Consider the following 56,701-nt stretch of genomic DNA (forward strand, 5'->3'; position numbering starts at 1 on the left):
TGTCGGTCCCTGCCTTGTAACCGGCCTTGCCGATCGCGTTCATGACGAATTCGAGCGCGGCATCGGCCGACGGCAGGTTCGGGGCAAAGCCGCCCTCGTCGCCGACATTGGTGTTGTGCCCGGCCTTCTTCAATTCGGACTTCAGGGTGTGGAACACTTCCGCGCCGTAGCGCAGGCCCTCGGCGAAGGAGGACGCGCCGACGGGAAGGATCATGAACTCCTGGAAGTCGATCGGGTTGTCGGCATGCACGCCGCCATTGATGATGTTCATCATCGGCACCGGCAGCAGCCGCGCCGAGGTGCCGCCGACGTAACGATAGAGCGGCATGTCGAGCGAGTTCGCGGCCGCCTTGGCGCAGGCGAGCGAGACGCCGAGAATGGCGTTGGCCCCGAGCCGGCTCTTGTTGGGCGTGCCGTCGAGGTCGATCATGATCTGGTCGAGCTGAACCTGCTGCTCGACATCGAGACCGCTGAGGGCCTCAAAAATCTCGCCGTTGACGGCGCCGACTGCCTTCAAGACGCCCTTGCCGAGATAGCGGGCCTTGTCGCCGTCGCGCAGTTCCACCGCCTCATGGGCGCCGGTCGAGGCGCCTGACGGCACGGCAGCGCGGCCAAGCGCGCCATCTTCCAGCACGACGTCGACCTCGACGGTGGGATTGCCCCGGCTGTCGAGAATTTCGCGGCCGATGATGTCGATGATGGCGGTCATGGGAGCCTCTTTCCGGGGAACAAGGGGGGCAGTTGGCGGTGCTTCTACCGCAATGCATCGAAGTGGAAAAGGCCGGGTGACGTCCGCCCGATGATTGGCTAAGAGGGCCGCACCGGAGGCGGCCTCATGTCGAAAAAACCCAGCAAATCGAACAACTCGCGTGCAGATTCCCCTGCCCTGCAGCTCGGCCGTGCCGTGCAATGGCCCGATACGCCCGAGAAGGCCAAGCTCGACCGCGTGCCCAATCCGCAAGCGGGCACCGACTATCTGGTCCGTTTCACCGTGCCGGAATTCACATCGCTCTGCCCGGTCACGGGCCAGCCCGACTTCGCCCATCTGATGATCGACTACGCGCCCGGCCAATGGCTGCTGGAGTCGAAATCGCTAAAACTCTACATCGCAAGCTTCCGCAATCACGGCGCCTTCCACGAGGACTGCACCGTGATGATCGGCAAGCGCATCGCGAGCGAGATCAAGCCGAAATGGCTGCGCATCGGCGGCTATTGGTATCCGCGCGGCGGCATCCCGATCGACGTGTTCTGGCAAACCGGAAGGGTGCCGAAGGGCATGTGGGTGCCCGAGCAAGGCGTCGCGCCCTATCGCGGGCGGGGCTGATTGGAGACAAATGACGATGACATCGATGTCGGCAACATTCCGCAACCTTGCCTTGGGCCTGCTGGGCGTCCTCTCGCTGACTGGCGCGTCCGACGCCGCCGAGGTCCGGGTGATGATCTCGGGCGGCTTGACCGCTGCCTATCAGGCGCTCGTGCCGGAGTTCGAGAAAGCCACCGGCAACAAGGTGCTGACGGCGTTCGGGCCATCGATGGGGACCACCACCAACGCGATCCCGGTCCGGCTGGAGCGCGGCGAACCCGCCGACGTCCTGATCATGGTGGGCTATGCCCTCACCGATCTCGCCAGCAAGGGCAAGGTCGTTGCCGGCAGCCAGGTTGATCTCACCAAATCGCCGATCGGGGTTGCCGTGAAATTGGGGGCGCCGAAGCCGGACATCAGCTCGGTGGAGGCGGTCAAGCGCGCGCTGCTCGCGGCGAAGACGATCGCCTATTCCGACAGCGCCAGCGGCGTCTACGTCTCGACCGAAATGTTCGAGAAGCTCGGCATTGCCGATGTCATGAAGGACAAGGCGCGCAAGATTCCGGCGACGCCGGTCGGCGAGATCGTCGCGCATGGCGAAGCCGAACTCGGCTTTCAGCAGATCAGCGAGCTCAAGCCCGTGAAGGGCATCGACATCGTCGGGCCGCTGCCGAACGAATTGCAGCAGATCACGATCTTCTCAGCCGGGATCGCCACCGGCTCTAGGGAGCCCGAGGCCGGCCGTGCCTTGATCAAGTTCCTCGCCTCCCCCGCCGCGCGCGATACGATCATTGCGAGCGGTATGGAGCCGATCGTGGCTGACGGAGGGAAATGAGGTCGGCCTCCGCAAGCGGTAGCCTTACGCCACCGCCCTCACCTGGCTGATGAAGCCGTCGATCTCCGAGGTCAGCGAGGTCGACTGGCTCGACAGATTGGCAGCCGCCTTCAGCACGCCGGATGCGGCGCGGCCGGTCTCGTCCGCGGCCGATGACACGGTCGCGATGTTGCGCGTCACCGTCGAGGTCGCTTCCGCCGTGTGCTGCACCGTGTTGGCTATTTCGGCGGTGGCCTTGTTCTGCTCCTCGATGGCCGCGGCGATGACGCGGTTGATGCTCGAGACTTCCTCGATGGTCTTGACGATGCCGTCGATCGCCGAGACCGCCTTCTGCGTCGCGCCCTGGATTTCCGTGATCTGGGCGCTGATCTCTTCAGTGGCCTTCGCCGTTTGCGAGGCCAGGTTCTTCACCTCGCTTGCCACGACCGCAAAGCCCCGGCCGGATTCGCCGGCGCGGGCGGCCTCGATGGTTGCGTTCAGCGCCAGCAGATTGGTCTGGCCGGCAATCGATGTGATGAGGCCGATGACCTCGCCGATGCGGTCGGCGCCGTCGGCGAGCGCACGCATGGTGCTGTCGGTTTCCTTGACGGTGACGACCGCCTGCTCGGTGGCGCGCGTCGCCTGCTCGACCTGGCGGTTGATCTCGCGAATGGAGGCGTTGAGCTCCTCGGCTGCGGCCGCGACGGTCTGCACGCCGCTGCCGACCTGGTCGGCTAGCGTCGAGGCCGAGCCAGCCTGGCTCTGGGCTTCGGCTGCCGTCCCCGACATCGAGCGCGCCGTCGTCTCCAGCTCGCCCGAGGCGCTCGACAGCGCCTGCACCATCTGCCCGATCCGGCTTTCGAACTGCCGCACGAGGCCGGACATTTCGGATGCACGCTTCTCCTTGTCGGCGCGCTCGACGGCCTGATCGCCGGACAGGCGCTCAGCGTTGATCATGGCGTCCTTGAAGACGTTCAACGCGGCAGCCATGCGGCCGATCTCGTCATTGCGGTCGAGGCCCGGCACTTCGCCGGCAAAATCATGCGCAGCGAAACGGGTCATGATTCCGGTGATCGCGGTGAGCGGACGCGTCACTCGGTTACGCATCAGCATCATCCCGCCGATCGTCAGCGCGAGCGAGGACGGCACCAGCAGGCCGAACAGGATCAGCGTGACGCGGGCGCGCAAGGCGCCGTCTTCCGCGCGTGAGATCATGTTGGCGAGCGCGGTCTGCGTGACAATGACGACATTGTTGGCGCCGACCAGCTGGCGATCGCGGTAGTCGAGGCTGGCGACGCCAGCGGGCTCACCCGCCAGCAGCCTGGTCGCAATGGCATTGCGCTCGTCACTGAGTGCGCCGGAAATTTCCGGCTCGGCGTTACGGATCGCCTGGAGCAGCTCGGGCGAGGCCACATTCGGGCTGAGGTCACGCACCACCAGCCAGGAGTGCTGGATGCGGCCGCGCAGATCGGCGAAGGCAACGCCGTCGGCGGCGGTCCAGGTCTTGTTGGCGAGGATCGAGGAGAACTGGACGAGAATGGTCTGGCCGGCATTGGCACGGGCCTGCCAGGACGCCTGCTTGGCGATCAATAAGCGATCGACCACGGGGTCGATCAGCGTCATCGCATTGTCGACATGAGCGGTGATTTCGCCGATCGCGTCCATATAGGCGTCGCTGACCTTGGCCCAGCCCGGCGTCAGGCTGGCTTCACGCGCGCTTTTCTCCTGCTTCAGCGCATTGATCGCGCGCGGCCGCAGCTCCTCGAGCTGCGCCCAGATGCCACGGAGCTTGTCGAGCTTCTCGGAGAGGCCGGGCGCATCGACCGAGGCGAGGCTCTGCAAGGCCTGCGCGTAATTCTTCTGCACGGTGGTCCGCTGCTCGGCGAGGCTGCTCATGACGCTGTCGGGCGCGGGAGCGGCCGCCGCGAGATAGCTCAGCGTGTCACCGCGCTCCAGGCGAAAGATCACCAGCGTGTTGGTCAGGTCGCGGCTGGCAACCGCGAGCGAGACGATGCGGTTGCTGTCCGAATAGCGCGTCACCGCCAGCTTCAGGGCGTAGGCGCAGATGACGACAAGGATGAGACCGAGAGACCCAACCACCGCCCCGAGGATACGGGCGACCGAACGCTGCTTTTGCATCGATTGATCCACAGATGTTTCCGCCAATTCAGTTTGGGGACAATCTACGGAGCGAAGGGTGAGGTTTGATTTAAGATCGAACGGATTTGGCTACCGTTCCTCCACGGGAAACTACGGGTGATCGGTAATTCGATACTTTCCGTCAGGCCTGCGCATCAGATGGTGCACGCTGCTTGAGCAGGCGGGCGCAGACGAGGCCCAGCACCACCATGATCGCGGCACTCGTAAGCAGCGTCGGTCCTTTGCCGGCATGCGCTAGCCCGAACCCATAGGCAAGCGGTCCGACCGTCTGCCCCATGAAGAAGAAGAACGAATGCAGCGACATCGCGGTCGCCCGCGCCCCGATCGACAGCTCGCTGGCGAACACCTGCAAGCAGCCATGGATCATGTAGAAGCCCCAGCCCATCGCCAACATGCTCGCGAATTGCAGTTTCCAGCCGGGACCGAAAGCGAGTGCGGCGAGTTGCAGCGCCACGATGCTCGCCCCCGCGATCATCATGCCCTTGACGCCGAGCCGCGGCAGCATGCGCGAGACCGTGAGGGTGTAGAACAACCCGCCGACCGCAAACCCCGCGATCACGATGCCCGCGATCGAGAGCGACTTCTCGCCGAGATCGAACAGGAATGCGGCGATGAAGGGAAACAGGCCGAACACGCAGCAGCCCTCGACGAACACGGCCGAATAGCAGAAGCGCGTGTTGGGATTGGCGAAGATGGTGCGGTAGCCTTGCTTGAGGGTTTTCAGATCGGTCTTCGGCGGCGCCGTCAGCGCGGCGCCGCGAAAGCCCGCTACAACCGCGACCGCCGCAATCAGGCCGAGCGCGCCGAGGATCACGAGCACGCCGCGCCAGCCGATGAAATCGCCGATGATTCCGCTGGCGGATGAGCCGAGCAGATTGCCCGTCATCGAACCCGCCATCGTGCGCCCGATCGCGACCTGCCGCTTGGCGGGCGCAACGAGATCGGCGGTGAGGCCAAGTGCAACGGGAAACACGCCACCGGCGGCGATGCCGGCCAGGATGCGGCTTGCGAACAGGCCCGCGAACGAGGTGGCGAGCGCTCCGAGAATGCAGGCAACGCCAAGCAGCGCCAGGCATGCGGTCATCAATCGCGCCTTGCCGAACAGATCGGCGGCCGCTCCGATCGCCGGCTGAACCAGCGCGTAGATCAAGGCAAAGCCGGCCGCGATGCTCGCAGCCGTGGTGATGCTGATCGCAAAATCGTCTGCGACATGCGGCAGGACGGGATCGAGCGCCCGCGTCGACAAGGCCGCCGAGAATCCGGCGAGCGCGATGATGTTGATCGCGGGCGGAAACTTCTGGTCTTGGGACGGCCTGGTCACAGGCTGGTGCATCAGCGGCTTGTGCTCTTGGCCAGCGCGTCGAACGCCATCAGCCTGGCGATCAGCCCTTCGAACTCGCGCAGCGGCACCATGTTGGGACCGTCGGACGGCGCGCGATCAGGATCAGGATGGGTCTCGATGAACACGCCGGCGACGCCGACAGCGACAGCCGCGCGCGCCAGCACGGGAACGAATTCGCGCTCCCCGCCCGAAGACGTCCCCTTCCCGCCCGGCTGCTGCACCGAATGGGTGGCATCGAAGATCACGGGCGCGCCGGTCGTGCGCGCCAGGATCGGCAGCGCGCGCATGTCGGAGACCAGCGTGTTGTAGCCGAAGGAGGCGCCGCGCTCGGTGACGAGCACGTTGGGATTGTTCGCAGCCGTGATCTTGGCGACGACATTGGCCATGTCCCAGGGCGCCAGGAACTGGCCCTTCTTGACATTGACGACCTTGCCGGTTGCGGCCGCGGCCAGCAGCAGATCGGTCTGCCGGCACAGGAAGGCCGGGATTTGCAGCACGTCCACGGCTTGCGCCACCTCGGCGCATTGCGCGGCATCGTGCACGTCAGTCAGCACCGGCAAGCCGACCGAGGAGCGGATCTCGGCGAAGATCGGCAGCGACTGCGCGAGCCCAAGGCCGCGCGCCGCGGAGGCGCTGGTGCGGTTGGCCTTGTCGAACGAGGTCTTGTAGACGAGGCCGATGTTCAGCCGCGAGGCGATCTCCTTCAGCGCGGAGGCCACCTCCAGCGCATGCTGGCGGCTCTCGAGCTGGCAGGGCCCGGCAATGATCGAGATCGGCAGATCGTTGCCGAACTTGACGCTGCCAATGGTGACGACCGGCGCCGCTGATGTCGAAGAGCTCAAGGCAAATTCCTCGTTTCGGCGCGACCATAGCCGCCATCAGGGTCGGATCAACCCCATTCGCCCCGGACTGCCAGAATATCAGGGTTGCGCCGGGCTTCCCCGGCGCGCCCTGTGACGGGAGCTGCTACTTGACCGAGGAGAAGGCCGTCGGCGTCAGGAACTGGCTGACGATGTTGCCGACGATCTGGCCGTCGGCTTCGCTCTCGGCGCGTGCCTTCATCCAGTCCGGGTCGGTCATGAACTTGCCCCACTTCGCCTCGCGCTCGGCGAGCGACTCCCAGGCCAGGAAATAGGTCAGCTCCTGGTTGGATTCGCCGATCAGCGTGGTGAAGAATCCGGCCTGCCTGATGCCGTGCTTCTCCCAGATCTTCAGCGTGGCGGTCTCGAACCGCTTCAAGAGCGCCGGAAGGCGGCCGGGCACGCAGCGATAGATGCGCATTTCGTAGATCATTCTTGTTTCCTCCCTGAACAGGTCGGGCCGTTATAACGGCTGGCCTTGACGGTGTCTTGAGCCCTGCCCGGCCGCCCCTGTGGCGTTTTGCGCATGGCTGGGCAGGCACCGGCAACGCGCAGCGTCCGGCTCCCGCAATGCTGCCGCAATGATCGGGCCGCTAAATGGGCTCAGTTGCGATTCAGGTGCCTGTTACATGCGGATTTTGCTCGTCGAGGATGAGGCGGAGATGGCCACGGCGCTTTCGTCGGCGCTGAAGCGCTACGACATGGTGGTGGATCATGCCCCGACGCTCGCGGAGGCGGAGGAGGCCATTTCCGCCGACGTCCATGCTGCCGTCCTGCTCGACCGCCACCTTCCTGACGGCGACGGCCTCACCTTGATCCCAAAGCTTCGCGCGCGCGCCGACGGCGTGCCGATCATCGTCCTCACCGCGCGCGGCGAGCTCGCCGATCGCATTGCCGGGCTCGACAGCGGCGCCGATGATTATCTTGCAAAACCGTTCGCGGTCGAGGAGTTGCTGGCACGGCTGCGCGCGGTGCTGCGGCGGCCCGCCGGCCTCTCCCCTGACGTTATCCGCGCCGGCCGCCTCGCCTTCGATGTCGGCCATCGCGAAGCCAGCATCGACGGCCAGCCGTTCGAGCTGCCGCGCCGGGAGCTGCTGGTGCTCGAAGCCCTGATCCGCCGCATGGGCCGAACGGTGCTGCGCTCGGCGCTCGAAGAGGCGGTCTACAATTTCGACGACGAGATCCAGTCGAACGCGCTGGACACCCATATCTCACGGCTGCGGCGCAAGCTCGCCGAGGCCGAAGCAGGCCTGGAGATCCACGGCATTCGCGGCGTCGGCTATCTCCTCAGGAAGCTGCCATGAGCAAGCCCGCCGATCCCTATTGCCTGCGCTCGCGGCTGAGCTGGCGCCTGCTCTCGCTCCAGGCCGCGATTCTGATCGCGCTGATTGCGGTCGTCCTCGCCGGGCTGTGCGCGTCCGGCTTCATGCTCGCCGACCGGGACGAGGATCGCGTGATCGAACTTGTGCAGCGCGCGCTCGCGCGTGATGCGCAAGGTGACCTGATCGTGCGCCAGACGTCCGAGTTGAAGCAGCTGCGTGGCGAAACGCCCGATCTCTGGTTCCTGGTCCGCGACAAGCAGGGACATTCGCTCAGCGAAGGCACGGTGCCGGCCGAATTCGCCGCGATCGGCGGTGGCCTCGATCAGATCAGCCAGGCACGGCTCGGCTGGCAGATGTTCGAGGACGATCCGCGCAAGCCGGCGGCGCGGCTGAAGCGGGTCGATACCGACGCCGGCAATGTGCAGATCATCACGGCGACACAGGGACGGCTCACCGGCGCCAAGGCGCTGTTCATGACGTCACTCGCCTTCCTCGGCATTGCCCTGCCCGGCCTGCTCATGATGGGAACGGCGACGTTCATTGCGACACCGATGATCGTGCAGCGCGCGTTCAGGGGGCTCGATACCACCGCGGACGAGGCACGGCGCATCGATATCCATCAGCGCGGCGCGCGGCTCTCGGTGGAGGGAATTCCGCTGGAGGTCGTACCACTGGTGGCCGCGATCAACGACGCGCTGGCGCGGCTCGACCAGGGCTATGCCCGCCACAAGCGGTTCGTCGCCGACGCCGCGCACGAGCTGCGCACGCCGATCGCGATCCTGAACACACGACTCGAATCGCTTGCCCCGGGACCGGACAAGACCCGCCTGCTGGAGGATGCCGGACGGCTGGCGACGCTCGCCGAGCAATTGCTCGATATCCAGCGGCTCGACCGCTGCGGCCATCCCTTCACGAACGTCAATCTCGCCGCGGTTGCGCAAAGCGTCGCCGCCGACCTCGCACCGCTGGCGATTGCCGCCGGCTACGAGCTGGCGCTCGATGCCCCGGAGACGCCGATCGAGACGATCGGCGATGCGGCGGCGCTGGAACGCGCACTGACCAATCTCGTGCAGAATGCAATCCAGCACGGCCCTCGCCGCGGCACGATCGGGATTCGCGTCAGCAGCGCCGCGAGCATCGAGGTCACCGATGAAGGCGCCGGCATTCCCGCCGACCAGCGCGAACAGATCTTCGAGCCGTTCTATCGGCTGACGCCGCTCGATCGCGGTGCCGGCCTCGGCCTCAACATGGTGCGCGAGATCGTGCAGCTGCATGGCGGCCACGTCTCGGTTGCGGACGGGCCGGATGGCGGCGCCTGCTTCCGGATGACGCTGCCGCCCGCGCGACAGAGTTGATTCAATCCGCCTCCGACAGCGCAATGCTGTCGCAATGCGCTCCCGCGACACTGCATCCGTCTCACCTCTGATCTCTGGAGGTGCAAACCAAGATGCCGGAGTGCGCATGCCCAACGATTTTCTTTCGTTCTTCCTGTCCTGGATGTCGTCCCCACGTCGGGTCGGCGCGATCGCACCATCGGGTGCGGCGCTCGCCGAGCTCATCACGCGCGAGATCAGTGCAACGACAGGTCCGATCCTCGAGCTCGGCCCCGGCACCGGCGCGTTCACCTACAAGCTGCTCAAGCGCGGCGTCCGGCCACAGGATCTCACGCTGATCGAATACGGCTCGGACTTCACGAAGCTCCTGCAAATGCGTTTTCCCGGCGCACGCGTGCTGTGGATGGACGCGTCGCGGCTTGCGTCAGAACGCCTCTATGACGGTGCGCCCGTCGGCGCGGTCGTGAGCGGCCTGCCGCTGCTCAACATGTCGACGCGCAAGGTCATCTCGATCGTCGGCGGCGCGTTCAGCTATCTCCGCCCGGGTGGCGCGTTCTACCAGTTCACCTACGGCATGAGCTGCCCGATCCCGCGGCCGGTGCTCGACCGGCTCGGCCTGCGCGCAACACTGGTGGATCGCGCCTTCCTCAACGTGCCCCCCGCCGCGGTCTACAGGCTGACGCGGCGGCCGCAGATGAAGCTCATCGCGGGATCGGTTGCGCTGGAGGCCTCAATGCGGGTCGGCATGGGCGCGATGCCTCTGGAACATGCCTCCACCTCCCTGCCCTGAGGCAGACCGTCGATGGGGAAGCGGCTCGACGGAGCCGCAAACTCATCCCCGCGTGACGTGAGCGGCGACACAAACCCAGACGCCACCTCGGCGCGCCCAACTATCGGTGTATCGTCCAAATCCGATCGACCCGTCGGCCCTGGCATAGGTCGTCCGCGCATGGATAATCGCCATATCACCCATGATCCGGATTCGTTCGTCCTCGTATCCCAAATTGGATATGGATACGGGCCTTGCGATTTGCTCGATGAACCCGGCACGATCAACCACTGATCCGTCAGGGTTGCTGTTGAGGAAATCATCGCTTAGATGCTCGCGGAACCAATCGACATCCTTCATGGAGACCGAGCGCATATAGCCCGCGTTAAGGTGCTTCAGTGCGTTCATATCCCTTGCGGAAGCCGGTCGATCTTCCAGATCGGATTTGAGCGCCACACAATCGACCTCCACGTCAAATTCGCCCGGCCAGGAAGGCACGGTTAGAAAGATGCGCGCAGGCGGCGAGATGGGAAAATAGCGTTGGTAGACATCGTTGAACGCACCGAAATTTGAACCATCAGGCGTGCAGTAGACGTTGCATTTCACGACCTGCTGCAACGACGAGCCGGCAACCTCCAGGCAAAGTTTCATCTGGTCGAGAACGATCTCGGTTTGCTGCACGAACGGCAATCGCCTGATCTCACCGGTGATGGGATCAAATGGCGGGAGGCCTGAGACGTAAACCGTCTCACCGGCGACAATGACGGGACAGATCGGCCCCTTCCGCCGCCGCTCCAAATACGTGGAAATGGGCTCAACTCTGATGGGTTCGCGCTTCACGGCCGCCTCCAGGACACGATCGAGTGGACTAAACACCTTCCGTGCTGTCGCATCCGACCCCGCCATTTGTCTCCAGTCGCGAGTTTGGTGCGTGCCGAACTCACGTCGCTTGTTGATCCCAAGCGGACAATGGTAGAGGACGCTATGGTTGCGGCAGCGAATTTGGTCGAGGTTGCAGCGCTCGTCGGCGATACGGCGCGCGCGACCATGTTGTCAGCCCTCATGGGCGGACAATCCTTGACCGGAAGTGAGTTGGCGTTCCTGGCACGAATTTCGCGGCCGACAGCCAGTGAGCACCTGACCAGGATGGTCGACGCCCGGCTTATCTCGGTGACCAAGAAGCGCAGCTATCGGTACTACCGCATTGCCTCACCGCTGGTCGCCAGCATGCTTGAGAGTATCAAGCTGGTCGCGGCTCTCGAGGTTCCTCAGCGATATCAACCCCGATCTGCGCGTGACGCGGCGCTGCGGTTCGGTCGCACCTGCTACGATCATCTGGCAGGCCGATTGGGTGTTGCGATTGCAGACTCTCTGATCGCCAGCGGTTGCATCGTCCTTGGCGAAGATGGTGGCGATGTCACCGATTCCGGTGCGAAGGTGTTGACAGAATTTGGCGTCGATCTGGGCCTCAAGCGCAGCAACAAGCGCATCTTTTGCAAGCCGTGCCTCGACTGGAGCGAACGTCGGTATCATATCGCCGGTCATGTCGGAGCCGAGATTCAACGACGCTGCCTGGACCTGAGTTGGCTCGTCCGAGTGAACGATACACGGGCCGTGCAATTAACGACTGCTGGCCAGACCGGTCTTCGCAATGCCTTTGGCTTGGATGACCTCAGTCTTCAAATCGACCCACCGGACGTCAAGGCTAAAGCATGAACCGGAAAAGTGCGAAGCGGTTTTCCGAAAAGATCATGCGCAGACAACAACCTAAAGGGCGATGAAGGCGCCGCCGCGGCGTTCGCATTGAACGACGGCGGCGCATCCTCTATACAACCTCTGAGCGGCAGAGGTGAAGCATGTATCTAGCGAGGTTTTTCCGTGCGGGCGTCGTGCTCGCCGGCCTGTTGGCGTCCCACAATCTCTCTGCGCAACCCGCTCCCGGCCAGCAATTGAAGGAAGTGCAGGTCGAGAGCAACGCCTTCACCCTCGCCGACCCGATCCCATCCTGGGTCGATCCCACGCCGCTTCCCGAGGTGACGAAGCCGCAGCCGATCGTGATCAGGCTGATGGAAACCCAATTCTTGGTCGGACCGACGCCGGTCACCTACGTCCGGCGCGCGATGGCTATCAACGATGCAGCCTCGCTCACTGCCGCCGGCCGCTTCTCGATCTCCTTTGCGCCTGAATACGAGCGCGTCCAGCTGCACTGGGTCAGGATCCAGCGGGCGCAGGAGCAGCTCGACCGGACCAGGACCTCGAACATTCGGTTCCTCCAGCGCGAGCAAGGCCTGGAGAACGGCGTCTACAGCGGACACGTCACGGCATCGATCCTGATCGACGATCTGCGCGTCGGCGACACACTCGACATTGCCTACTCGACTTCCGGCGACAATCCCGTGTTCGGCGGCAAGTATTTGGGCCTGAGCCTCTGGGACCAGAGCCTGCCCACACTGCGTCGCCGGGTGGTGATGAACCATCCGGTCGGCCGGCCGATCCAATGGCGGATGGTCGGCGATCGCGCATCCCCGGCGCTCGTTCCCAGTGAAAGCGTGCGTGACGGCATGCGCCGGCTGGACTTCAGCCAGGAAGGCCTGTCCGAGATTGTCGGTGAGGCCCAGACAGCGCCCGATTTCTTCGGCTATCGCTTCCTGCAATTCTCGGAGTTTGCAAGCTGGAGCGAAGTGGCGAGCTGGGCAGCCACCTTGTTCGATGCCAAGCCTGCCATCGGCGAAGACCTTCGCACTGCCGTCAACCGAATCCGGAGCCTCGGCTCGGACCAGGAACGCGTGACGTCCGCACTGGAATTCGTGCAGTCGCAAATCCGCTACTTCTCGGTTTCGCTGGGCGAGAGCTCGCATCGCCCCGCGTCACCCGACGAAGTGCTGCGGCGCCGCTATGGCGACTGCAAGGACAAGTCGTTCCTGCTGGTCACGCTGCTGCGCGAGCTCGGCATCGAGAGCAACCCCGTCCTGCTCCAGATCGGCCGGCGCGAGGGTATCGACAAGACGCTGCCGAGCCCGCAATTGTTCGATCATGCGATCGTGCGGGCAGTCGTCGACGGCCAAGTCTACTTCCTCGATCCGACCCGGCTTGGTCAGCGTGGCCTTCTGAACCGGATGGGTCAGGCCCATAGTGGTGCGCAGGTGCTGGTGGTCGGCCAGGGCACGACAGAGCTGACGTCGATCCCCAACACCGGCAGCGATCTCGTCGAGGACGAAATCGCTGAACGCATCACGCTCGCCAAGTTCGGCGACGAGGGCCAGCTGGAACTCAAGCGCGTCCTCAGCGGCCTCACGGCGGAACAAATCCGCGTCGTGTTCGAGCTCAGTTCGCGCGACCGCATCTTGAGGACGTTCGGCGACGTGATGGAGCGCCGCTATCCCGGCGCCGCGATGGTCGGCGAGCCCACCATCGCGGACGATCCCGTCAACAACACCTTGACGATCGGTGCGACCTACAAGGTCCCGAAACTCGCCACCGAACGCGACGGAAACTGGCTGTTCTATTTCAGGCCGGACAATTTCGTCGACGTCATGACGACGTCGTCATCGGCGAACCGGACGACGCCGATGCGCATTGCCGGATATCCGTTCCATGGCAAGTACAATCTGGAAATCACCTTTCCGGAAAACGTCAGCGACTTCGTCGATCCCCGCGCCCAGACGGTCGAGAACAAATATTTCAGCGCGACGATCTCGGAATCGTTTCGCGGCAACATCGCCAAGCGATCGATGGATCTGACGACGCTCCGCGCCTCCGTCGAGCCGGACAAATACGCGGCCTATGCCGATGACGTCAGGGCCTTCAACAAGGCGGTCGGCGGGCTCATCTTCGTGAGCAAGCTTGCGATCAAGTCGGCCGATCAGTCGAACCAATCCAGCTTCACCAAGCGTCTCCAGGACCTGAGCGAGCAGACCCTCAAGAAGGCAACGGAGACGATCGATGGCGGAAAGCTCACCGGAGCCGATCTAGCGGACGCCTACTGCATTCGCGGCCAGAGCTTTGCGGAGCTGGATCGCTATGACGAAGCCATCCAGGACACCAGCGCCGCGGTGCGCCTCGCACCCAGTTCGTTCGGGCCTCTGATCTGCCGCGGCGAAATCCATTTCCGCACCGGGCAATTCGACAAGAGCATCGCCGACTATTCAAAGGCGATCCCGCTTGGGGGAACTGCGGCCGGAACGTTCCGGGGACGTGGCGTGTCGCGCCTGCTCGCCGGCCGTATCGAAGAGGCAGTTGCCGACCTGACCAGGGCGAGCGAATTGGCCGACAAGGAAAGCCGGGTCTATTGCGACATCTGGCTTGTCATCGCCTATGCCCGGCTCGGCAAGCCGGCTCCCGCCGATCTGCTGAAGCGTGCGACCATGGAGCAGCGTGGCGAGTGGCCGCGCGCGGCGCTCGCCATGGTCGCGGGCGCAATGACACCCGACGACGTCATCAAGTCGGTGGATGACAAGAAAGGCGACGACCGCCAGATGGCGCTGGCGGAGGGATATTTCTACATCGGAGAGCACTATCTCTCGGCCGGCGACAAGAAGACCGCGCAGACCTACTTCAACAAGACACGCGAGCTCGGTGTCATCATGTACATCGAGCATATCGCCGCCGGCCTGGAACTGGCGCGCATGAAGGGCGAGGATTCCGCCGCGACAGCCACTTCGGCGCCGCGCCAGGCGACGCCGTGACAGCTATCTACACCAACCGGCTCTGCACCATCGCCGCCTGGATGAACGAGGCGAACAGCGGGTGCGGCTCGAACGGCCGCGACTTCAGCTCGGGGTGGAACTGGACGCCGATGAACCAGGGGTGATCCTGGTACTCGACGATTTCGGGCAGCACGCCGTCGGGCGACAGGCCTGAGAATTTCAACCCGTGCTGCTCGAGGCGGTCCTTGTAGGCGGTGTTGACCTCGTAGCGGTGGCGGTGGCGCTCGGAAATCTCGGTCGCGCCGCCATAGACCTGCGAGACGCGGCTGCCGCGGTTGAGCGCGGCGGGATAGGCGCCGAGCCGCATCGTGCCGCCGAGATCGCCGGCATTCGAGCGCTTCTCGAGTTCGTTGCCGCGCAGCCATTCCGTCATCAGGCCAACCAGGGGCTCCTTGGTGGGGCCGAACTCGGTGGAGTTGGCCTCCTCGATGCCGACGAGATTTCGCGCAGCCTCGATCACCGCCATCTGCATGCCGAAGCAGATGCCGAAATACGGCACATTGCGCTCACGCGCGAACTGCGCCGCGCGGATCTTGCCTTCGGCGCCGCGCTGGCCGAAGCCGCCGGGCACCAGGATGCCGTTGACGTGCTCGAGGAACGGCGCCGGATCTTCCTTCTCGAAGATCTCGCTCTCGATCCAGTCGAGATTGACCTTCACCTTGTTGGCGATGCCGCCATGCGAAAGCGCTTCGATCAGCGACTTATACGCATCCTTCATGCCGGTATATTTGCCGACGATGGCAATGGTGACGTTGCCCTCGGGATTGCGGATGCGCTCGTTGATTTTCTGCCAGCTCTGCAGCACCGGCGGAATCCGCGAGCCGATGCCGAAAGCTGCGAGCACTTCGTCGTCGAGGCCCGCGTTGTGATAGGCTTCGGGCACGGCGTAGATGCTGTCGGCGTCACGCGCCTCGATCACGGCGCTCTCGCGCACGTTACAGAACAGGCCGAGCTTGCGACGCTCCTCCTTCGGGATCTCGCGGTCGGTACGGCAGAGCAGGATGTCCGGCTGGATGCCGATCGAACGCAGCTCCTTGACCGAGTGCTGCGTCGGCTTCGTCTTCAGCTCACCGGCGCTCGGAATGTAAGGCAGCAGCGTCAGGTGAATGTAGATGGCATGATCGCGCGGCAGCTCGTTCTTGAGCTGGCGGATCGCCTCGAAGAACGGCAGGCCCTCGATGTCACCGACGGTGCCGCCGATCTCGACCAGCACGAAATCGTAATCGTCATTGCCGGAGAGGACGAATTCCTTGATGGCGTTGGTGACGTGCGGAACCACCTGGATGGTCGCGCCGAGATAATCGCCGCGGCGCTCCTTGGTGATGATGTCTTGGTAGATGCGCCCCGTGGTGATGTTGTCGGCCTTGGTCGCAGGCCGGCCCGTGAAGCGCTCATAGTGACCGAGATCGAGATCGGTCTCCGCGCCGTCATCGGTCACGAACACTTCGCCGTGCTGATACGGCGACATCGTTCCGGGATCGAGGTTGAGATAGGGATCGAGCTTGCGGAGGCGGACCTTGTAGCCCCGGGCTTGCAACAGAGCACCGAGTGCCGCTGAAGCCAGACCCTTGCCGAGCGAAGAAACCACGCCGCCGGTGATGAATATGTACCGCGCCATGGGGCCTAACCTCTAATCCCTCGAATTCGATTCGCCAAAGCGATTCGTATTCCGCCCCAAAGATTTTGCGGGCCTGTGGGTGAGCCAAAACTAAGTGTGGTGACAGTGCCTTGATGGGGATTGTTGATGCAGGACGCTAGCAGCCGCCCTGCATGGCCCCCCTGCTTTATTGCGAGCGCGGCACCTGCGGACCGCTCGGAGCCGGCGCCTGCTGCTGCTCGTCGGCCTTCTTCAGCGAATCCAGGATGCCGCCCGAAGTCGGCGGCGCGAGCGGCGATCCGCCGGCCGGCTGGCTCTGCGACGCCGGCGTGCCAATGATCGACGAGGGCGCGCGGTTGTACCCGGCGTGCCAGGACAGGAACAGGCTGGTCAGAAAGAAGCCGCCAGCGAGAATCGCGGTCGTCCGCGTCAACAGGTTCGCGGTGCCGCGGCTCGACATGAAGCCCGCGCCTCCGCCCATGCCGAGGCCGCCGCCTTCCGACTTCTGGAGCAGAACGGCGCCAATCATGATGGAGACGATCATGAGGTGAATGACGATGACAACAGTCTGCATAATGTCCTTCCGTCACAAGCCGACAGCGCCGAGACGGCGGCCGATCGCGCTTCGCGGGTTTTCCTGAAGTTGCGCGGTGTTACACGATCGGAAACGGCATTGCCACCCCCGATCGGGTCCCGATCGCGTTCAGACGTTAGCTAGGGGCAGCCTTTGGCAATCGCAAGGAAATCGGCCGCCTTCAGGCTGGCGCCGCCGATCAGCGCGCCGTTGACGTTCTTGACCGCCATCAGCTCGGCCGCGTTCGAGGGCTTCACCGAGCCGCCATAGAGGATCCGCATCTTCGCCCCATCAGCGCTAAACCGGGAGGTCAGGAACTCCCGGATAAAGCCATGAATTTGCTCGACATCCTGGGCCGTGGGGGTCAGGCCGGTGCCGATCGCCCAGACCGGCTCATAGGCCACGACCAAATTCGCGGCGGTCGAGGCGTCCGGCAACGAGCCATCGAGCTGGCCGCGCAGGATATCCAGGGTCTGGCCGGCGTCGCGCTGGCCTTGGGTCTCGCCGACGCAGACGATCGCGAACACCCCGGCGCGCCAGGCGGCTTCGGCCTTCTGCCTGACAAGGGCATCGCTCTCGCCATGGTCGGCGCGGCGCTCGGAATGGCCAACGATGATGGCGGTCGCGCCGGCATCCGCCAGCATTTCGGCGGCGATATCGCCGGTATGGGCGCCGGAGGCCTTGGGGTGGCAATCCTGGGCCCCCACCGCAACCGTCTTGCCGCGCGCCTTGTCGGCGAAGGCCGCGACCAGGGTTACCGGCGGGCAGACCAGCAGATCGGCCTTGGCTGCCATTTCTGCCGCGCCATTGAGCATGGCGTCGAATTCGGCAGCCGAGCCCCTCAGCCCGTTCATTTTCCAGTTGCCGGCAATCAGCGGTCGGATGGCGTCGGTCATGTCAATTTCCCGCAGAATGAGGTTTTGTGCAGCGCTAGCAGAGCTGCCGCGGCAGTTCCAGATTCTTGTTTTGACGCGTTTTCTTGACGCGAACCGGGGTCCACTCCGCTGGAAAACGCTTTGGGGCTTTTAACCGCAGAACCGGCGACCTGCCTGACCTGAGGTTGCGGGGGGAAAGCCGCCACTTTATGATGGCATATCAATTTGGTGACGCGCGGAATCTGCATTAAGACGCGCTCCCGTTCCCCTCCTGCCAGACAAGTTGGACCAAATGCTTCGAGGAATGCGCAAGGCCTCATCAAACTGGGTCGGCAAGACCATCATGGCCATCGTGATGGGCGTGTTGATCATCAGTTTCGGCGTTTGGGGCATCGCCGACATCTTCAAGGGCTTTGGGCAGTCCACCGTCGCCAAGGTCGGCGGCACCGAGATTTCGCTGAACGAGTTCCGTCAGATCTACACCGACCGCCTGCAACAGATCAGCCGCCAGGTCGGCCGTCCGCTGACGCCTGACCAGGCGCGCGCCTTCGGCCTCGACCGTCAGGTGCTCCAGCAGACCATCGCGGAAGCCGCCCTCGACGAAGAGGCACGCCGGCTCGGGCTCGGTCAGTCCGACGACCAGATCCGCCAGTTCATCATGAACGACCCCAACTTCAAGGGCGTCAATGGCAGCTTCGATCCGAACCGCTTCCAGGCTGTGATTCGCAACTTCGGCTACACCGAGCAGCGCTACGTCGCCGACCAGCGCAAGGTGTCGCTGCGCCGGCAGATCACCGGCACGATCGGCGCCGGCCTTGAGCCGCCGAAGGCGTTGCTCGACGTGCTGACGCGTTTCCAGAACGAGCAGCGCGCGATCGAATTCGTCAGGCTCGACGCAGCCCAGGCCGGCACCATCGAGGCGCCCTCGCCTGAGGCGCTCGCCGCCTATTTCGAGGATCACAAAGTCCAGTTCCGCGCGCCCGAATATCGCAAGATCGCCTTCGCCGTGATCTCGCCGGAAGAAATCGGCAAATGGAGCGAGGTCTCCGACGAGGACGCTAAGAAACTGTTCGAGCAGCGCAAGGACCGGCTCGGCACGCCGGAGAAGCGCCAGATCCAGCAGCTCGTGTTCCCCAATGAGGCTGAGGCCAAGGCGGCACGCGAGCGCCTCGCCGGCGGGACCTCGTTCGAGGACCTCGGTAAGGAGCGCGGGCTCAGCGCCTCCGAAGTCGACCTCGGGCTCGTGGCCAAATCCTCGCTCGACGCCGCGGTCGGAAATGTCGCCTTCGCGCTTCCCGCAGGCGAGATCAGCCAGCCGATCCAGGGCGGCATCGGCACATCCATCGTCAAGGTCGGCAAGATCGAGCCGGGCAATGAGGCGAACTACGCCAGCGTTGCCGGCGACCTCAAGCGCGAGATCGCCACCGAGCGCGCGCGCATCAAGGTCGCCGATCTCCGCGACAAGATGGAAGACGAGCGCGGCGGCGGCGCCAGCGTGATCGACGCAGCGCAAAAGCTCGGCCTCGCCGCCGTCACCATCGACGCCGTCGATCGCTCCGGCCGCGCCCCGAACGGCCAGCCGATCCCCAGCATCCCGCAGGGCCTCGAATTGGTATCGCAGGCTTTCAACACCGATGTCGGCGTCGACAACGACGCGATCTCGTTCAAGGGCGGCTATGTCTGGTACGATGTGCTCGCCATCACGCCCTCGCGCGACCGCAATCTCGACGAGGTCCGCGACCAGGTCGAGGCGCGCTGGCGCCAGGACCAGATCGCGACCAAGCTGAAGACCAAGGCGACCGAGATGGCGCAGAAGCTCGGAGCAGGCGGCAAGCTCGCCGATGAAGCCGCCGCGGTCGGCGCCAAGGTCGAGACCGCGACCGGCTTCAAGCGCGAGGATACGCCCGCCAGCGTGCCTGCCGCCGTTGTGGCGGCGGCCTTCCGCACTGCCAAGGACGGCGTCGGACAGACGCCGGTAACCGGCGGCACCGAAATGATCGTCTTCCGCGTCACCGACATCGTCGATCCCGCGGTCGACGCCGCCTCCGAAGCGGTCAAGAAGCTCAAGGGTACCCTCGACCAGGCGCAGACCGAGGAGCAGGTCGCCTCCTACGTCAACAAGCTTGAAGCCGACATCGGGACCACCATCAATCAGGCCGCCTTCGCGCAGGTGACGGGCGCGAACCAGTAAGTTGAAAGCACGCGATGGACGACCTGAAATCGATCATTGGAAAAGTGGCGACCGGCGCCAGCCTGTCGCGTGACGAAGCTGCGTCCGCCTTCGACGCCATGATGTCCGGCGAGGCCACGCCCTCGCAGATGGGCGGCCTGCTGATGGCCCTGCGGGTACGCGGCGAGACCGTGGACGAGATCACCGGCGCGGTCACGGCGATGCGCTCGAAGATGCTGACCGTGGCGGCACCGCCTGACGCCATCGACATCGTCGGCACCGGCGGCGACGGCTCCGGCTCGGTCAACGTCTCGACCTGCGCCTCCTTCATCGTCTCGGGCACCGGCCTGCCCGTGGCCAAGCACGGCAACCGCGCGCTGTCGTCGCGCTCGGGCGCCGCCGACGTGCTGGCCTCGCTCGGTGTGAAGATCGACCTCCGGCCGGAGCAGGTCGGCCGCTGCGTGCGCGAATGCGGGATCGGCTTCATGTTCGCCCCCGCCCACCATCCCGCCATGAAGAACGTCGGCCCGACCCGGGTCGAGCTTGCCACCCGCACGATCTTCAACCTGCTCGGCCCCCTCTCCAATCCGGCCGGCGTGAAGCGGCAGATGGTCGGCGTATTCTCAAGGCAATGGGTGCAGCCGCTGGCGCAGGTGCTCAAGAACCTCGGCTCCGAATCCGCCTGGGTGGTGCACGGCTCCGATGGCCTCGACGAGATCACCCTGACCGGCCCGACTTTCGTATCCTCTCTCCACAATGGCGAGATCAAGAACTTCGAGATCACGCCGGAGGACGCGGGCCTGCCGCGCTGTGAGCCCGGCGCACTCAAGGGCGGCGACGCCGACTCCAACGCGATCGCGCTCCTAAGCGTGCTCAACGGCAAGCCGAGCGCCTATCGCGACGTCGCGCTTGTCAACGCGGCCGCCGCCCTGATGGTGGCCGGCCGCGCCAAGGACCTTAGGGAAGGTGTTGCGATCGGCGCAAAGTCGCTCGACAGCGGTGCTGCCAGCGCGCGGCTCAAGCATCTGATTGCGATCTCCAACGCCTGAGCCTGACATGTCGGACATCCTGACCAAGATCGAAGCCTATAAGCGCGAGGAGATTGCAGCCGCCAAGCGCGCGCAGCCGCTCTCCGCCGTCGAGGCCAAGGCCAAGGCTCAACCCGCGCCGCGCGGCTTCGTACGCGCGATCAAGGCCAAGCATGCCAATGGCGATTACGCGCTGATCGCCGAGGTCAAGAAGGCTTCGCCGTCAAAGGGGCTGATCCGCGCGGATTTCGATCCGCCACAGCTTGCCATGGCCTATGAGGCCGGCGGCGCCGCCTGCCTCTCGGTGTTGACGGACACACCCTCGTTTCAGGGCCATCTCGACTTCATGGTGGCCGCGCGCGCGGCCACCTCACTGCCGGTGCTGCGCAAGGATTTTCTGTTCGACACCTATCAGGTGGTCGAGGCACGCGCGCATGGCGCCGATTGCATCCTGATCATCATGGATGCGCTCGACGATGCCACCGCCAGCGATCTGGAAGACGCTGCCATCGCCTATGGCATGGATGTGCTGATCGAGATCCACGACCGTGCCGAGCTCGATCGCGCACTAAAACTGCGCTCGCCGATGATCGGCGTCAACAACCGCAATTTGCGCAGCTTCGAGACCACGCTTGCGACCAGCGAAGCGCTGGCGCCGCTGATCCCAAGCGAGCGGCTGATGGTCGGCGAGAGCGGCATCTTCACGCCCGCGGATATCGCCCGGCTCGAGCGCGTCGGCATGTCGACCTTCCTGGTCGGCGAGAGCCTGATGCGGCAGGCCGACGTCACTGCCGCCACACGCACGCTGCTTGCACGCGAGACTACGCGCCCCGCAGGCACGCGCTGATGGCGCGTAAGCCCGCAAAAGCCAAACCGGCCAAGGCCGGCCCTGCCCTCACCCATATCGGCGCCTCCGGCGAGGCGCGAATGGTGGACGTCTCGGACAAGGCGGCGACCGAACGGCTTGCGGTCGCGGAAGGCCGCGTCGTCATGACCAGGGCGACGCTCGATCTGATCGTCTCGGGCAATGCCAAGAAGGGCGACGTGCTCGGCACCGCACGCATCGCCGGCATCATGGCCGCCAAACGCACCTCCGAGCTGATCCCGCTCTGTCATCCCCTCGCGCTGTCGAAGGTCACGGTGGACATCGAGCCCGACACCAAGCTGCCGGGCTGCCTGGTCCGGGCCAGCGTGAAGGTCACGGGCCCGACCGGCGTCGAGATGGAGGCGCTGACCGCGGTGTCGGTCGCCTGCCTCACCATCTACGACATGATCAAGGCAGTCGAACGCGGCGTGCGCATCGAGGGCATCCATCTCGTCGAGAAGCTCGGCGGCAAGTCCGGCCATTACCGCGCCTGATCGCGGCTACTTCAGTGACGTGCTGATCGATCCGAATTTCAGCTTCAGCGTCGAGCCGAGATTGTTGACGACGGCGATGATCGCAAGCGCGATGCCGGCGGCGATCAGGCCGTATTCGATCGCGGTCGCACCGGATTCGTCGGCAATGAAATTTTTCAAAACGTCTTTCATGATCGTATCCTCACTGTATCGTCGGCAGGCTTGTTCGCAAATCACGTGCCAATGCGAGCTTGAGGATCACCAGCATGTTAGATGGTTAAGCCTTGGTTGATCATCGCAAGGCCGGCAGCAATTGACCGGCATCGCGGAGGCCTTGCGGCAATTCCTGCACGGCTTGCATCCCGCGGATGGATTGCTTTTGTGTGCCGCCATTCATGTCGCATTAACTGCGCTTGCTAACTTCGCCTCCACATCGTTCCCGTAAACCGACGGATGTTTTGAGGATCAAGAATTGATCCTGGCGTGTGCGCAGTAACGATCGACATGAAGACGAAATACGTCAGTCGCCTGTTTGACCAGGCCTTCGTGCGCAGCGGACCGATCCGCTGGCTGGTCGTGGGCGGCACGCTCCTGATCGCCGCGATCGCCGTCGGTGCGGTCCTGATGGCGCAGAACTTCCGCGAGCGCGCGCTACGCAACTCCGGCCGCGAGCTGGAAAACACCGTGCTGATGCTCGCCCATCATTTCGATCAGCAATTGCAGGATTTCGCGGTCATCCAGAAGGACTTCGTCGACCACGTTCGCGCCATCGGCATCAATAGCGCGGAAGACTATCGCAAGCGCCTCTCCGGCCAGGACATCCACCGGCTGCTGCGCTCGAAGATCGAGGCGCTCCCCTATATGGGCGGCGTCAACGTCATCGATGCCGACGGCAATCTGATCAACTCGTCGACGGCGTGGCCGGCTCCGAAGGTCAACCTCGCCGATCGCGCCTATTTCCGCACCTTCCGATACGACCCCAACGCGCCCGACATCCTGGTCGAGCCGCTGCACAGCCGCATCTCCGGGGCATGGACCATCCTGATCGTCCGCAAGATCGTCGGCCCGAACGGCGAATTCATGGGCGTGGTCGGACGCGGCATCGAGCCGGCCAATTTCGAGAAATTCTTCGAGTCGGTCGTGCTCGGCGAAGGCGCGACGATCTCGATGCTGCATCGGGACGGCACGCTGCTGGCCCGCTACCCCCACTCCGAAGACTTGATGGGGCGGAATTTCAAGACCGGCCCGTTCGCGCAGCAGCGGGTCTTCGGGCTCGACCATTTCGCCGGACGCTTCATGAGCCCGGTCGACGGCGAGGACCGGTTGATCTCCTCGCACGCCCTGCCCCACTTCCCGATCCTGATGATGGCCACCGCGACGCGCGCGGCGGCCCTGACGGACTGGCGCGAGCAGATCGTCATCCTGATCTCGGTCGCCGCCTCGTCCGCGCTCGCCATCGCCGGCGTGCTGATCGCGATCGTGCGCAAGCTTCTGGAGCAGCATCGCCTCTCGCGGGAGCGGCTGACGCTGGAAAAGCTACGCCTGGACCGCGCCGTCAACAACATGACCCAGGGCCTGTTGCTGTTCGACGCCGAGCGGCGGCTCGTCGTGTGCAACCAGCGCTATATCGAGATGTACGGCCTGTCGCCCGAGGTGGTGAAGCCCGGCTCCAGCTTCCGCGACATCATCGCCCATCGCAAGGCGACCGGCTCGTTCACCGGCGACGTCGACGACTATGTTGGGCGCGTGCTGCGCGACATCCATGCGCGCAACTCCATGGTGGTCGACACCTCCGATGGACGCTCGATCCACATCCTCAACGAACCGCTCGCGGACGGCGGCTGGGTGGCGACGCACGAAGACATCACCGAGCGCAGGCGCATCGAGGAGCGCATCACTCACCTCGCCCATTACGACGCGCTGACCGACCTGCCCAACCGCGCCATGTTCCACGAGCATCTGCGGCAAGAGCTGGCCGCCATCGCCGACGGCGAAGAGATCGCGGTGCATTACATCGACATCGACGAGTTCAAGGGCGTCAACGACGCGCTCGGCCATCTCGTCGGCGACGAGCTCTTGAAGTCGGTGGCGGCGAGCCTCAGTCGGTGCGCGGGCCCGGGGGACTTCGTGGCACGACTCGGCGGCGATGAGTTCGCGATCGTGCAGAGCGCGATCACCTCGCTGGACCAAGTCAACGATCTCGTCGCGCGAATCTTCGAAGCCATCCGCGCGCCGTTCGACTGCATGGGCCATCATCTCACCACCGACGCCAGCATCGGCATCGCGCTGGCACCGAGACACGGGACTGCGCTCGACCAGATCTTGAAGAACGCGGACATGGCGATGTACGCCGCCAAAGCCGCCGGACGCCGCACCTATCGTTTCTTCGAGCCGGAGATGGACGCCAAGGTCCACGAGCGGCGGCAGCTCGAGATCGACCTGCGCCACGCCATCGCCCATGGCGACCTCGAGGTCTACTACCAGCCCTGCCTGAGCCTGAAGGACGACCGCATCACCGGCTGCGAGGCGCTGGTGCGCTGGCGCCATCCCGAGCGCGGGATGGTCTCGCCGGCCGAGTTCATCCCGATCGCGGAAGACACCGGCCTGATCAACGAGATCGGCGAATGGGTGCTGGCGACCGCCTGCCGCGACGCGGCCACCTGGCCCGACGACATCCGCCTCGCCGTCAACGTCTCGCCGGTGCAGTTCAAGAGCGGCACGCTGGCGCTCAAGATCATGGCGGCGCTCGCCGCATCCAATTTGCCGGCCAGCCGCCTCGAGCTCGAGATCACCGAGGCGGTGCTGATCCGCGACGACGACACCGCGTTGGCGATCCTCCACCAGCTCCGCGCCATCGGCGTGCGCATCGCGCTCGACGATTTCGGCACCGGCTACTCCTCGCTGAGCTACCTGCACCGCTTCCCGTTCGACAAGATCAAGATCGACCGCTGCTTCGTCAGCGACATCGCCGGCCCCGATGGCTCCGCCAGCATCGTGCAGGCCGTGGTCAATCTGGCAGCCGCCCGTCGCATGACCACCACGGCCGAGGGCGTCGAGACCGAGGAACAGCAGCGCCTGCTCCGCGCGCTCGGTTGCTCGGAGATGCAGGGCTATCTGTTCAGTGCCGCAAAGCCGGCCGAAAAGGTGCTGGAGCTGTTCGCGCTGCATCGGAGCCGGCTCGCCCAGCGCGACGGCAAGGAAAGCCGCCGGCGAGAGGCGAGCTAGCTAGCGAACGTAGCCCGGATGGAGCGCAGCGCAATCCGGGCCACAGATCATTGAGACGGCGCCCCAAACGAAATCGCCCGGGAGCGGTGATCCACCCCCGGGCGATATCGATGTCTCGAAGTCGTAAGGCTTAGTTCGGCACCGTCGTCTTCGGTGCGGGCTTCGCGGCGACCGCATTCGCGGTCACGCCGTGGAGGAAGTCGTAGGCCGTATGCAGGGCCTTGTCGTCCTTCTCTTCCGGCGGGACGTAGGACTGCGATCCGGTCTGCTCGGTGCCGTCGGCGGCCTGCAGATGGCCGCGCATCTGGGACTCCGCCATGGTGTCCATCCGGCCCTTCAGCTCCGCCGGCACGTCCTGGAGGATCTCGATGTCGGGCGCGATACCCTGGGCCTGGATCGAGCGGCCCGACGGCGTGTAGTAGCGCGCCGTGGTCAGCGCCAGCGCGCCATTGCCGGTGCCGAGCGGAATGATGGTCTGCACCGAGCCCTTGCCGAACGAGCGCGTGCCGATGATGGTCGCACGCTTGTGGTCGTGCAGCGCGCCGGCCACGATCTCGGAGGCCGAAGCCGAGCCGCCGTTGACCAGAATCACCAGCGGCTTGCCCTTGGTGAGGTCGCCGCCATGCGCGGTGAAGCGCTGGGTCTCTTCCGGATTGCGGCCGCGGGTCGAAACGACCTCGCCGCGCTGCAGGAAGGCGCTCGACACCGACACGGCCTGGTCGAGCAGTCCGCCCGGATTGTTGCGCAGGTCCATCACGTAGCCGACCAGCTTCTCCGGCGGGACATCCTTGGAGATCGACGCGATCGCCTTCTTCAGCCCGTCGGTGGTCTGCTCGTTGAACGAGGTGACGCGGATATAGCCGATATCGCCATTCTCGACGTGGAAGCGCACCGGGCGCACATGAATGATCTCGCGCTTGATCGCGACATCGAGCGGGGCGTCGGCGCCCTTGCGCACGATGGTGAGCTTGGTCTGGGTGTCGACCGGGCCCTTCATCTTGTTGACGGCCTGCTCGAGCGTCATGCCCTGCACGGCCTCACCGTCGATCTTGCTGATGAGGTCACCCGACATGATGCCGGCCTTCGAGGCCGGCGTCTCGTCGATCGGCGAGACGACCTTGACCAGGCCCTCCTCCATCGTGACCTCGATGCCGAGGCCGCCGAACTCGCCGGAGGTGGTCTCCTGCATCTCGGTCCAGGCCTTGTCGTTCATGTAGCGCGAGTGCGGATCGAGCGAGGTCACCATGCCGGTGATCGCGCCTTCGATCAGCTTGGAATTGTCGGGCTTCTCGACGTAGCTGGCCTTCACCCGCTCGAACACTTCGCCGAACAGATTGAGCTGGGAATAAGCATCGTCCGCGCCTGCCGCCGCCCTCGCCGCCCATAGTCCGCCCTGCGGACCGGATACCAGAAGGGTCAGGCACACTCCGGTGAGCGCGCCCAGGGGGAACAGCAGGGTTTTCCGCATGGATCAGTTAGCCTTCTTGCTCGGGGCTCGGGAGCCGCCATGCAAATGGCGATCCAGCCCGGTTCTCACAATACCATTCTGGTTTCTTCAAGGCCGGGATGCCACGCCGGCGGGTACACCGCAAAAATCCCTTCGTCTGGGCCTAAACTTTTGGCAACATTCGAAAACCGTCTCGCGCCGGCCGGGAATCGGTTGGCCGGCCTACGCTTCGCAGCTATGCGATATTAGGATGGTTTTGCAGGGCCGGACGGGTTAGGCGATGAGATAAGGCTTCAAATTCTCGGGAGGATAACAATGAACGAAGCGCCCCGCATCCAGCCGGAAAGGAATGTCGAACTCGGCGCCAGCACCGAGCCATTCCAGAACCTGCACGAATTCATCCGGAAAGCGCGCTCCAACCTCAACCAGAACGCCTGGGACTACATCGTCGGCGCCGCCGAGACCGAGACCACGATGCGCCGCAACCGCATGGCCCTGGACGAGATCGCCTTCCGGCCGCGTGTGCTGCGCGACGTGCGCAAGATCGACGGCTCGGTCGAGCAGTTCGGGCGCAAGATGCGCCTGCCGGTGGTGCTGGCCCCGGTCGGTGCGCTCGAGATCTTCGATCCGGATGGCGCCGCCAGCGTGGCACGGGCCTGCGGCACCTTTGGTGCGGCGCACATGCTGAGCTCGGTGTCCGAGCCGGGCCTGGAGAAGACCGCCGAGGCCGCCCCCGATGCGCTGCGCCTCTACCAGCTCTATGTCCGCGGCGATGACGCCTTCGTCGCCGATGTCGTCAGTCGCGCCGAGAAGAACGCCTATGCGGCGTTCTGCCTGACCGTCGACACCGCCCATTACAGCCGTCGCGAACGTGACATCGCCAAGCGCTATGTTCGCGAGAGCCGCCTGCGCGCCACCGGCGGCGACTACCAGAAGGGCCTGGAGTGGCGGACCGTGAAGATGGTCAAGGACAAGTTCAAGATCCCGCTGATCCTCAAGGGCATCGCCACCGCCGAGGACGCCCAGATCGCGGTCGATCATGGCGTGGAATGGATCTACGTCTCCAACCATGGCGGCCGCCAGCTCGATCACGGCCGCGGCGCCATGCATGTGCTCCCTGAAATCGTCGACGCGGTGAAGGGCCGCGCCAAGATCATGGTCGATGGCGGCATCTGCCGTGGCACCGACATCGTCAAGGCGATCGCGGCAGGCGCCGACATGGTCGGCATCGGTCGGCTGCAATGCTGGGCCCTGGCGGCCAACGGCGAAGCCGGCGTGACGCGGATGCTGGAGCTGCTGGAGGACGAGGTGCTGCGCTGCCTTGGCCTTTTGGGCGCCACCTCGTTTGCCGAGGTCAACAAGGCCTGCCTGCATCCGGCAATTGCGACGAACGCGCCGAGCGTGTTCAGCGCCTTCCCGCTGTTCGACCACGATCCGTATCGCTACTGAGTGAAAGGATGCAGGTGACCTCGCTTTCTCCCGGCAGCGCGGATGCGCTTCTGTTCGATCTCGGGCGCGTCGTGCTCGATATCGATTTCTCCAAAGCGGTCGCCTGCTGGGCGGGACATGCGGGCTGCAAGCCGGAAGCCATCGTCGCACGCTTTGTGCGCGAGGAGGCCTACCGGCTGCACGAAATCGGCAAGATCAGCGATGAGGAGTATTTCGCCTCGCTGCGCTCGTCACTCGGGATCGGCATTTCGGATGCACAGTTCCTGGAGGGCTGGAATGCGATCTTCGCCGGCGAAATGCCTGACATCGCGGAGCTATTGCCGCGCGCCGCGAAGCAGATGCCGCTCTACGCCTTCTCCAACACCAACCGGCCGCATGTCGACCATTTCTCGAAGGAATATGCCGGCCTGCTCGGCCATTTCCGCGAGCTGTATCTGTCGTCCAGCATTGGCCTGCGCAAACCGGATGCGGAGGCGTTCGACCACGTGGTCGCGGCGATGGGCTTGCCGGCAAACCGCATCGTGTTCTTCGACGACCTCGCGGAGAACATCGAGGGAGCACGGGCGCGTGGCCTGACCGCGGTGCATGTGACCTCGCCGACAGATGTCGGGACCGCGCTCAAAGCGTTGGGCATCTGACCGCAGGCCGGACGATCACCCGGCCCCTCCCGGAACTATTTGCCGGGAGACTGGGAACCCAAACCCTTTGTGCATTTTTGTACAAAGTTCCGGGAACGAATGCCCCTCTCAGGACTCATGAATCCGTTGGGAATTACACATTGGGTCTATCGTCGTGTTGGGCAAAACATACCTCACCAAGCAGGCCTCCCTGCTGATGAAATTCGCCAGGACCACCTCGGATTCTGAGCTTTCCGCCAAGCTGATCAGCAAGGCCGCCGACCTGAAATCGCAGGCCGATCCGCTGCCCGACAAGGACCAGGGCCCTGCAGCGCCGGACGTTAGTCCGATCAGGTAGCCCGGGACCTGAGGGTGCTGCCCGTGGCCCTCGTCCTTCTCGTCCTCACCATGGCCGTCCTCGTGCCGGTCCGTCTCCTATTCCGGATCATGCCGCGTCGGAGTTGAGCTTTATTGCTCGAAATGGCGGAGCGCGGCTTCGACTTCATAGGTCCAACGATCGGCACGGTCGCGCCCGAAAGGAAGCGAACGCTTCGCGCCAATATAGCCCTTTTGCGTCGGCTGCTCCGCTCGGCTAGAACCTTGCCGACCGAGTCCTTCGATGTGTTGCGGGAGTTCGCTGTGGCCCTGATGCCGGTTTCCGACGCGCTTGCCGCTGTGCTCGCGGGTGCAGAGCCTCTGGCCGAGGAAATGGCTGCGCTCGAAAACGCCTTCCACCGCGTGCTTGCGCGCGATGTGGCGGCGCGGCGCACGCAGCCGCCGCAGGCGATGTCGGCGATGGACGGCTACGCGGTGCGCGCAGCCGATGCGGCGAAGATCGATTCCCAGCTTACCCTAATCGGCGAGGTCGCGGCGGGGCGGCCGTTCGCAGGATCGGTCAGTGCCGGCGAAGCGGTGCGGATCTTCACTGGCGGCGTCGTTCCCGATGGCGCGGACGCGGTCGTGATCCAGGAGGACACCGTCGCCGACGGCAAGCGCATCACGATCAAGGAAGCCGCGGTTACGGGCCGGCACATCCGTCCCGCCGGCGTCGATTTCTCGGAAGGCGACGTGCTGCTGCGCCATGGAAACCGGCTGACCGAGCGCGACCTCGCGCTTGCCGCCGGCATGAACCACCCGCACCTCGCTGTCCGCCGCCGTCCGAAGGTCGCGATCCTCGCCACCGGGGATGAGCTGGTCATGCCCGGCACCACGCCGGGTCCTGGCCAGATCGTCTATTCCAACGGTTATGCCCTGCACGCGCTCGCCCGCAGCGAGGGCGCCGAGACCATCGACCTCGGCGTTGCCGCCGACACGCTGGACGCCACCACCGCCGGCATCCGCCGCGCCCGCGAGAGCGGCGCCGACATCCTGATCACCACTGGCGGCGCCTCGGTCGGCGACCACGATCTGGTCCAGCAGGCGCTGAGGGACGAAGGCACCGCGATGGCGTTCTGGAAGATCGCGATGCGGCCGGGCAAGCCGATGATGCACGGCCGGCTCGGCGCGATGCGTGTGATCGGCCTGCCCGGCAATCCCGTGTCATCCTATGTGTGCGGCTTCCTGTTCATGGTGCCGCTGATTCGCGCGCTGTCAGGCCGTTCGCTGATTCACCACCGCCGCGAGCGCGCGGTGCTCGGCCGCGATGTCGGCGCCAACGATCAGCGCGAGGACTATCTGCGCGCGCGCCTCGAGCTGCGCGACGACGGCACGCTCATAGCCCTTCCCGTCAATCATCAGGATTCCTCGCTGCTTGCGAATCTCGCTGCGGCACAGGCACTTCTCGTGCGCGCGCCGTTCGCGCCCATTGCTGCAGCCGGCTCGCCTTGCGAGGTGCTGCGCCTGCCCGTCTGAACGCTTCGTTCGCATGCGTTCCGCGAACTTTGTCGCGTTCACGGTAAATTAAGCAGTTGCGGAACATGTATCGAACATATAGTGTCCGTTCATGATTTGTTTCGAGCATGTAGCGGCTTATTGCCGAATTCAGCGTCTCGGAATCGAACGACATCAACCGGGGGATTTTGGTCGAGATGTTAACGCGCAAACAATACGAGCTCCTGCGGTTCATCAGCGAACGGCTGAAGGAAAGCGGCGTGCCGCCCTCCTTCGACGAGATGAAGGACGCGCTCGACCTGCGCTCGAAGTCGGGCATCCATCGCCTGATTACCGCGCTCGAGGAGCGCGGCTTCATCCGCCGCCTTCCCAACCGCGCCCGCGCCATCGAGGTGATCAAGCTACCCGAGCTCCAGGCCGCCGCCGGCAGCCGCCGCGGCTTCACGCCGAGCGTCATCGAGGGCAATCTCGGCAAGGTGCGCACGGCCTCCAGTCCGTCCGCTGACGAGGGCGAGCGTCCCGTCGCTGTGCCCGTGATGGGTCGCATCGCGGCCGGTACGCCCATCGAGGCGTTGCAGACCCGCAGCCACACCATCAGCGTGCCGCCCGACATGCTCGGCTCGGGCGAGCATTACGCGCTCGAAGTACGCGGTGACTCCATGGTCGAGGCCGGCATCCTCGACGGTGACATGGCGCTGATCCAGCGCAACGAAAGCGCCGACACCGGCGACATCGTGGTGGCGCTGATCGACGATGAGGAAGCCACCCTGAAGCGCTTCCGCCGCCGCGGCGCCTCGATCGCGCTCGAGCCGGCGAATGCCGCCTACGAGGTCCGCATCCTGCCGCCCAACCGGGTCAAGATTCAGGGCAAGCTGATCGGGCTGTACCGAAAATACTGAGCGCTCCACGCGCTTTCGATCGGCGTCGCCGATCCAAAATTGGAGCGGATGATTGTCCGCTCCCGCTGGATAGTCTTTCTGGTTTCGCGCAGATTATCCGGCCCCTCTTCCAGCGCTACATCCTCGCCATGCCGCACGAAGCAGCACCGCTTCGCAAGGCTTTAAGGGTTCGAGGAAAAATCATGCGCAAGATCATCTTAAGTGCAGTCGCGGCGACGCTGATAGCAGCATCAGCGCCGCAGGCTTTCGCCGCACAATCACGCCACCCTATCCGCAAAGAGACTGCGGCGAGCGAGCAATTCCGCAACGCCCACAATGCCGTCGCGCAGCCATCGCTGCCGGGCTGGCAATATTCCGGCTGGTCGGCGCCCGCCGGGCGCTGACACGCGCCTCCCGAATGCACGGGAGCGGGCTTTGTTCCCGGTGCATTTGAAAAAGATATTGTGATCCTGCCTGCGGATCCAAGCCGCAGATTTGCCCACAACCAAGCAGACGCTGACGGGCTTCCACTCTGATAGAGGCCTGCGCCTCGAGAGGAGGCGCGGGTTGCTATCTTCGAATGAGGAGCACCCGATGTGTGACTACAGCCTGCACGCCGTCGCGACGCGTCCCGCAGAAGTTGGCGAGACCATCGTCACGACAAATTTCCGCGGCACCTCGACGCGCGGCTTCGCCTCCGAAGCCGATCTCTCCGTCGCGGTCTGCCTGCTGCCGGGAACGGAGCTCGCCTTCGCCGACAGCGTCCGCTACGACAATCGCTGGATCTGGACACGCACCATCAACTCGCGCGTCGGCAAGTTCGGCAAAATCGATCCGCACATCCCCGATCGCCATCATGATGCGATCGAATTTCCCGACGGCAAATACGTGCTGGTGACGCAGCTCGTCGAAGGCCAGCGCGCAACCGTGCTGCAATTGCCGGTGACCCAGCCGCTCGGCGAGCGCGAGCACAAGCCTGAGATCATTGCCGAGAGGCCAACGATCAGACGCCTGCCGATCGGCTGACGCAGCTCCCCCCGGCTCTCCGGTCGGGGTCAGGATTGAAATCGCCATCGCCGGCCGTAGCCGGCGACGTGGTGGTCTTTGTGTCTCCGGAAATCCCGATCCGCCACGCCTCCCCGTCGCACGAAGTTTGCGCGGCCCTGCCTGAATTTTGAACGTCCGTTTCGCCGGCAAATGGCCGATGCTCTCTCGGCTGGTGTCTTGGGCTCGAGACGGCGGGCACGTTCGATGAAAACCTTCATTCGCGTCGTTGAACTCTGGGTGCCTGACCGGACGCGCACGCGGCTGGAATTCGGCGGCGGCCTCTACGGCGACGAGGGCCTCTCCGCCTTCAAGGCCGTGAGCGAGGGCTTGCACTTCGGTTATGAGGAGGGACTTCCCGGCAAGGCCTGGGCAAGCGGCCACCCCGTGATCCTCACCAAATTCGCCAATTCCTATTTCAAGCGGACCGATCAGGCGCTCGCGGCCGGCCTCACCTGCGGCGTGGCGGTGCCGGTATTCTCGGGCGAATTCCTGCAAGCCGTCATGGTGCTGTTCTGCGGCGACGACGCGGCGCATGTCGGCGCGATCGAGCTCTGGCACAACGATCCCGACACCTCCCACGAGATGGGGCTCGTCGACGGCTACTACGGCACCGCCGACATGTTCGAGTTCAACTCCCGCCACACCAGATTTCCGCGCGGCTTCGGCCTGCCCGGACGCACCTGGAAAGCCGGCCTGCCGTTGATCGTCAAGGACCTGCACAGCACCAAGAGTTTTCTGCGCTGGGAAGAGGCCGCCGAGATCGGGATCAATCTCGGCGTCGGCGTGCCCTACCGCACCGGCAGCGACCAGACCTGGGTGCTGACCTTCCTCTCCGCGCAGGCAACGCCAATTGCGCGGCGCTTCGAGATCTGGGTCCCGAACGAGGGCCGCACGGCGCTGGTCTTCCGCGCCGGCGATTGCAGCGCGCAGACCGACCTTGCCGCGCTCTACGCGAACAAATCCATCGCCAAAGGCGACGGCAGCATCGGCGGAGCCTGGGCGACCGGCATGCCTGCGCTCAACGACGATCTCGCGCATGACGGTTCGATCGCGGCGGCCGAGGCCCGCGCAGCCGGGCTGGGCCAGATGGTGGCCCTGCCGGTGATCGGAAGCGCCGGGCTCGACGCCGTGCTGGCCTGGTACCTGTAGCCGATCCGCTCAATCGTCGGCCTGCAAATCGGCCTCGGACGGCGTCGCGTCCGGGTTACGGGGCGCCGCCGCCTGCGGCGCAAGGCTCGTACCGAAATCAGCCTCGCGGGCGATAGAAGGTGACCACGGGCGGTCAGTGCCTCCAGCTTTCACCGCCTGAACCGCAAAGCCGTCGCCGTGCCTTATCAGCGCCAGCGCCCCTTGCGCGGCAAGACGCTGCCGGTCGACCACCATCGCCGCGCAATCCGGTGGCGCCGGGCGCGCCGTCACCACCAGTGCAGCGCGGCTGCAATCGTCCGCCAGCGCGTCGATGCGCAAGGCCAGCGCGACCAGCCGCCCGTCGGCGAGCGGCGTCACGCAGCCGGTCTCGTCACACGACACGCCGTCGGCCAGCGCGCTACTACCGGCATCGCGCCGATCGGCGTCGGCAGCTAACCACTCCTTCAGCAGAAAGCTGTCCTTGCTCGTCCTGATCAAATGTAGCTGCCCATCCCTGCCCCGCACCGCGACGCTCTGACCGTCGCCGGCGATCAGGATGTCAGGCTGCCGCACCGACAGCCCCCAGACGATCGCGACCAGCAGCACCAGCGCGCCGGACCAGCGCAACGGCGTGCGCAGCAGGCCCATGACGATGATCCCGAGGCTGGCCACAATCAGCGGCGCGATGCCGAAAGCCGGCAGGCTGCCGACCGCGCCAGGCAACGCCGCCACCCAGCGCGTGACCGCGATCATCCAGTCGATGCCGATCCCCATCAGCCACCAGAACGGGCTATCCAGCCCGAAGGGCGCCGCGAGCAATCCCAACAGCCCCGCCGGCATCACCAGCGCCGAGACCACCGGCATTGCACCGAGATTGGCAAGCACGCCATACGGCGTGACACGGTGGAAATGGAAGGCCGCATAGGGCGTGGTCGCAAGCCCGGCGATCATCGAGGCCATGAAAAGCATCGCGATCTCGCGGCCGCCCCACATCGCAATGCGCGCAGTCGTCGAATGATCGGGCGATGCAAACAGGTTCGGCATGCCGACCTGCACCAGCGCGACCAGCCCGAGCGTTGCCGCAAACGACATCTGGAAACTCGGATGCACCAGCGCTTCCGGCGCCACCGCGAGCACGATCAGGGCTGCCACCGCCAGCGTGCGAAAGGTGATGGCGCGGCGATCGACCATCACCGCGATCAGCACCACCGCTGTCATGAAGAACGATCTTTGCGTCGCGACCTCCGCGCCCGAGAGCAACAGGTAGAATGCAGCCGCGACCAGCGCAGCGCCGGCAGACCATTTCTTGATCGCGAAGCCGACCGCCAGTCCCGGAATCGGCGCGAGCAGCGCACGCACCGCGAAGAACACCACGCCGGCGACGACGGCCATGTGATAGCCGGAGATCGAGAGCACGTGGCCGAGCCCTGAGATGAACATCGCGTCGTTGACGGGCGTGGTGATCGCATCGCGCCGGCCCGTCAGCAGTGCGGTTGCGATGGCGCGGTTATCGCCGCCGAGCGTGGCGCGGATGCGCGCATCGATCGCATCGCGCAGGCCCTGCATCATCGCGGCATAGCGCAGCCTGATGCCGCCGGTCTCTGGCGGCGCCGCCACATTGATCGCGCCCATGGCGAAACCGGACGCGCCGATGCCCTGGAAAAACATGTCGCGCGAGAAATCATAGCTGCCGGGACGCAGCGGCGATAGCGGCGGCATCAACCGCGCCTTCAACTGCACGAAGCTGCCGACCTCGGGCGCCGTCCCCTTGCGCACCGAGAGGCGGACACGCTCGAGCTTGACGTCACTGCGCTGCGCTTCCATCGCGGTGACGCGCAACACGAAGCGGTCGGTGCGCTCGCGGATGTCGCGGGTCTCGACGAAGCCCGACAGCGACACCGAATAAAGCGGCTTTGCCAGCACGGTGTGGGCGATCCGCGCGGTCTTCCAGGTCGCCATGGCAAAACCGGCCGCGACCGCCGCGATCATGATGGCGGGCGCAAACAGCCGGCTCCGGCGAAGCAGAACCGCACCAAGCACGAGCGCGACGGCAGTTGAAGCAACGACCCACAGCACCGGCTCATGATCGGCGGCAAAATAGAGCGCGATCCCGCAACCGAAGGCCACGGGCACCCACGGCAACAGCCGCCCGGCGCCGGCTTCAGCGCGCACCCAGGCGCGCAGCGTCTCGGCCAGCGATGTCCAGAGATCGAAGCCCGCAGGCGCGAGCCCGCCCGCGGACGTGGCGCGGCCCACGGGCCAAGTGCCCGCTAACCCCTGGGACCGTACTGGCCGGCCCGGCTCCGCCATTCCCTGCACCTGATGATACGCAACGGAGGCTAGAGGCTACCGGAACGTGCAGGTGGGCGAATAGCGGTACGGATCAGGAACAGAGCGTGACAGCCCCTACTTTTCCTCTTCCATCGTCACGGCTACATCCGCCTTGGCCGAGAGCCGGACCTTGTTGCCCTCGATGTCGGCGACGAGGCCCTTGTCGATGAAGTGATGGTGGCCCTTGTGGCTGCCCTCGCCGCTGTCCTTCTTGGTCAGCTTGATGCGGTTGCCTTCGACCTTGTCGACCGTGCCGATGTGGACGCCGTCGGCGCCGATGACTTCCATATGCTCTGCGATGTTCTGCATGGTGGGTTCCTTGCTTGAATCCACCTCAACGCGCTGGCAGCGCGTTCGTTGCTTGCGCGAAATGACGATGCCGTGCGCGGCGGGCTCATCAGATCAGCGGCGCCTTCCCCGAAGCGTGGTGATTGACGATTTTCCAGTCGCCGTCTTCGCGCACGATGACCCAGCTCATCTTGACGACGAGATCGGGCCGTTCGCCCGCGAGGTCGAACGAGACGGTCGCACCCATGTTGATCAGCTCCGGTCCCGCTTGCGCCGCCTGCACCTCGGAGAACGTCGCGCTCGGCTTGCGCCAGCGCGGGAGGCCGTTGGCATAGTCGGCGACGCCGTCCCTGCCCCGATAGAGCTTTGGGTTGGAGCCGAAGAAGAACGCGTCCTTCGCATAGAGCGACGACAGCGCGGCGGCATCGAGCGTCGCGAAGCCGGCGCACCATTTCGCGATGATGGCGGAAACGATGGCGTCGGCTTCGTTGCTCATATGCCCCAACCCTGTCAGCCTTTGGCGACTTCCTTCGCGAACGTATCGCGCAGACCGATGGTCCTCGAAAACACCGGCTTGCCCGGCGTCGAGTCCCTGTCGCGCACAAAGTAGCCCTGGCGCTCGAACTGCATCGGCTCGATCGCATTGCTCTCGGCAACCGAGGCTTCGATCCGCGCGTCGGCCAAAATCTCCAGCGACTGCGGATTGAGATCGGCCGCGAAATTCGAGGCGTCAGGGCTCGGGTTCGCAAACAGCTGGTTGTAGATGCGGATTTCCGCAGGCACCGATGTCGCCGCCGGCAGCCAGTGCATGGTTGCCTTGACCTTGCGGCCGTCGGGCGCGTTGCCGCCCTTGGTCGCGGGATCGTAGGTGCAGCGCAGCTCCACCACCTCGCCGTTACCGTTCTTGATCACGCCGGTGCACTTGACGAAGTAAGCATAGCGCAGCCGCACCTCATTGCCCGGCGACAGGCGGAAGAACTTTTTGGGCGGGTTCTCCATGAAGTCGTCCTGCTCGATATAAAGCTCGCGGCCGAACGTAATCTTGCGCGTGCCCGCCGACGGATCGTCCGGATGGTTGATCGCCTCGAGCTCCTCGGTCTGCCCTTCGGGATAGTTCTCGATCACCACTTTCAGCGGCTTCAGCACGCCCATGCGCCGCTGCGATGTGCGGTTCAATTCCTCACGGATGCAAAACTCGAGCATGCCGACGTCGACCACACTGTTGGCCTTGGCAACGCCGATGCGCTTGATGAATTCGCGCAAGGCGGCGGGCGGCACGCCGCGGCGGCGCATCCCCGCCATGGTCGGCATCCGCGGATCGTCCCAGCCGGCGACATGGCCGTCGCGGACGAGCTGGGTCAGCACGCGCTTGGACAGCAGCGTGTAGGTGATGTTGAGCCGCGCCATCTCGTACTGGTGCGGTTTTGACGGCACCGGCAGCTTGTCGATGAACCAGTCGTAGAGCGGCCGGTGGTCCTCGAACTCCAGCGTGCAGATCGAGTGCGTAATGCCTTCGATGGCGTCCGACTGGCCGTGGGCATAATCGTAGCTCGGATAGATGCTCCACTTGGTCCCGGTGCGCGGATGGTGCGCATGCAGGATCCGATACAGCACGGGGTCGCGCAGGTTGATGTTACCCGAGGACATGTCGATCTTGGCCCGCAGCACGCGCGCACCGTTCGGGAATTCGCCGGCTTTCATGCGGCGGAACAGGTCGAGGTTCTCGTCCACGGTGCGGTCACGGAACGGAGAGTTCTTGCCGGGCTCGGTCAGCGTGCCGCGCGCGAGACGGATCTCCTCCTGGGACTGGTCGTCGACATAAGCGAGCCCGTCGCGGATCAGCTTCTCCGCCCATTCGTACAGGCGGTCGAAATAATCAGAGGCGTAGAACAGGTTTTTGCCCCAGTCGTAGCCGAGCCAATGCACGTCGGCCTGGATGGAATCGATATATTCCTGCTCTTCCTTGACCGGATTGGTGTCGTCGAAGCGCAGATGGCAGCGGCCCGGAAACTCTTGGGCGATGCCGAAATTAAGTGCGATCGACTTGGCGTGGCCGATATGCAGGTAACCGTTCGGCTCCGGCGGGAACCGGGTCACGATTTCCTTGTACTTGGCCTGATCGAGGTCGGCCTGGATGATGTCACGAATGAAATCGCGCCCAACCTCGTTCGCCACCGGTTCTGTCATTACGAAAATCCTGTAGGGAAATCAGCGATCCTTCTGCCAAATTCGCGTGGCTGAGCCAAGAGATTAAGCAAGGCCTGGCAGGTCCGCCGTCGGGCTTTAGTTATGCGCGGGTCCTGTTATATACCACCGCTTCCAATGCATAGGCCCTGCCAAGAATGACCGATTCCGTCGTCACCCGCTTTGCTCCTTCCCCGACCGGCTTCCTCCATATCGGGGGCGCCCGCACGGCGCTGTTCAACTGGCTCTATGCGAAAAAGCACGGCGGCAAGATGCTGCTCCGGATCGAGGACACCGACCGGGAGCGCTCCACCGAGGCCGCGATCGACGCCATCCTCGACGGATTGAAGTGGCTGGAGCTCGGCTGGGATGGCGAGGTCATCTACCAGTTCAGCCGCGCCGCCCGCCACCGCGAGGTCGCCGAGCAGCTGCTCGCCGACGGCAAGGCCTATCGTTGCTACGCCACCGCCGAGGAGCTGACCGCCATGCGCGAGAAGGCGCGCGCCGAGGGCCGCACCCGCCTCTATGACGGCCTGTGGCGCGACCGCGATCCGATAACCACCCCTAGCAACGTCAAGCCGACCATCCGCCTGCGCGCGCCGCAGACCGGCGAGACCGTGATCGAGGACCAGGTCCAGGGTCGCGTAGTCTGGCAGAACGAGAACCTCGACGACCTCGTCCTGCTGCGCGGCGATGGCAATCCGACCTACATGCTCGCAGTGGTGGTGGACGACCATGACATGGGCGTCACCCATGTCATCCGCGGCGACGATCATCTGATCAACGCCGCCCGCCAGAAGCAGATCTACGATGCGATGGGCTGGACCCTGCCAAGCATGTCCCACATCCCGCTGATCCACGGCCCGGACGGCTCAAAACTGTCCAAGCGGCACGGCGCGCTCGGCGTCGATGCCTACCGCGCCATGGGATACCTGCCGGCCGCGGTCCGCAACTACCTCGTCCGGCTCGGCTGGAGCCATGGCGACCAGGAGATCTTCTCAACCGAGGAGATGATCGCGGCGTTCGATCTCGCCAGCGTCGGCCGCGGCGCGGCGCGCTTCGATTTCGCCAAGCTGGAGAACCTCAACGGCCACTACATCCGCCATGCCGACGATCAATCACTCGTGAAGGCGTTCGAGGACGTGCTCGACCACGTCGTCCCCGCCCGCGACGAGCTTAAGGCCAAGTTAAACGACACCACGCGCGCGCAGCTCCTGAAGGCCATGCCGGCCCTGAAGGAGCGCGCCAAGACGCTGATCGAGCTGATCGACAGTGCCTATTTCATCTTCGCCGACCGGCCGCTTGAGCTCGATCCCAAGGCGGCGGCCCTGCTGACGCCGGAGAACCGCAAGCTGATCGGCCAGCTTCATTCCGCGCTGGAGAATGTCGAGACGTGGGGTGCGGCCAATGCGGAGGCGGCGCTGCGCGCCTTTGCCGAGGAAAATAGTCTCAAGCTCGGCGCGGTCGCCCAACCGTTGCGGGCGGCGCTGACCGGACGGTCGACGTCGCCTGGTATATTTGAGGTTTTGGACGTGCTGGGACGCCAGGAAAGCCTGGGCCGGCTACAGGATCAAGCCAAGGACTAGGCTACGACGTAAGTCGACCATGCGCGGCGCCATCTTGCAGCGCACACAGCAATAATATACCCATCTGACCCGTACCTTCTGGAACATCCGGCCTGCCCCATTATGTCATCGGGGCCTTCCGGGTCCGGCCCGTTTCACCTTACATCGGGGACCTCTGATGGACGCAAAATCAAGCAATAAGACCGCCACGCTGACGGTCGGAAACAAGAACTACGATCTCCCGATCCACAGCGGTAGCGTCGGGCCTGACGTCATCGATATCGGCAAGCTCTACGGCCAGTCCGGCCTGTTCACTTACGATCCCGGCTTCACCTCGACCGCGAGCTGCCAGTCCAGGATCACCTACATCGACGGTGACGCGGGCGTGCTGGAATACCGCGGCTACCCGATCGAGCAGCTCGCCGAGAACGGCGATTTCCTCGAGACCTGCTACCTGCTGCTCTACGGGGAGCTGCCGACCGCCGCGCAGAAGAAGGATTTCGACGACCGCGTGATCCATCACACGATGGTGCACGAGCAGATGGCCCGCTTCTTCCAGGGCTTCCGCCGCGACGCCCATCCGATGGCGGTGATGGTGGCTTCGGTCGGCGCGCTCGCCGCGTTCTACCACGACTCTACCGACATCAACGATCCGAAGCAGCGCATGATCGCTTCCATGCGCATGATCGCCAAGATCCCGACGCTGGCTGCGATGGCCTACAAGTACACGGTCGGCCAGCCCTTCGTGTACCCGAAGAACTCGCTCTCCTTCGCCGAGAACTTCCTCAACATGTGCTTCGCTGTGCCGTGCGAGGATTACAAGATCAACCCGGTGCTGGCTGAAGCGCTGGACAAGATCTTCATCCTGCACGCCGACCACGAGCAGAACGCCTCGACCTCGACGGTGCGTATCGCCGGCTCCTCCGGCGCCAACCCGTTCGCCTGCATCGCCGCCGGCATCGCCTGCCTGTGGGGCCCGGCGCATGGCGGCGCCAACGAAGCAGCGCTTGCGATGCTCGCCGAGATCGGCACCGTGGACAAGATCCCCGAGTTCATCGCCAAGGTGAAGGACAAGAACTCCGAAGTCCGCCTGATGGGCTTCGGTCACCGCGTCTACAAGAACTACGATCCGCGCGCCAAGATCATGCAGAAGATGTGTCACGCCGTGCTCAAGGAGACCGGCCATGGCGACGATCCGATGCTGAAGGTCGCCCTCGAGCTCGAGAAGATCGCGCTCAGCGACCCGTACTTCATCGACCGCAAGCTCTACCCGAACGTCGACTTCTATTCGGGCATCACGCTGAAGGCGATGGGCTTCCCGGTCTCGATGTTCACCGTGCTGTTCGCGGTTGCCCGCACCGTCGGCTGGATCAGCCAGTGGAGCGAGATGATCGAGGATCCGCAGCAGAAGATCGGCCGTCCGCGCCAGCTCTACACCGGCGTCACCAGCCGCGACTACGTCGCGATCAAAGATCGCAAGTAAGTCTTGAGCCAATACGGCTCTCGGAACGGCGCCATCGCAAGATGGCGCCGTTTTCGTTTATCTGCCGATCGCTACTTCTCGGGCATCATCGATGAGTGGAGATGGTCGATCTTCCAGGTGCCATCCTCGTAGCGATAGATGAAGGAGTAGCGCGCCTTCACGTCCGATTTGCTGCCGCTCGCGGGATCAGTGAGCGATACGGTCCACGTACCGACACGACTCGCCGTGCGGCAATCGATCTCGATCGTGGACGTGTCGATGCGGCCGACCGGGTTGTTCTTGAGGAATTTCACGAAATAGTCGTTCACCTCGTCTCGTGTCGTTCGCGGTGAATTGGAGACCGTCGCCAGCAAGACGGGATGCTTCGTGAAGAGAGCCGTGACCTTCGCGGGGTCCTTGGTCCCCCAGGAATCGTTGAATTTTGCGAACAAGCCTGCAATCTGCTTGTCGTCGACAACAGGGCAACTCTGGCTCTTGGCCTGCGCTGCGGTTGTCACACCGGCAAGCACGGCCACGGCAATCGATACAACCTTAACGATTTTAGACATAAACTTACGTCCTCCCTTGTTTCAAGCCAGCTGCACGCAAGGCTTTTCCCGGCGGGATGAAAGAAGCGAGCATCAAACTTGAGCTCCGATCCCACCTCTTGCCGCTCGCTGGATCACTACCGCGATTATCTTCATAAGCTGATAACGCCGTGCAGCCCCCGAGCGGTCGCCATCGTAAATTGCCCGCCCTGATTTTGCTGCCGCGCACAACAACAAGTCGATGCATAGCGCCCACGAGCGCTTGACAGTTGAAACGCTCCGCGCGCAAATTCTTACTCTAAGTAAGAATGACGACAGGGATGGAAATGCCGGAGCAACCGAGAAGTCGGCGGCAGACGCGCGCTGCCATTTTGACTCATCTGCTCCAGTCGGGCGGCTCGTTCCGGCCGCCGCTGGCCAAGGCCGTGCGCCTGTCCGAGGCGAGCCTGTCGCGCATCCTGTTTGATCTTAAGGCCGAAGGTCTGATCGAGGAAGTGCGGCGCCCTGCCCCTTACGTAGGCGGACCGACTGGTCTCGTCTCGCTCGATGGCACCGTAGCGCTTGCGGCCCTCGAGCTGAACAGCCAGTGGCTCAGCGTCGGCGTTGGCAGCCTGTCTGGTGAACTGCATTACACCGAACGTGTGCCGCTGCCGAAGAAGCCGACCGTCGAGACCGTCGGCCGTGCGTTTAGCGAAGCGATGACCTTGCTGCGCGACAGGACGCGGCGGCGCCGCATCACGCTGGCGCAGATCGGCATCACCATTCCGGGCCTCGGCCGGTTGAGCGAGTTTGGCAATCCGATCATTCCCTGCGATGTCGGACGTATCAGCGACATGCTCGGCGAGATGTTTGCGGGCGTGCCGGTCGAGTTCACCAACTCAGTGGTGGCGCATGCCATCTTTCACCGTTGCCGCACGGAAAATTATCCATTCAACGGCGCGCATCTGTTCGTCTTTGTCGGCCAGGGCGTCGCGGGCGCCTGGATGGACGATCCGATCGAGGACGAGGCGCTCCAGCCGGTCGAGCTCGGACACATGGTGTTCGGCACCGACGGACCACGGTGCCGCTGTGGCCATCATGGCTGCGTCGAAGCCTATACGTCGCTTCCAGCGCTCGCTGAGCTACTCGGCGTGTCCGAACAGGAGCTGCTCCAGCTTGGCAGCGATTGGGCGACCGCGATCCCAATCACCTCGCGCGTGCGGCAGGAGCTGCGGCATCGCCTGTATCGCCTTGGCCTCGCGATCGGCAACACGCTGAACGTCAAGCCCAGTCACGGCGTCGCGATCAGCGGCTGGCCATCGCTGCTTGCGGAAGACGATCGGAAGGCGCTCGTCGACGGCGTCGATGCCAGCCTGCTCGGTGGCCGCAAGCATGCGCAAGTGTCGCTCGCTTTCGTGCCGCCGTCGAACGGCAATGATCCGCAGGCCGCGCTGGCGTTCGCCGCATTCTGCCTTGCCAGCCGCGGCGGAATGCCCGCCGCATCGACGGAGGCCGCCTGACATGCGCTGAGCCGCGCGGCCTCAATACGCAAAAAAGTTCACACCGGGAGGAACTGCCATGCCGATCACAACAACAAGGCGTCGTCTGCTCGCTGGATCCGCAGCTGCGCTCGCGCTGCCGGCCTTTGCCCGCGCGCAAGGTGCGCCCAAGCCGCGCCTGACCGCGATCTCGCAATGGTCCGCAGGCAGCGATGGGGCGGCCATCACCGCGCTCGGCAAGAAATTCGAGGAGAAGGGCGGGACATGGCAGCACTCGCCCGTCCCCGGCTTCACCACCGAGATGATGAACAAGCTGCGTGCCCAGATCATCGCAGGCGATCCGCCGGCCTGTTCGCAGCTCAAGGGACCCGAGATTGCGGCCTGGTCGAAGATTGCCCCGACCGTCGATCTTGACGCCGTTGTCGCTGCCGCCGGTTACGAAAAGGTCGTCGCGCCGGATCTTGCAAAGTTGCACAAGCCGGGCGGCAAGTGGATTGCGCTGCCGTTGCAGATCTACAGCACCAACATGCTGTTCCTCTCCAAACGCGCGATGGACAAGGCCAAGGCCGATAAGATCCCCGTCACCTGGGCCGAGTTCAACGATCTCGCCGAGAAGATGAAGGCGGGCGGCGTGACCTATCCCATCGCCAACGGCGGCACCCGCGCCGACGACGGACAGAAATTCGAGGCCTCGCTCGCCGGCATCAGTCCCACGGCATACCGCGCAGCCATCATGAATCTCGATAAAAAGGCCCTGGAGGGTCCCGAGATCAAGGCCGCCTTCGTACAGATGCGCAAGATCACTGAATGGATGGACCCCAATGTCGGCGCCCAACCCTATGCCACCAATTTGAAGCGTTTCGTCGACGGCGACATGGGCATGATGATCATGGGCGGGTGGGCACAGGGCGTGTTGCGCAACGCCGGCTTCAAGCTCGACGACTTCGTCATCGCGCCAGGCCCCAGCGACAACACCAAGCCGGTGTTCCTGCTGAATGCCGATGCCTTCATCTTCTGGCAGCGCAAGGAGGCCGATCTGCAGGCCGGTCAGGCCCTGATGGCCCAGCTCGTCATGGATCCGGCGATCCAGACCATGTATTCGCAGATCACGGGGTCGATCCCCGTGCGCACCGATGTCGATCTGTCCGGTGAAGGCTGGTCGGACGGTCAACGGCGAACCGCCGCCGCACTCAAGGATGCTGTCGCCAGCAATCAGGCCGTTCTGAGCCTCGCGCACAACATGGCGCAGGAAAACGGTCTGACCGCAGCGATGATCGACGTATTCACCGAGTACGCGAAGAACAAGACGATCAAGCCGGAGCAAGCGGTCACCCGCCTCGCCGAGGCCGTCGAGGGCTCGCGTTGAGCAACGCCGTCTCGACAGCAACGCGGCCGGCGACCTCTGACATGGTGCGCCGGCTGCCCGAATATTTGATGATCTGGGTGCCGCTGCTGCTGTCCGCAGCGCACCTTATCTCGTTTTCGATTTGGACGATCTGGATCTCGTTCACGCCATCCACCCTCATTCCGGTCTCCGGCTGGGTGGGCCTGCGCAACTACACCTCAGTCCTGGCGTCGCGGAACTGGCAGATCGCGTTCGACAATCTGTTGCTATTCGGCAGCGCTTTCGTGCTGCTCAGTTTGATCACCGGCCTGCTGCTCGCGATCTTGCTCGATCAGCGCATTCGCGGCGAGAACGTGCTGCGTTCCATCTTCCTGTACCCGCTGGCGGTGTCGTTCGTCGTCACCGGCACGGTCTGGAGTTGGCTGCTCAATCCCGGTATCGGGATCGAGAAGCTCGCCCATGATCTCGGCTGGGCCTCCTTCCACTTCGACTGGCTGGTCAACCGCGATATGGCGATCTGGACGATCGTCATCGCTGCGATCTGGCAATCCTCGGGCTTCGCCATGGCGCTGTTCCTGGCCGGCCTGCGCTCCGTCGACGCCGACATCATCAAGGCCGCGCAGATCGACGGTGCCGGACCGATCCGAACCTATTGGCGCGTCATTCTGCCGACGCTGTGGCCGATCACCATCACCGTCGTCGTCATCCAGCTGCAATTTGCGATTTCGGCCTTCGACCTCGTCCGCGCGCTCACCAATGGCGGACCAGGAATTGCGACCCAGCTGCCGGCCCTTGTCGTCTACGACCTCATGTTCCAACGCAGCCAGCTCGGCCGGGGTGCGGCGGCGGCGGTGCTGATGTTGCTCATCCTTCTCGCGGTGCTGCTGCCCTATGCAGCGTGGCGCTATGTCCAGCGACGGCAGGCCACCCATGCGTGACCGAGCCTTCGCGCCGAGTCGGATTTTGATCTATCTCGTCGTGACATTGTTCGCGGCCGCCTATCTCGCGCCGCTGGTTGTCGTCGTTCTGAACTCGCTCCGGACCAATGAGGAGATCGCACAGGGGTCGATGATCGGCTGGCCGAAACATTTGGCCTGGGGCAATTACGCCTTGGCCTGGAGCGGTTTCTGCGTCGCCGAGACCTGCGCCGGCATCCGCCCGTACATGCTGAACTCCGCGCTCATCACGATTCCCGCGACCATTTTCTCCACCCTGCTCGGCGCTATCGCCGGTTACGCCGTGTCGCTCTGGCGTTTTCGCGGCGATAACTGGATCTACGGAATCGTCACCCTCGGCCTCTTCCTTCCCCAGCAGATGCGCCTGCTGCCCTGGACCTTCGTGCTGCGGGACATCGGGCTCATCAACACGCTCTCGGGTCTCGTGCTGATTCACACGATCCAGGGGCTCTCCTTCACCGTGCTGTTCTGCCGGAACTATTATGTCGCCATTCCCCACGAACTGATCAGCGCCGCGCGGATCGATGGCGCCGGGTTCTTTCGTATCTTCTGGCGCATCATTCTGCCGCTCTCGTCGCCGATCCTGATCGTCACCGTGATCTGGCAGTTCACTCATATCTGGAACGAGTTCCTCTACGGCGTGACATTCACGACCGGCCAGCAGCAACCCGTCACGGCCGCTCTCATCGCGCTGTCGGCGGCCATCGCGGATATCCCGCAGCATGGCGTGCAGAGCGCGGCGGTGATCATCGCAGCGCTGCCGACTTTGCTGATCTATCTCCTCGGCGGCAGATATTTTGTACGCGGCCTCACTGCCGGGGCTGTGAAATGATGGATTTGTCATGGCAGCACTGAGCATCCGCGCCCTGTCGAAGCGCTACGCCAATCTGGAGGTGCTGAAGGGCATCGATCTCGACATCGAGAGCGGCGAGTTCACCGTGCTGGTCGGCCCGTCCGGCTGCGGCAAGTCCACGCTGCTCAACATCATCGCCGGGCTCGATCGTGCGAGCGATGGCACGATCGAGATCGGCGGCCGCGTCGTCAACGACGTCCCGCCCAAGGATCGCGACATCGCCATGGTGTTCCAGTCCTATGCGCTCTATCCGTCGATGACGGTGCGGCAAAACATCACCTTCGGTATGGAATGCCGCCACGTCCCGAAAGCGGAGCAGGAAAAAGCGCTGGCGAATGTGGCCAGGCTGCTCCAGATCGAGCCCTTGCTCGGCCGCAAGCCGTCGCAACTCTCCGGCGGCCAGCGCCAGCGCGTGGCGATGGGCCGGGCGCTGGTGCGCGATCCCCTGCTTTTCCTGTTCGACGAGCCGCTCTCCAATCTCGACGCAAAGCTGCGCGTCGAGATGCGGATGGAGATCAAGCGGCTGCACCAGCGCATCGGCGCCACCATCGTCTATGTCACGCATGACCAGATCGAGGCGATGACGATGGCAACCCGCATCGCCGTGATGCATCGCGGCGTGGTGCAGCAATTCGCCGACCCCGACACCGTCTACCGCTATCCGGCCAACCTCTTCGTCGCCCGCTTCATGGGCTCGCCACCGATGAACACGATGCCGGCGCGGCTCGAGGCCGATGCGGATGGGCCGGTGGTCGTGATCGGCGCCGGGCGGCCGGACGAAGTTCGTCTGCGGCTCCGGGGGTATGATTCGGCGGCTCCCTATGTCGGTCGCGAGGTGGTGTTCGGCATCAGGCCGGAATGCATCGCCGAGGGCGACCGCGTGTTCTGCGGCGAGGCGCCCATCATCGTCAATGCACCGGTGGAGATGGTCGAGCCCACCGGGGCCGAGACTATCGTCCTGCTGCGGCTCGGCGGCGAAGCGGCGCTTGCGCGCATCTCGCCGGACATCCGCCCTACGCCGGGCTCCGTGGCGCCCTTCGCGCTCGACACCCGCCGCCTTTGCCTGTTCGACCCCGAGACGGAGCGACTGATCGCATGACCCAGACGAGCTATGCCGGCCTCGCCGACCGCGTGGTGCTGATTACCGGTGGTGCCAGCGGCATCGGCGCCGCCTTCGTGCGCGCCTTTGCAGGCCAAGGCGCCCGCGTCGCCTTCCTCGATATCGACGAAACGGCAGGCAGCGCGCTGGCCGCAGAGGTGGCAGCGGCGTCGCGCGCCGCGCCGCTGTTCGTGCCCTGCGATCTCCTCGACATCGATTCCTTGCGCGCCGCGATGGCGCAGGTCCACCGAACGCTCGGCGATGTCGCGGTTCTCGTCAACAACGCCGCCAACGACCAGCGCCAGGTGTTGGCCGATGTGACGCCAGCCGAATTCGACTGGACGATCGGCGTCAATTTCAAGCACGTCTTCTTCGCCGCCCAGGCGATCGTGCCGCAGATGCAGGCGCGCGGCGGCGGCTCGATCATCAACATGTCGTCGATCGCATGGATGCGCGGCGCGCCGGCACTGCCGGTCTATGCTGCGGCGAAAGCCGCGATCGTCGGCTTCACCAACTCGCTGGCCCGATCGGTCGGCCCCGACCGCATCCGCGTCAACGCGATCGCGCCGGGCATGGTGATCACCGAGCGGCAGCGCCGGCTCTGGTATCCGAACGAGCAGACCATCGCCGAGCTGCGCACGCGCCAGGCCATTCCCGATGCGGTGACCCCCGAGGACATCGCACGGATGGCGCTGTTTCTCGCATCCGACGAAAGCCAGCGCATCACCAGCCAGTGCTTCCGGGTCGATGGCGGCTTGGCTTAGCTCCGCCGCCCCTTCCGCATCGTCGCGAGCACAACGTCTGCGGCGAGCACGCTCGGCGGCTTGTTGCCGGTCGACATGATGGTGTCGAGCCTGGCGAACGCCTCGACCTGCCGCTTCCGCAGCGGCGTGTCCGTCAGCACCTCCGCCAGCGCCGGCGCGAGCTTTTCCGGCGTGCAGTCCTCCTGCAAATACTCCGGAATGACGTCCTCACCGATCACGAGATTGGCGAGGATCACCGAGGAGACGCGAACCGCGCGGCGCAGGATGAAGGCTTCGATTGCACCAACGCGATAGGCCGTCACCATCGGAATGCCCGACAGCGCCAGCTCCAGCGTCACGGTGCCGGATTTAGCCAGTGCGGCATGCGCGATGCGGAAGATTGCACGCTTCTCGCTCTCGCCGACCACGATCCGCGGCTTGACCGGCCAGCTCGCGATCCCTTCGCGTACGGTGGCTTCGAGATGCGGCATGGTCGGCAGCATCAATTCGAACGCGTGGCCTTCGGCCTGGAGCCGGCCGAGCGTCGCACCAAACAGCTCGAGATGATGCCGGATCTCGCTACGGCGGCTGCCGGGCAGCACCAGCAGCACCGGCGGCTCCGCGTCGCGTCGCGCCTGCTCTTCCGCACTCGGCCGCAGCGAGGACAATTGCTCGATCAAGGGATGACCGACATAGCTGCAAGGCGGGCCGCCGAGCTTGCGATATTCCTCCGGCTCGAACGGCAGCAGGCCGAGCACGTGATCGACATAGCCAAGCATGGTCCGCGCCCGTCCCGGCCGCCAGGCCCAGAGCTGCGGCGAGACATAGTCGATAACAGGGATCGCGGGATTCTTCGCGCGCACGCGGCGGGCAACGCGGTGGGTGAAATCGGGACTGTCGATGATGACGAGCGCGTCAGGCGCGGCCTCCAGCACGGCGTCCACGGTCTGGCGGATCAGCCGCAGGATTTTTGGCAATTGCTGCACCACCGCCGCGAAACCGACGATCGACAGCTCCTCGATCGGAAACAACGTCTCCAGCCCTTCGCGCGCCATGGTGCGGCCGCCGACGCCGACGAACTGCACGCCGTCGCCGAGGCGCTGGCGCAGCACCTTCATCAGCGCGCTGCCGAGCCGGTCGCCGGATTCCTCCGTGGCGATCAGGAAGATCTTTCGCTTGGGATCGCGGGTCTGCATCACGCCGGCAAGCCGATGATGAAGAGATATTTCGTATCGGCCACCGCGATCATCGCCTGCGGCTCGGCGGCAATGGTGTTGCCGGCGATGACGGCGATGCCGGCAAGGCCGGCCTTGGCGACGCCCTCGATGGTGCGCGGGCCGATCGTCGGCAGGTCGAAGCGCAAATCCTGCCCGCTCTTCGGCACCTTCACCAGCACCCCCCGTCCCGTCGCGGCGCGGATGCGGCCCTCCTCGCGCAGGCGTGCCACGCGCGCGAGCAGCGCGTCGGTGCCCTCGATATCCTCGACCGCCACCACATGGCCGTCGATCACCACCACAGCCTGGCCGACGTCGAACGGACTGAGCGCGGTCAGCACCGCGCGTCCGCGCTCGATGTCCGTTTTGCCGTTGTCGCTCGGCCAGGCGCGACTGATGCAGCCCTCGGGCATCAGCAGATCGGGCGCGACATCCTTGATGCCGACCATGCGAAAGCCGCCTTGCTCGAGAATGCGCCCGACACCGGACAGCAGATGATCGTCGCCTCCGCGGAAGGCGCGGATGACTGTGCCGAGCAGCCGCAACGTCGTGAAATCGAACCGGACCTCCGTCAGCGAGGGCCGTACCAGCGTGCCGATGAAGATCAGGTCGCGGCAGCCCTCCTCGCGAAACAGCCGCATCGCACGGCCGAGCTGGCCGACCGAGATCCAGCGATGCCGGAATTTCTCCACCAGTGCCGGATCGCAGGCACCCCGGAGGGGAAACAGCACCGGGGTAATGCCACGCGCGGCGAGCGAGTCGGCGACCGCGAACGGCATTGCGCCGCCGCCCGCAACCACGCCGACCGGCGATGAAATCTCCGCTGCCGCCGATGTCATGTCCGCGGCCATTCCGGAAATCACTTTGCGATGGCGGGAAGACAGAGCGGGCGATGCTTGCCCTTGCCGATGAAGTCGAGGATCTCGGCAATCGCGGGATCTTCGCCCGCGAGCGGCTGCGCCGCGGCGAGCCGTTCGGCAAACATACCGGGCCCGTGGAAGAGCTTTTGGTAGAACGCGCGCACGGTCGCGAGCCGCTGCTTGGTGAATTTGCGCCGCTTCATGCCGATGATGTTGAGGCCCTCGAGCGCGGCGTACTGGCCGTTGACGAGGCCAAACGGAATGATGTCGTCGCGCACGCCGCAGACGCCGCCGACCATCACCTGCGGTCCGATCCGGGTGAACTGGTGCACCGCGGACAGGCCGCCGATGAAGACGAAGTCGCCGATCTCGGCGTGACCGCCGAGTGTCGCCGACGTTGCGAAGATCACGTCATTGCCGACATGGCAGTCATGGCCGACATGGCTGCAGTTCATGAAATAACCGCGGTCTCCGACCGTGGTGATGCCGCCGCCGGCGACGGTACCGGCATTCATGGTGACGGATTCGCGGATGGTGCAGCCCGAGCCGATCTGGAGCTTCGTTAGCTCGCCCCGATAGCTGAGCGACTGCGGCGGGGTGCCGAGCGAAGCAAAGGGGTAGATGGTGCAATCGTCGCCAATGGCGGTCTGCGCCGTGATGTGCACATGACCGATCAGCTTGCAGTTTCTGCCGATCACGACGTGGGGACCGATGATGCAAAAGGGTCCGATCTCGGTGCCCTCGCCGATCACGGCGCCGTCCTCGACCCGTGCGGTGGGATCAATCTTGCTCATCAAGCAATCTTACTCATCAAGAAGGTCTGATTAGGTGTTGAAGTCGTTCGGTTTTCCGCTGGTTAGCGCGACTATGCCCGATCTGTCCAGTGACGTATCATATCGGCCTGTTTCAGGTGCCGGATGAGCCGGCCCTTCAACGTGTTAATGCGGAGGTTGAAGTCATCGTGGTCAGGGCCCTGGCAATCCTGCTCGCACAGCTGGCGGCCGCTCCGATCGTCTCCGAGACTGTCGAGACCGGCGAACGCAAGCTTGTCGATCTCGGGACGTTCGAGTGCCGCGACATCACTCGCAGCACGGTACTTCAGCGGGTCTGCTACGACCGCGCGCGAGAGGACCTCATCGTCGCGATGAACGGCGCCTATGGCCGCTATTGCGGCGTGACGGCCGACACGGTCGAGCGCCTTTTGGGCGCATCGTCCATGGGCCAGTTCTTCAACCAAAACATCAAGCGCGAGGGCACGGCCGGCCGCTACGCTTGCTCCAGTCGCCACGCGTATCGGACGCGCATGCGCGTCCAGAGCAGCTGATCCCGCTCAGTCCGTCAGCATAGCGCCGACGTCGGCTTCCGCTACGACCTGGCCGTTGACCTTGGCGTCGCCGTGAAACCACCACATCGCCTTGCGGCGTCCGATCGAACGCATGTGATATTCGATGGTATCGCCGGGCAGCACGGGCTTGCGGAATTTGCACTTGTCGATGGTGAGAAAGTACACCGCGCGCGGCTTCTCGGTGCCCTCGACCGAGGTGATGCCGATGACGCCGGCGGTCTGCGCCATCGCCTCGATCATCATCACGCCGGGATAGACCGGGCGCTCCGGGAAATGCCCCTGGAAGGCCGGCTCGTTGAAGGTGACGTTCTTGATGCCAATGCCGCTGTAATCGGCGCGGATGTTGATCACGCGGTCGATCAGCAACATTGGAAAACGGTGCGGCAGCGTCCGGAGGATCGCATTGATATCCACCAGCTCGAACTTAACAGGTGATTCCGCCGTCATTCCCGTCCCTCGTTCTTCGGATCGGCCTTGCTGTCGCGTACCAGGCGCTCCACCGCGATAATTTCCTTGAACCACTGCTTGGTCGGTTTGGCAAAAAAGCCACCCCAGCGACCGTTCGGCGGGATGTCGTCCTTGACGCCGCTCATCGCGGTGACCTGCGCCCCGTCGCCGACCTTGACGTGATTGTTGATGCCAACCTTGGCTCCCAGCGCCACGTTGTCGCCGATCGTCAAGCTGCCCGCGAGCCCGATCTGGGCCGCCAGCAGGCAGTTCCGGCCGATCGTCACATTGTGGCCGATCTGGACCTGATTGTCGATTTTAGTGCCCTCCCCGATCACGGTGTCGCGCAGGGACCCGCGATCGATGGTGGTACCAGCGCCGACCTCGACGTCGTTCTGGATCAGCACGCGCCCGGTCTGCGGCACCTTCAAATGGCCTTCGGGGCCGAAAAAGATGAAGCCATAGCCGTCCTGGCCGATCGAGCAGCCGGGATGGATCAGCACGTTGTTGCCGATCAGCGCGCACTGGATCGCCGTGCGTGCCCCGACATTGCAGTCCCGGCCGATCTTGACGCCGGGGCCGATGATCACACCGGCGCCGATCACGGTGCCGCTGCCGATCTCGACGTCAGGACCAATGACAGTCAGAGGCTCGACGATGACGTCGTCCTCGAGCCGCGCCGACGGATCGATAATGGCCGACGGCGCAATGCCGTCATTGCCGAACCAGGACTGCGGGCGCAGCGCATCGCCGTGCCATTCCCTCGATATCCTGACGAAGGCCCGGAACGGCTGCGCCACCCGCAGCACGGCCACATGCGCGGGCACCTGGGCCTCGAAGCGCGGGCTCACCAGGCAAGCCCCGGCCTTGGTCGCCTTGAGCTCGTCGGCATATTTGAGATTGTCGAAGAACGCCAAATGCATCGGGCCGGCTTCATCGAGCGAAGCGAGACCCGTGATGATATGGCCGCCCCTGGCGGGATCGACCAGCTCCGCCTTGGTCAGCGCGGCAATGTCGGCCAGCGCTGAGGCAGGCGGCTTTTTGAAGAAGGTCGGCTGCGCCATTCCACCCCGTCGCGGTCCGGCTTCGGCATGAAGCGGTGAGGCCGCATCATGCCTTTTCTCATGGATTGAGCACGAACTTTTTGGAGACCGGCCCCCAACGGGGGACCGGATCATGCCCTGCTGATTGAATTAGAACGAGGTGCCGCCACCGAACCGGAATTCCTGCGTGCGGTCATTCTTGCCCTTGGTGAGTGGCACCGCGTAGTCGAAGCGCAGCGGGCCAAACGGTGACTGCCAGATCAGACCGACACCGACCGACGAGCGGACGACATTGCCGTTGTCATACACCAAGCCGGTACAAGTTCCAGGCGTGACAGTTGGGCTGATCGTCGATGCCGTACAGTTCGAGTTCTTGGTCGTGGTCGTTTCGCCGGTCAGCGCCCACGTCGTGGGACCCTGGTAGTCGTAGAGACCGCCAGCATCGGCGTAGACCGCGCCCTTCAGACCCACTTCCTTGGGCAGGAACCAGAACGGCATCTGCAATTCGAGCGAAGCGCCCCAATATTTGGTGCCGCCAAGCGCGTCCTGCGTACCGTAGGGATTCAAATCGCGCGGGCCGATGCCGTTCGGAGCAAAGCCTCGGACGAGGTTCGGGCCCATCTGGAATTGATCGAGCATGCGCAGCTCGTTGCTGCCGATCTTGTTCAGCATGCCGCTCTGCAAATGGACGAGGCCGACGATGTCCGAGACCAGCGGAGCGTAGTACTTCGCGTCGATGACCGACTTCAGGTAGGAGACGTCGCCGCCGACGCCGGCGAAGTCCTGCCGGAAATCGACGAGCAGGCCGTCGGTGGGGTTCTTGTTGTTGTCCAGCGTGTTGTAAGTCAGCGTGTAGCCGAGCGCCGAGGTCAGGGTCTTGCCGCTGGCAAGCTCCTTGCGCACCGGCAGCGATGCTTCGCCGTCGCTGTAGCAGCCGAGGCCGTTGGTCGCGCCGAAGTTGAAGCCGCTGGACGCGATATCCGCAGCGCCTTGCGCCGTGTTGGCGTACGCAGGTGACGGATTGAACGCCCCCGAACCGACGATGTTGTTACAGTTCGCCAGGTAGAACGGCAGCGTGATCTGTTGCTGGTAGATCGAGTAGCGCAGCTGCAGCGACAGATCTTCACGCAAGGAGAAGCCCAAGCGCGGCGAGAAGCCGAGCGTCTTGGTACCGTAGGAGATGTAGCTGTTGGACAGCTGCTGGCGCTGATAGAGGTCGAGGCCCAGCGCGACGCGGTAGTCGAGCAGATACGGTTCGACGAACGACAGCGAATAGCCGCGCGCATACTGGCCGTAGGTCACCGCCGCCTTGGCAAACAGGCCGCGGCCAAGCAAATTGCGTTCGGAGACCGAGACTTCGGCAAGCGCACCGTCGGTCGTGGAGTAACCGCCCGAAACCGAGAAGTCGCCGGTCGATTTCTCTTCCATGTCGACGATCAGGATGACGCGGTCGCTCGAAGAGCCGGGCTCCGTCGTGATCTTCACGCTCTTGAAATAGTCGAGGTTCTTCAGGCGCCGCTCGGCACGATCGACCAGCGCGCGGTTGTAGGCATCGCCCTCGGAGACGTCGAACTCGCGACGGATCACGTAGTCGCGCGTGCGGGTATTGCCGCGCAAATTGATGCGCTCGATATAGGTGCGCGGGCCCTCGTCGATGTTGAACACGACGGCCACCGTGTGCGCCTCGAAATTGCGGTCACCGCCGGGACGGACGACGGCGAAAGCATAACCGCGGCGCGAGGCCTCGATCTGCATCTCCTCGACCGACTTCTCGACCGATTCGACGTTGTAGAGCGAGCCGACATTGACGCGCGAATAGTTGCGCATCGAGGAGGGATCGAAGTTCGGAATGCTGGAGCGGAAATCGATCGCGCCAACGCGATATTGCGAACCTTCCTCGATCTTGAAGGTGACGTTGAAGCCCTTCTTCTCCGGATCGTATTCGGTGAGCGCGGCGACGACCTGGACGTCGGCGAAACCGTTCTTGAGATAGAAGCGGCGAAGCAGGTCGCGGTCGGCTTCGACACGATCTGGATCGTAGATGTCGCTGCTGGCGAGGAAGCTCAGCAGATTCGATTCGTGGGTCTTGATGACGTCGCGCAGGCGATAGGACGAGAACGCGCTGTTGCCGACGAAATCGATCGACTTGACGCCGGTCTTGGCGCCCTCATCGACCGTGAAGATGAGGTCGATGCGGTTGTTCGGCTGCTCGATGATCTCGGGCGTGACGCGCACGTCGTAGCGGCCGGAACGGCGATAGATCTCGGCGATACGCAGCGTATCGGACTGCACCATGGCGCGGGAGTACGTGCCGCGCGCCTTGGACTGAACTTCGCCGGTAAGCTGCTCGTCCTTGATCTTCTTGTTGCCCTCGAAGGCAATGCGGCCGATCACCGGGTTTTCCACCACGGAGACGACGATCTGGCCACCGGCGCCACGGTTGATCCGCACGTCCTGAAACAGGCCGGTCTCGATCAACGCCTTGAGGCCATCATCGATGGCGCCCTGATCCAGGCGGCCACCCGGGCCAGGCTTGAAATAGGAGCGGATGGTCTCCACCTCGACCCGGCGATTTCCTTCGACGGAAATCGACTGGACGGTCTGAGCGAACGCAGACGAAGACACAAAAGCAGCCCCAACCGGGGCAAGCACCGGCGCGCCGAACATGATCAGGGTTGCAAGCAAGCCCCCCCGGAGTCGCAGTCCAAACTTCATGCGCAACGCGCCCTTATCATTCCGTGCCAGACCCACCCCAACGCCGGTCCGGAGATTCCCCAAGTTCGAAGCCGCTTGTAGCCAATTTCCTCGGTGCCGCAAACGGCAGCAGACACCGTAATTTCAATTTCATTCCAAGACGTTGCCCAAGAGCAACGCCACAAAAAAGCCCCTATCAGGAAGCCGCCATCCGCAGGATGTCGTTGTAGGTGGCAAACACCATCAGCATCAGCACCAACCCCAGCCCGATTCGGAACCCCATCTCCTGAGTCCGCTCGGACAAGGGCCGGCCGCGAACCACTTCCGCCGCATAGAACATAAGGTGACCACCGTCGAGCAGCGGGATCGGGAACAGGTTCAAGAGGCCAATCGAGACCGACAGCACCGCACAGAGGTTGATCACGAACTGGAA

General features: G+C 64.4%; 52 protein-coding genes and 1 pseudogene (2 of these 53 cut by a window edge). 29 read left to right on the top strand and 24 right to left on the bottom strand.

Features of this window, described 5'->3' with window-relative positions:
• On the bottom strand, positions 1-709 hold the 5' portion of the coding sequence (gene eno, locus BMW89_RS20045) for a phosphopyruvate hydratase (protein ID WP_092028720.1). 575 nt of this gene lie to the left of the window's left edge; only the first 709 of its 1,284 coding nucleotides appear in the window; its start codon is at positions 707-709; the stop codon falls past the left edge of the window.
• Positions 710-835: 126 nt separating this feature from the next.
• Between eno and queF the strand changes: the two genes are divergently transcribed.
• Positions 836-1,324, top strand: a complete 489-nt coding sequence (gene queF / locus BMW89_RS20050) for a preQ(1) synthase (protein WP_092028721.1) — start codon at positions 836-838, stop codon at positions 1,322-1,324.
• Between the two features lie 16 nt (positions 1,325-1,340).
• Positions 1,341-2,138, top strand: a complete 798-nt coding sequence (locus tag BMW89_RS20055) for a substrate-binding domain-containing protein (RefSeq protein WP_177196214.1) — start codon at positions 1,341-1,343, stop codon at positions 2,136-2,138.
• Positions 2,139-2,162: 24 nt separating this feature from the next.
• Here the strand turns inward: BMW89_RS20055 and BMW89_RS20060 are convergent, their stop codons facing one another.
• The 4 genes from BMW89_RS20060 to BMW89_RS20075 all read right to left on the bottom strand — a co-directional run bounded on the left by BMW89_RS20060 (position 2,163) and on the right by BMW89_RS20075 (position 6,912).
• Positions 2,163-4,256, bottom strand: a complete 2,094-nt coding sequence (locus tag BMW89_RS20060; RefSeq protein ID WP_092028925.1) for a methyl-accepting chemotaxis protein — start codon at positions 4,254-4,256, stop codon at positions 2,163-2,165.
• Between the two features lie 142 nt (positions 4,257-4,398).
• Positions 4,399-5,610, bottom strand: a complete 1,212-nt coding sequence (locus tag BMW89_RS20065) for an MFS transporter (RefSeq protein WP_092028723.1) — start codon at positions 5,608-5,610, stop codon at positions 4,399-4,401.
• Positions 5,610-6,461: a 3-deoxy-8-phosphooctulonate synthase gene (gene kdsA / locus BMW89_RS20070; protein WP_092028724.1), complete on the bottom strand. Its 852-nt coding sequence runs from the start codon at positions 6,459-6,461 to the stop codon at positions 5,610-5,612. Before kdsA ends, BMW89_RS20065 begins: the two co-directional genes overlap by 1 nt.
• Before the next feature lie 124 nt (positions 6,462-6,585).
• Positions 6,586-6,912 carry an NIPSNAP family protein gene (locus BMW89_RS20075; RefSeq protein WP_092028725.1) on the bottom strand — a complete coding sequence of 109 codons (327 nt, stop codon included), beginning with the start codon at positions 6,910-6,912 and terminating at the stop codon, positions 6,586-6,588.
• 196 nt (positions 6,913-7,108) lie between these two features.
• Between BMW89_RS20075 and BMW89_RS20080 the strand changes: the two genes are divergently transcribed.
• The 3 genes from BMW89_RS20080 (at position 7,109) to BMW89_RS20090 (ending at position 9,925) form a co-directional block, all read left to right on the top strand.
• A complete protein-coding gene (locus BMW89_RS20080) occupies positions 7,109-7,783 on the top strand; it encodes a response regulator (protein ID WP_092028726.1) in 675 nt (224 codons plus the stop codon).
• A complete protein-coding gene (locus tag BMW89_RS20085; RefSeq protein ID WP_092028727.1) occupies positions 7,780-9,156 on the top strand; it encodes a sensor histidine kinase in 1,377 nt (458 codons plus the stop codon). Before BMW89_RS20080 ends, BMW89_RS20085 begins: the two co-directional genes overlap by 4 nt.
• A gap of 106 nt (positions 9,157-9,262) precedes the next feature.
• The gene (locus BMW89_RS20090; protein ID WP_177196187.1) at positions 9,263-9,925 is read left to right on the top strand and encodes a class I SAM-dependent methyltransferase; all 663 of its coding nucleotides are present in this window, start codon (positions 9,263-9,265) and stop codon (positions 9,923-9,925) included.
• 42 nt (positions 9,926-9,967) lie between these two features.
• Here the strand turns inward: BMW89_RS20090 and BMW89_RS20095 are convergent, their stop codons facing one another.
• Both BMW89_RS20095 and BMW89_RS20100 read right to left on the bottom strand, forming a co-directional pair.
• Entirely contained in the window at positions 9,968-10,312 is a 345-nt protein-coding gene (locus BMW89_RS20095) for a nuclear transport factor 2 family protein (protein ID WP_092028926.1), read from the bottom strand.
• 39 nt (positions 10,313-10,351) lie between these two features.
• Positions 10,352-10,744: pseudogene (locus tag BMW89_RS20100) on the bottom strand (RidA family protein); the annotation flags it as partial.
• Positions 10,745-10,888: 144 nt separating this feature from the next.
• Here BMW89_RS20100 and BMW89_RS20105 point away from each other — a divergent pair.
• Together BMW89_RS20105 and BMW89_RS20110 are read left to right on the top strand one after the other, a co-directional pair.
• The gene (locus BMW89_RS20105) at positions 10,889-11,620 is read left to right on the top strand and encodes an ArsR/SmtB family transcription factor (protein WP_092028927.1); all 732 of its coding nucleotides are present in this window, start codon (positions 10,889-10,891) and stop codon (positions 11,618-11,620) included.
• Positions 11,621-11,760: 140 nt separating this feature from the next.
• Positions 11,761-14,589 carry a DUF3857 domain-containing protein gene (locus BMW89_RS20110; protein WP_092028729.1) on the top strand — a complete coding sequence of 943 codons (2,829 nt, stop codon included), beginning with the start codon at positions 11,761-11,763 and terminating at the stop codon, positions 14,587-14,589.
• 7 nt (positions 14,590-14,596) lie between these two features.
• Here BMW89_RS20110 and pyrG read toward each other — a convergent pair whose 3' ends face one another.
• The 3 genes from pyrG to tpiA all read right to left on the bottom strand — a co-directional run bounded on the left by pyrG (position 14,597) and on the right by tpiA (position 17,677).
• A complete protein-coding gene (gene pyrG, locus BMW89_RS20115) occupies positions 14,597-16,228 on the bottom strand; it encodes a CTP synthase (RefSeq protein WP_092028730.1) in 1,632 nt (543 codons plus the stop codon).
• Positions 16,229-16,394: 166 nt separating this feature from the next.
• Positions 16,395-16,781 (bottom strand): preprotein translocase subunit SecG, encoded by a 387-nt coding sequence (gene secG, locus BMW89_RS20120; protein WP_092028731.1) that lies wholly within the window; start codon positions 16,779-16,781, stop codon positions 16,395-16,397.
• Between the two features lie 140 nt (positions 16,782-16,921).
• The gene (tpiA, locus tag BMW89_RS20125; protein ID WP_092028732.1) at positions 16,922-17,677 is read right to left on the bottom strand and encodes a triose-phosphate isomerase; all 756 of its coding nucleotides are present in this window, start codon (positions 17,675-17,677) and stop codon (positions 16,922-16,924) included.
• A gap of 271 nt (positions 17,678-17,948) precedes the next feature.
• On the opposite strand from tpiA, the gene BMW89_RS20130 reads away from it, so the two are divergent.
• Genes BMW89_RS20130 through moaC form a run of 4 tightly spaced genes read left to right on the top strand, consistent with a single transcriptional unit; the run spans position 17,949 to position 22,213 of the window.
• On the top strand, positions 17,949-19,847 hold the full coding sequence (locus tag BMW89_RS20130) for a peptidylprolyl isomerase (RefSeq protein ID WP_092028733.1): 1,899 nt from the start codon (positions 17,949-17,951) through the stop codon (positions 19,845-19,847).
• Positions 19,848-19,861: 14 nt separating this feature from the next.
• Complete coding sequence (trpD, locus tag BMW89_RS20135; protein WP_092028734.1) at positions 19,862-20,875, top strand: anthranilate phosphoribosyltransferase; 1,014 nt, start codon at positions 19,862-19,864, stop codon at positions 20,873-20,875.
• Positions 20,876-20,882: 7 nt separating this feature from the next.
• On the top strand, positions 20,883-21,701 hold the full coding sequence (gene trpC / locus BMW89_RS20140; RefSeq protein WP_092028735.1) for an indole-3-glycerol phosphate synthase TrpC: 819 nt from the start codon (positions 20,883-20,885) through the stop codon (positions 21,699-21,701).
• The gene (gene moaC, locus BMW89_RS20145; protein ID WP_092028736.1) at positions 21,701-22,213 is read left to right on the top strand and encodes a cyclic pyranopterin monophosphate synthase MoaC; all 513 of its coding nucleotides are present in this window, start codon (positions 21,701-21,703) and stop codon (positions 22,211-22,213) included. The genes trpC and moaC overlap by 1 nt, the downstream gene beginning before the upstream one ends.
• A 6-nt stretch (positions 22,214-22,219) precedes the next feature.
• Here moaC and BMW89_RS20150 read toward each other — a convergent pair whose 3' ends face one another.
• Positions 22,220-22,384 carry a Flp family type IVb pilin gene (locus BMW89_RS20150; protein WP_092028737.1) on the bottom strand — a complete coding sequence of 55 codons (165 nt, stop codon included), beginning with the start codon at positions 22,382-22,384 and terminating at the stop codon, positions 22,220-22,222.
• A gap of 312 nt (positions 22,385-22,696) precedes the next feature.
• Between BMW89_RS20150 and BMW89_RS20155 the strand changes: the two genes are divergently transcribed.
• A complete protein-coding gene (locus tag BMW89_RS20155) occupies positions 22,697-25,417 on the top strand; it encodes a bifunctional diguanylate cyclase/phosphodiesterase (RefSeq protein WP_177196188.1) in 2,721 nt (906 codons plus the stop codon).
• A gap of 130 nt (positions 25,418-25,547) precedes the next feature.
• Here the strand turns inward: BMW89_RS20155 and BMW89_RS20160 are convergent, their stop codons facing one another.
• Positions 25,548-26,885 (bottom strand): S41 family peptidase, encoded by a 1,338-nt coding sequence (locus BMW89_RS20160; RefSeq protein WP_092028739.1) that lies wholly within the window; start codon positions 26,883-26,885, stop codon positions 25,548-25,550.
• Positions 26,886-27,179: 294 nt separating this feature from the next.
• Here BMW89_RS20160 and BMW89_RS20165 point away from each other — a divergent pair, with 294 nt between their 5' ends.
• The 8 genes from BMW89_RS20165 to BMW89_RS20200 all read left to right on the top strand — a co-directional run bounded on the left by BMW89_RS20165 (position 27,180) and on the right by BMW89_RS20200 (position 33,834).
• Positions 27,180-28,313 (top strand): alpha-hydroxy acid oxidase, encoded by a 1,134-nt coding sequence (locus tag BMW89_RS20165; protein WP_092028740.1) that lies wholly within the window; start codon positions 27,180-27,182, stop codon positions 28,311-28,313.
• A gap of 8 nt (positions 28,314-28,321) precedes the next feature.
• The gene (locus BMW89_RS20170) at positions 28,322-28,951 is read left to right on the top strand and encodes an HAD family hydrolase (protein WP_177196189.1); all 630 of its coding nucleotides are present in this window, start codon (positions 28,322-28,324) and stop codon (positions 28,949-28,951) included.
• 154 nt (positions 28,952-29,105) lie between these two features.
• Positions 29,106-29,288, top strand: coding sequence for a hypothetical protein (locus tag BMW89_RS20175; protein WP_092028741.1), 183 nt, complete (start codon positions 29,106-29,108; stop codon positions 29,286-29,288).
• Between the two features lie 281 nt (positions 29,289-29,569).
• The gene (locus BMW89_RS20180; RefSeq protein ID WP_092028929.1) at positions 29,570-30,781 is read left to right on the top strand and encodes a molybdopterin molybdotransferase MoeA; all 1,212 of its coding nucleotides are present in this window, start codon (positions 29,570-29,572) and stop codon (positions 30,779-30,781) included.
• Positions 30,782-30,957: 176 nt separating this feature from the next.
• Positions 30,958-31,659 carry a transcriptional repressor LexA gene (lexA, locus tag BMW89_RS20185; RefSeq protein ID WP_092028930.1) on the top strand — a complete coding sequence of 234 codons (702 nt, stop codon included), beginning with the start codon at positions 30,958-30,960 and terminating at the stop codon, positions 31,657-31,659.
• 182 nt (positions 31,660-31,841) lie between these two features.
• Positions 31,842-32,042 carry a hypothetical protein gene (locus BMW89_RS20190; protein ID WP_092028742.1) on the top strand — a complete coding sequence of 67 codons (201 nt, stop codon included), beginning with the start codon at positions 31,842-31,844 and terminating at the stop codon, positions 32,040-32,042.
• A gap of 190 nt (positions 32,043-32,232) precedes the next feature.
• The gene (locus tag BMW89_RS37985) at positions 32,233-32,664 is read left to right on the top strand and encodes a hypothetical protein (RefSeq protein ID WP_177196190.1); all 432 of its coding nucleotides are present in this window, start codon (positions 32,233-32,235) and stop codon (positions 32,662-32,664) included.
• Positions 32,665-32,889: 225 nt separating this feature from the next.
• Positions 32,890-33,834 carry a GAF domain-containing protein gene (locus tag BMW89_RS20200; RefSeq protein ID WP_092028743.1) on the top strand — a complete coding sequence of 315 codons (945 nt, stop codon included), beginning with the start codon at positions 32,890-32,892 and terminating at the stop codon, positions 33,832-33,834.
• 9 nt (positions 33,835-33,843) lie between these two features.
• Here the strand turns inward: BMW89_RS20200 and BMW89_RS20205 are convergent, their stop codons facing one another.
• The 4 genes from BMW89_RS20205 to BMW89_RS20220 all read right to left on the bottom strand — a co-directional run bounded on the left by BMW89_RS20205 (position 33,844) and on the right by BMW89_RS20220 (position 38,619).
• Positions 33,844-36,123 carry a ComEC/Rec2 family competence protein gene (locus BMW89_RS20205; RefSeq protein WP_092028744.1) on the bottom strand — a complete coding sequence of 760 codons (2,280 nt, stop codon included), beginning with the start codon at positions 36,121-36,123 and terminating at the stop codon, positions 33,844-33,846.
• A 96-nt stretch (positions 36,124-36,219) separates the two neighbouring features.
• Positions 36,220-36,453 (bottom strand): DUF2171 domain-containing protein, encoded by a 234-nt coding sequence (locus tag BMW89_RS20210; protein WP_007610829.1) that lies wholly within the window; start codon positions 36,451-36,453, stop codon positions 36,220-36,222.
• Between the two features lie 88 nt (positions 36,454-36,541).
• Positions 36,542-36,928: a YybH family protein gene (locus BMW89_RS20215; protein ID WP_092028745.1), complete on the bottom strand. Its 387-nt coding sequence runs from the start codon at positions 36,926-36,928 to the stop codon at positions 36,542-36,544.
• Between the two features lie 14 nt (positions 36,929-36,942).
• Complete coding sequence (locus BMW89_RS20220) at positions 36,943-38,619, bottom strand: glutamine--tRNA ligase/YqeY domain fusion protein (protein ID WP_092028746.1); 1,677 nt, start codon at positions 38,617-38,619, stop codon at positions 36,943-36,945.
• 155 nt (positions 38,620-38,774) lie between these two features.
• On the opposite strand from BMW89_RS20220, the gene gltX reads away from it, so the two are divergent.
• Both gltX and gltA read left to right on the top strand, forming a co-directional pair.
• On the top strand, positions 38,775-40,202 hold the full coding sequence (gene gltX / locus BMW89_RS20225) for a glutamate--tRNA ligase (RefSeq protein WP_092028747.1): 1,428 nt from the start codon (positions 38,775-38,777) through the stop codon (positions 40,200-40,202).
• Between the two features lie 157 nt (positions 40,203-40,359).
• A complete protein-coding gene (gene gltA, locus BMW89_RS20230; RefSeq protein ID WP_092028748.1) occupies positions 40,360-41,664 on the top strand; it encodes a citrate synthase in 1,305 nt (434 codons plus the stop codon).
• A gap of 71 nt (positions 41,665-41,735) precedes the next feature.
• On the opposite strand, the gene BMW89_RS20235 is transcribed toward gltA, so the two are convergent.
• Complete coding sequence (locus BMW89_RS20235; RefSeq protein WP_092028749.1) at positions 41,736-42,212, bottom strand: SgcJ/EcaC family oxidoreductase; 477 nt, start codon at positions 42,210-42,212, stop codon at positions 41,736-41,738.
• Between the two features lie 299 nt (positions 42,213-42,511).
• Between BMW89_RS20235 and BMW89_RS20240 the strand changes: the two genes are divergently transcribed.
• The 6 genes from BMW89_RS20240 to BMW89_RS20265 are packed head-to-tail and all read left to right on the top strand — an operon-like array spanning position 42,512 to position 48,686.
• Positions 42,512-43,690 (top strand): ROK family transcriptional regulator, encoded by a 1,179-nt coding sequence (locus BMW89_RS20240; RefSeq protein WP_177196191.1) that lies wholly within the window; start codon positions 42,512-42,514, stop codon positions 43,688-43,690.
• Between the two features lie 58 nt (positions 43,691-43,748).
• Positions 43,749-45,035 (top strand): ABC transporter substrate-binding protein, encoded by a 1,287-nt coding sequence (locus BMW89_RS20245; protein WP_092028751.1) that lies wholly within the window; start codon positions 43,749-43,751, stop codon positions 45,033-45,035.
• Positions 45,032-45,952 (top strand): carbohydrate ABC transporter permease, encoded by a 921-nt coding sequence (locus BMW89_RS20250; protein WP_177196192.1) that lies wholly within the window; start codon positions 45,032-45,034, stop codon positions 45,950-45,952. The genes BMW89_RS20245 and BMW89_RS20250 overlap by 4 nt, the downstream gene beginning before the upstream one ends.
• The gene (locus BMW89_RS20255) at positions 45,945-46,802 is read left to right on the top strand and encodes a carbohydrate ABC transporter permease (RefSeq protein WP_177196193.1); all 858 of its coding nucleotides are present in this window, start codon (positions 45,945-45,947) and stop codon (positions 46,800-46,802) included. Before BMW89_RS20250 ends, BMW89_RS20255 begins: the two co-directional genes overlap by 8 nt.
• Positions 46,803-46,812: 10 nt before the next feature.
• Positions 46,813-47,922: an ABC transporter ATP-binding protein gene (locus BMW89_RS20260; RefSeq protein WP_092028754.1), complete on the top strand. Its 1,110-nt coding sequence runs from the start codon at positions 46,813-46,815 to the stop codon at positions 47,920-47,922.
• Positions 47,919-48,686 carry an SDR family NAD(P)-dependent oxidoreductase gene (locus tag BMW89_RS20265; RefSeq protein ID WP_092028755.1) on the top strand — a complete coding sequence of 256 codons (768 nt, stop codon included), beginning with the start codon at positions 47,919-47,921 and terminating at the stop codon, positions 48,684-48,686. The genes BMW89_RS20260 and BMW89_RS20265 overlap by 4 nt, the downstream gene beginning before the upstream one ends.
• Here BMW89_RS20265 and lpxB read toward each other — a convergent pair.
• Genes lpxB through lpxA form a run of 3 tightly spaced genes read right to left on the bottom strand, consistent with a single transcriptional unit; the run spans position 48,683 to position 51,533 of the window.
• Complete coding sequence (gene lpxB / locus BMW89_RS20270; protein WP_092028756.1) at positions 48,683-49,864, bottom strand: lipid-A-disaccharide synthase; 1,182 nt, start codon at positions 49,862-49,864, stop codon at positions 48,683-48,685. The genes BMW89_RS20265 and lpxB overlap by 4 nt on opposite strands.
• Positions 49,861-50,718 (bottom strand): LpxI family protein, encoded by an 858-nt coding sequence (locus tag BMW89_RS20275; RefSeq protein WP_177196215.1) that lies wholly within the window; start codon positions 50,716-50,718, stop codon positions 49,861-49,863. The genes lpxB and BMW89_RS20275 overlap by 4 nt, the downstream gene beginning before the upstream one ends.
• Positions 50,719-50,738: 20 nt before the next feature.
• Positions 50,739-51,533 (bottom strand): acyl-ACP--UDP-N-acetylglucosamine O-acyltransferase, encoded by a 795-nt coding sequence (lpxA, locus tag BMW89_RS20280; protein ID WP_092028758.1) that lies wholly within the window; start codon positions 51,531-51,533, stop codon positions 50,739-50,741.
• A 167-nt stretch (positions 51,534-51,700) separates the two neighbouring features.
• Between lpxA and BMW89_RS20285 the strand changes: the two genes are divergently transcribed.
• Positions 51,701-52,063, top strand: coding sequence for a KTSC domain-containing protein (locus BMW89_RS20285; RefSeq protein WP_092028932.1), 363 nt, complete (start codon positions 51,701-51,703; stop codon positions 52,061-52,063).
• Between the two features lie 6 nt (positions 52,064-52,069).
• On the opposite strand, the gene fabZ is transcribed toward BMW89_RS20285, so the two are convergent.
• The 4 genes from fabZ to rseP all read right to left on the bottom strand — a co-directional run.
• Entirely contained in the window at positions 52,070-52,531 is a 462-nt protein-coding gene (gene fabZ / locus BMW89_RS20290) for a 3-hydroxyacyl-ACP dehydratase FabZ (RefSeq protein ID WP_092028759.1), read from the bottom strand.
• Positions 52,528-53,595, bottom strand: a complete 1,068-nt coding sequence (gene lpxD, locus BMW89_RS20295) for a UDP-3-O-(3-hydroxymyristoyl)glucosamine N-acyltransferase (protein WP_092028760.1) — start codon at positions 53,593-53,595, stop codon at positions 52,528-52,530. The genes fabZ and lpxD overlap by 4 nt, the downstream gene beginning before the upstream one ends.
• Before the next feature lie 129 nt (positions 53,596-53,724).
• Positions 53,725-56,289: an outer membrane protein assembly factor BamA gene (gene bamA, locus BMW89_RS20300; protein ID WP_092028761.1), complete on the bottom strand. Its 2,565-nt coding sequence runs from the start codon at positions 56,287-56,289 to the stop codon at positions 53,725-53,727.
• 175 nt (positions 56,290-56,464) lie between these two features.
• Positions 56,465-56,701 carry the final stretch of an RIP metalloprotease RseP gene (gene rseP, locus BMW89_RS20305; RefSeq protein ID WP_092028762.1) on the bottom strand. It continues 915 nt past the right edge of the window, so the window shows 237 of its 1,152 coding nt (coding positions 916-1,152); its start codon lies off the right edge, out of view; it ends in the stop codon at positions 56,465-56,467.

Origin of the sequence: Bradyrhizobium sp. OK095, assembly GCF_900109945.1 — a bacterium.
GTDB lineage: Bacteria > Pseudomonadota > Alphaproteobacteria > Rhizobiales > Xanthobacteraceae > Bradyrhizobium.

Coding starts and splice junctions, on each gene's coding strand:
- BMW89_RS20080 (WP_092028726.1), top strand. CDS start 7,109: ATGCGGATTTTGCTCGTCGAGGATGAGGCGGAGATGGCCACGGCGCTT.
- BMW89_RS20060 (WP_092028925.1), bottom strand. CDS start 4,256: ATGCAAAAGCAGCGTTCGGTCGCCCGTATCCTCGGGGCGGTGGTTGGG.
- BMW89_RS20085 (WP_092028727.1), top strand. CDS start 7,780: ATGAGCAAGCCCGCCGATCCCTATTGCCTGCGCTCGCGGCTGAGCTGG.
- BMW89_RS20110 (WP_092028729.1), top strand. CDS start 11,761: ATGTATCTAGCGAGGTTTTTCCGTGCGGGCGTCGTGCTCGCCGGCCTG.
- queF (WP_092028721.1), top strand. CDS start 836: ATGTCGAAAAAACCCAGCAAATCGAACAACTCGCGTGCAGATTCCCCT.
- BMW89_RS20240 (WP_177196191.1), top strand. CDS start 42,512: ATGGAAATGCCGGAGCAACCGAGAAGTCGGCGGCAGACGCGCGCTGCC.
- lpxD (WP_092028760.1), bottom strand. CDS start 53,595: ATGGCGCAGCCGACCTTCTTCAAAAAGCCGCCTGCCTCAGCGCTGGCC.
- BMW89_RS20160 (WP_092028739.1), bottom strand. CDS start 26,885: ATGCGGAAAACCCTGCTGTTCCCCCTGGGCGCGCTCACCGGAGTGTGC.
- lexA (WP_092028930.1), top strand. CDS start 30,958: ATGTTAACGCGCAAACAATACGAGCTCCTGCGGTTCATCAGCGAACGG.
- trpC (WP_092028735.1), top strand. CDS start 20,883: ATGTCGGACATCCTGACCAAGATCGAAGCCTATAAGCGCGAGGAGATT.
- BMW89_RS20130 (WP_092028733.1), top strand. CDS start 17,949: ATGCTTCGAGGAATGCGCAAGGCCTCATCAAACTGGGTCGGCAAGACC.
- BMW89_RS20200 (WP_092028743.1), top strand. CDS start 32,890: ATGAAAACCTTCATTCGCGTCGTTGAACTCTGGGTGCCTGACCGGACG.
- BMW89_RS37985 (WP_177196190.1), top strand. CDS start 32,233: ATGTGTGACTACAGCCTGCACGCCGTCGCGACGCGTCCCGCAGAAGTT.
- BMW89_RS20165 (WP_092028740.1), top strand. CDS start 27,180: ATGAACGAAGCGCCCCGCATCCAGCCGGAAAGGAATGTCGAACTCGGC.
- fabZ (WP_092028759.1), bottom strand. CDS start 52,531: ATGACGGCGGAATCACCTGTTAAGTTCGAGCTGGTGGATATCAATGCG.
- BMW89_RS20220 (WP_092028746.1), bottom strand. CDS start 38,619: ATGACAGAACCGGTGGCGAACGAGGTTGGGCGCGATTTCATTCGTGAC.
- BMW89_RS20205 (WP_092028744.1), bottom strand. CDS start 36,123: ATGGCGGAGCCGGGCCGGCCAGTACGGTCCCAGGGGTTAGCGGGCACT.
- BMW89_RS20210 (WP_007610829.1), bottom strand. CDS start 36,453: ATGCAGAACATCGCAGAGCATATGGAAGTCATCGGCGCCGACGGCGTC.
- BMW89_RS20260 (WP_092028754.1), top strand. CDS start 46,813: ATGGCAGCACTGAGCATCCGCGCCCTGTCGAAGCGCTACGCCAATCTG.
- BMW89_RS20055 (WP_177196214.1), top strand. CDS start 1,341: ATGACATCGATGTCGGCAACATTCCGCAACCTTGCCTTGGGCCTGCTG.
- BMW89_RS20275 (WP_177196215.1), bottom strand. CDS start 50,718: ATGACATCGGCGGCAGCGGAGATTTCATCGCCGGTCGGCGTGGTTGCG.
- BMW89_RS20255 (WP_177196193.1), top strand. CDS start 45,945: ATGCGTGACCGAGCCTTCGCGCCGAGTCGGATTTTGATCTATCTCGTC.
- BMW89_RS20245 (WP_092028751.1), top strand. CDS start 43,749: ATGCCGATCACAACAACAAGGCGTCGTCTGCTCGCTGGATCCGCAGCT.
- BMW89_RS20265 (WP_092028755.1), top strand. CDS start 47,919: ATGACCCAGACGAGCTATGCCGGCCTCGCCGACCGCGTGGTGCTGATT.
- gltA (WP_092028748.1), top strand. CDS start 40,360: ATGGACGCAAAATCAAGCAATAAGACCGCCACGCTGACGGTCGGAAAC.
- gltX (WP_092028747.1), top strand. CDS start 38,775: ATGACCGATTCCGTCGTCACCCGCTTTGCTCCTTCCCCGACCGGCTTC.
- BMW89_RS20075 (WP_092028725.1), bottom strand. CDS start 6,912: ATGATCTACGAAATGCGCATCTATCGCTGCGTGCCCGGCCGCCTTCCG.
- bamA (WP_092028761.1), bottom strand. CDS start 56,289: ATGAAGTTTGGACTGCGACTCCGGGGGGGCTTGCTTGCAACCCTGATC.
- tpiA (WP_092028732.1), bottom strand. CDS start 17,677: ATGACCGACGCCATCCGACCGCTGATTGCCGGCAACTGGAAAATGAAC.
- BMW89_RS20170 (WP_177196189.1), top strand. CDS start 28,322: ATGCAGGTGACCTCGCTTTCTCCCGGCAGCGCGGATGCGCTTCTGTTC.
- moaC (WP_092028736.1), top strand. CDS start 21,701: ATGGCGCGTAAGCCCGCAAAAGCCAAACCGGCCAAGGCCGGCCCTGCC.
- BMW89_RS20190 (WP_092028742.1), top strand. CDS start 31,842: ATGCGCAAGATCATCTTAAGTGCAGTCGCGGCGACGCTGATAGCAGCA.
- BMW89_RS20150 (WP_092028737.1), bottom strand. CDS start 22,384: ATGAAAGACGTTTTGAAAAATTTCATTGCCGACGAATCCGGTGCGACC.
- BMW89_RS20065 (WP_092028723.1), bottom strand. CDS start 5,610: ATGCACCAGCCTGTGACCAGGCCGTCCCAAGACCAGAAGTTTCCGCCC.
- lpxA (WP_092028758.1), bottom strand. CDS start 51,533: ATGAGCAAGATTGATCCCACCGCACGGGTCGAGGACGGCGCCGTGATC.
- BMW89_RS20155 (WP_177196188.1), top strand. CDS start 22,697: ATGAAGACGAAATACGTCAGTCGCCTGTTTGACCAGGCCTTCGTGCGC.
- BMW89_RS20215 (WP_092028745.1), bottom strand. CDS start 36,928: ATGAGCAACGAAGCCGACGCCATCGTTTCCGCCATCATCGCGAAATGG.
- BMW89_RS20090 (WP_177196187.1), top strand. CDS start 9,263: ATGCCCAACGATTTTCTTTCGTTCTTCCTGTCCTGGATGTCGTCCCCA.
- BMW89_RS20235 (WP_092028749.1), bottom strand. CDS start 42,212: ATGTCTAAAATCGTTAAGGTTGTATCGATTGCCGTGGCCGTGCTTGCC.
- BMW89_RS20095 (WP_092028926.1), bottom strand. CDS start 10,312: ATGAACGCACTGAAGCACCTTAACGCGGGCTATATGCGCTCGGTCTCC.
- pyrG (WP_092028730.1), bottom strand. CDS start 16,228: ATGGCGCGGTACATATTCATCACCGGCGGCGTGGTTTCTTCGCTCGGC.
- trpD (WP_092028734.1), top strand. CDS start 19,862: ATGGACGACCTGAAATCGATCATTGGAAAAGTGGCGACCGGCGCCAGC.
- BMW89_RS20105 (WP_092028927.1), top strand. CDS start 10,889: ATGGTTGCGGCAGCGAATTTGGTCGAGGTTGCAGCGCTCGTCGGCGAT.
- secG (WP_092028731.1), bottom strand. CDS start 16,781: ATGCAGACTGTTGTCATCGTCATTCACCTCATGATCGTCTCCATCATG.